Here is a 54,963-nt window from a genome sequence, read left to right on the forward strand (position 1 = left end):
GCAAAAAAGGCAAACGCCGCGATAATGCAAAATTACGACAAATTCGATGTTTTCGTCAAAGCGGACAGATCGCCGCTTACGAATGCCGATCTTGCGGCAAACGATGCGATAATGCGTACCCTGGAGCCCAGCGGCATCGCGATCTGCTCGGAAGAGTGCGTACTAGATAGCAAACAGCGTATTAGCGAGGAGAGATTTTGGCTCATAGATCCGCTGGACGGCACGAAGGAGTTTATCGCGCGCAACGGCGAGTTTTGCGTCTGCATCGCGCTGATCGAGCATGGGCGTCCGATTTTAGCGACGATCAGCATACCAATAAGCGGCGATATATATAGCTCAAACGGCGGCGGAGTTTATAAAAACGGCGTACTGCTCGCTCGCCCCACTAGTGCGCCGCAAATCTTCATGCAAGGGCACTATAGCATATCCGCAAAATACGTGCAATTTGCGCAGAAATTTGGAATGCAACTAATGTGCAAAGGCTCTGCGATAAAATTTTGCATCTTAGCCGAGGGGGGCGCCAGCGCGTATGCGAGATTTAGCGACTGCTCGCTTTGGGACATCGCCGCGGGAGATTTTTTGCTGCATCAAAGCGGCGGAGCGGTAGTGGATCTAAAGACGATGAAGGCACCGCTCTATAACGGAAAAAGCCTGATAAATAACCATTATTTGGCGGTCGGCGCGAATGCTATGAAAAATTTATCCAAAATGTTAGAATTTGCAAAGAATTTTTAAGTTAAATTTATAGTAAACGCTCTATAATATAAATCCAAAATTTTTTATCAAAGGATAAAAACATGAAGGGTTTTACTATGATCGAATTAATTTTCGTGATCGTGATTTTAGGTGTTTTGGCGGCAATTGCCATTCCAAGACTAGCAGCTACACGCGATGATGCAGAAGTCGTTAGAGCAGCGCAGAATGTATCTACATCGCTGACTGATCTAATGGCTTATTATACTTCGCAAGGCGAGTATGATAATAGCACGACAGGTTTTAATAACATGACGAATGTTAAAAATCCTATTACCGTAAAAGGCAAGACTTGTGCTACATATACCGTCGATAGCAAAACCAAGGTTACTCTTACAAAAAAGATGGATGGTTTATGCGCTCAGGTATGGGATATGCCGGGGTTAAAGAATATAAATACCGTCTATGCGTCTGACGCTTTATTGATTATTAAGCAGTAGCTTCTTTGGCGCAGGGACTATCTCTGCGCCTTCTTATTCAAAAATCCAAGAAAAATTCCAATTATCCAAATAATTGCGAAAAATATAAAGATAAAGCTCCAAAATTGCGCCAGATCCACGCTTTTACTTGCCGGGAATAGATACCAGCCTCCGCTATAAAGCGCCGTTAGCTTAGCTTGCAGTCCGTCTAGCGTTGTATCGGTTGGCACCGCTGGTACGTCGAATGCGCAGCTGTTAAACGGCTTAAAAATTGGCACCGCGCTTAAATCGAAATTTAAAAATCTCACCGCTCCGCCGCAGCCGCTCATCCCGCTCATATCTCCGCTCCCTCGCAGTACCGTGTGAATTTTAGCTAAATTTAATGACGATACAAATCCCAGCGCCGCGCCGTAAAACCACACCGCATATCCGCAGATTGCGCCGTAAACGCCCTTGCCGCAAACCGCTAAAATTACCGCTCCTAGTGCCACGGTGCAAAGCCCGAATCTTACGTGAATACTAAAGCTTTCCGGATAGATAAAAAGGAATTTTTGCAAGAAAAAATATGAAAATGCTAGCCAAAAAATCGCCCAAATAGTGCAAAAGGCGAGAAATCTTTTAGAGTATTTGTTTTGAAATTTTAAAATCATAAAAATCCTTTCCGTGCATAATTTTATAATAAATTGCAGATATTTTTGCTAAAATCCCAACTTTTATAGAAAAAATTTCAAGCAAAGGGTAAAATTTTGAAGGGTTTTTTACGCAAATTAGAAAGGGCTTTTGATGCGTTCGCAAATATCTTAGGCGTATTAAGTATCGTATTTTTGGCGCTTTTAGTTATAGTTGTTTTTTACAATGTTGTGGCGCGTTATCTTTTTCCAGCCGCAAATTCCGTCGCTATGCAAGAACTTACGTGGTGGCTATATTCGGCGATGTTTTTATTCGGTGTGACCTACGCACTCAAAGAAAACGCCCACGTTCGCGTGGATATTTTTTACGAAAAATTTAGTCCCACTGCAAAAGCGCTCATAAATATCTTAGGTACGATATTTTTCATTTTGCCTTTCGTGGCGCTCGTGGCATTCTTTTCGATCGATTATGTAAGCGAGGCTTATACGAGCCATGAGGCCAGCGCCAATCCCGGCGGTATGCAGCATCTTTGGATCATCAAGTCCGCAATCACGCTTAGCTATGCGTTTTTATTTATCTACGCGTTTGGATTTTTGATTAAAAATATTAACGCCCTGCTTGATGTTAGGGAAAACAAAGGCTCGGAATTTCTTAGTGGGAATTCTTCGGGTGCACAGAGTGTGTGAGGGCAAAATGAGCTTAAATTTAAAATTCTATAAATTTTACGCTTTTCGCGCTTGGGCGGAATTTTGCCACGGCGAGATAAAAGGTGGCGAGCTATGATAGGCATAGTGATGTTTGCGGCAGCGCTTTTTATGCTGTTACTGGGTTTCCCCGTTGCGTTTACGTTCGGCGCCGTGGCTGTGATTTCCGGCTTTATCTATGGACTTAGTGAGGCGTGGGATTACGCGCAGGGCTTTGAAATTTTAACTGAAGCTTTTGAGGATATGAGTAGGCAGTTTTTTTCACTGATGCCTAATAGAATTTACTCGATTATGGAAAATCAGCTGCTAATTTCGGTGCCGCTTTTTATTTTGATGGGTATGATTTTGCAAAAGACTCGCCTTGCGGAGCGTTTATTAGAGTCGATGGCATTTTTATTCGGCGGCGTACGAGGCGGCGTGGCGATCAGCACTGTTTTGGTAGGCGCGTTACTTGCGGCTACGACGGGCATCGTGGGTGCGACTGTCATCGCTATGGGCGTCATCAGCCTGCCCGTGATGATGAAATACGGCTACGATAAGCCCCTAGCTACCGGCACTATCGCTGCTGCGGGCACGCTTGGGCAGATTATCCCGCCTTCTATCGTGCTGATTATTTTAGGCGATATACTTTCGGTCTCTGTGGGTGATCTTTTCTCTGCAGCAGTTATTCCTGGGCTCGTGCTAGTGGGTTTTTACGTGATTTATATTGCGATTATTTCATATATTTGCAAAGATTATGCGCCGCCTGTTCCGCCGCTAGAGGGGCTTAGCAAATCAAAGCAAATTTTTATCGCGCTTAAAAACGTCGTGCCGGTGCTTGTGCTGATTTTGCTCGTCTTAGGATCTATTTTTGCGGGCATCGCTACTCCTACGGAGAGCTCGTCGGTAGGCTGCTTGGGTGCGATAGCGCTAGCTGTTTTATACCGCACGTTTTCGTTTAGACTGATCTATGACGCGCTAAAAAATACCGCTAAAATTTCGGGCATGGTTTTTATGATTTTGATGGGCGCCACGGCATTTTCGATGATTTTTTCTTACACGGGTGGAGATGAGGTCGTGAAAAATTTTATGGAGAATCTGCCCGGCCAAGCATGGGGATTTATCGCGCTTACGATGGTAGTTATCATAGTGCTTGGATTTTTTCTCGATTATGTCGAAATTTCATATATCATTTTACCGATACTTTTGCCGATAGTAGAGTCTTTGCATATCAATCCCGTGTGGTTTGCGATCTTAATCGCTGTAAATTTACAAACGTCGTTTATGACGCCGCCATTTGGATTTTCGATATTTTTCTTAAAGGGCGTGACGCCGCCGCAAATCCACACCACGGACATTTATAAGGGCGTACTGCCTTTTATTTTATTGCAAATTCTAGTGCTATTAACGCTCGCAATCTTTCCGGGGGTTTTTGGTTTAAAAGCTTTTTTAGGCTAGAAATATTAAAATTCACGCTAAATTTAACCTAGGAGCTAAAAATGGCTAAAAAGCTTATCGACGTTATGGATACGACCTTTCGCGACGGATTTCAGTCAGTTTTTGGCGCGCGCGTGGCGATGGAGGACTTCCTGCCTGCCGTTAACGCGGCCAAAGACGCGGGCATCACGCACTTTGAGTTCGGCGGCGGCGCGCGGTTTCAGAGCCTGTATTTTTACCTAAACGAAGACGCGTTTGAGATGATGGACAAATTTAGAAGCATCGTGGGGCCTGAGGCGAATCTGCAGACCCTTAGCCGCGGCGTAAATACCGTCACGCTCGATACAGGCAGCCGCGAGATCATCGATCTGCACGCCAAGCTTTTTGCCAAGCACGGCACGACGACGATTAGAAATTTCGACGCGCTAAACGACGTGGAAAATTTAAAATTTAGCGGCGAGCGCATCTCGCGTCACGGGCTCAAGCACGAGGTCGTGGTTACGATGATGGATCTGCCGCCCGGATGCAGCGGCGCGCATGATGCGGCATTTTATGAGAAAATTCTACGTCAAATTTTAGACGCGCAGATCCCGTTTGACAGCGTCTGCTTCAAAGACGCAAGCGGCACTAGCAGCCCGCAGAAGGTCTATGAGACGATCAAGCGCGCGCGTAAAATTTTAGGCGACGGCGTGCATATCCGCTTGCACACTCACGAGACGGCGGGCGTTAGCATCGCATGCTACCAGGCTGCGCTCGTTGCGGGCGTAGACGGCATCGACCTTGCCGCGCATCCCGTAAGCGGCGGCACGAGCCAGCCGGACATCCTTACGCTGCTGCACGCGACGAAGGGGCAAAATTTCGACCTGGGGCTAGACGCAGAGAAAATTTTAAAATACGAAGAGGTTCTGGGCGAGTGCTTGAAGGATTACTTCATGCCGCCAGAGGCTACGCAGGTAAGCCCGCTCATTCCGTTTTCGCCGATGCCCGGAGGCGCGCTTACAGCAAACACTCAGATGATGCGCGATAATAAAATTTTAGACAAATTCCCAGCTGTCATCAAGGCTATGCGCGAGGTCGTCGAAAAGGGCGGCTTCGGCACGAGCGTGACGCCGGTTAGTCAGTTTTATTTCCAGCAGGCGTTTAACAACGTAATGTTCGGCCCGTGGAAAAAGATCGCCGAGGGCTACGGCAAGATGGTGCTAGGCTATTTCGGCAAAACGCCCGTTAAGCCAGATGAAGGCGTGATTAAGCTCGCCGCCGAGCAGCTGGGCTTAGAGCCTACGACCAAGCATGCCGTAGATATCGCCGACGCCGACGAGAGCAAGAGCGTCGCGTATGCGCAGAAGATTCTACGCGAGCAGGGCATCGAGCCTAGCGAGGAGAACATATTTATCGCGCTTGCATGCAAAGAAAAGGGTATCGCGTTTTTAAAAGGCGAGGGCAGGGTGATGAGTCGTAAAAAAGAGGACGTAGCGCCCGCTGCAAGCCATCAAAACGGTATTTCTAAAAATGGCAAATTTGACATTAAGATTAACGGCAAAATTTACAGCGTAGAATTCGCCGGACAAAACGTGCTCGTAAACGGCGATCGATACGACGTTAGCTTCGATACCTCAGCGCCCGTAAAGCCGCAAGTGCAAACCGCTCCTGAAAGCAAGGCAAGCGGTACGGACAGCAACGAAGTAAAAGCGACGCTTCCTAGCAACGTATTTAAAATTTTAATAAAGGAAGGCGATGCTGTTAAGGCGGGGCAGAATGTCATCGTTCTTGAAGCGATGAAGATGGAGATAAATATCGAAAGCCCGCGTGATGGCGTAATCGATAAAATTTTAGTCGCCCAAGGCGATACGGTCGATGCCGATCAGGTGCTCGCGATTTTAAGATAAGCTCTAAAATTTAGGCGGGCGCTCCCGCCTAAATTTCATGGCGATCATCCTCGGCGCTTAAGCGAGCTTACCTAAATTTTAAGCTATAATAGCGCAATCATTTATCAAAATTTAATTTAAAAAGGACGCAAAATGACAACTCCGAACGATCTGGATAAACTAGGTCTTAAAAATATCAAAAAAATCAATCACAACCTAAGCTACGACGAGCTTTTCGAGCTTGAAAAGGCTATGAATGAAGGGCGCGTATCAAGCAACGGCACCTTTATGGTCGATACCGGAATTTTCACGGGTCGCAGCCCCAAGGATAAGTACTTCGTAAAACAAGACCCGAGCCAAAAATACATCGCTTGGGGCAAGGTAAACCAGCCTATCTCAAAAGAGCTTTTCGATAAGCTTTTAGCCAAAGCCAAAGCTCAGCTAAGCGGCAAGGAAATCTTTATCCAAGACGCATTTTGCGGAGCTAGCAAATCCAGCCGCAAAAACGTGCGTTTCGTAACCGAAGTCGCGTGGCAAGCGCATTTCGTAAAAAATATGTTCATCCGTCCAAGCAAGAGCGAGCTAGCGGAATTTCATCCCGATTTTGTCGTTTACAACGCGTGCAAATGCAAAAACGAGGACTACGCGAGCGACGGGCTTCACAGCGACGTTTTCGTTATTTTTAACGTTGAGGAAAACGTCGCGGTTATCGGCGGCACCTGGTACGGCGGCGAGATGAAAAAAGGAATTTTTTCGATGATGAACTACTGGCTGCCGCTTGCGGGCAAAATGTCGATGCACTGCTCGGCAAACGTGGGCAAGCAGGGCGACACGGCGCTGTTTTTCGGTCTAAGCGGCACGGGCAAAACGACGCTATCGACCGATCCTAATCGCAAGCTAATCGGCGATGATGAACACGGCTGGGACGATGAGGGGATATTTAACTTCGAGGGCGGCTGCTACGCGAAATGTATAAATTTAGACCCGAGCAGCGAGCCTGAAATTTACGCCGCGATCAAACGCGACGCGCTGCTTGAAAACGTGGTTGCGGACGAGGCGGGCGTAGTAGACTACAAAGACGGCAGCAAGACCGAAAACACCCGCGTTAGCTACCCGATCTATCACATCGATAACTACGAGCCAAGCTCTGCGGGCGGCCATCCGAAAAACATCATCTTCCTAACTGCCGACGCATTCGGCGTTTTGCCGCCGGTCGCAAAGCTTACTAAAGAGCAGGCGATGTATTATTTCCTAAGCGGCTATACAGCAAAGGTTGCGGGCACCGAGCGCGGCATCACCGAGCCGGTGGCGACATTTAGCGCGTGCTTCGGCGAGCCGTTTATGCCGCTGCACCCGACCGTTTACGCTAAGCTACTGGGCGAAAAGATCGACAAACATAATGTCAGCGTCTATCTCGTAAACACAGGCTGGAGCGGCGGCGCGTACGGCGTGGGCAAGCGAATGAGCATCAAAGCCACGCGCGCGTGCATAAACGCGATCCTAGACGGCAGTATCAAAAAGTGCGAATTTGAAAATTTCGAGAAATTTAACCTAGCGATCCCAAAAGAGCTCGCAGGCGTCGAGACGAAGCTGCTAAATCCGATCAATACGTGGACGCACCCGGCGGAATATAAAATCACGCGCGATAAGCTAGCAAAGATGTTTGAAGAGAATTTTAAACGCTACGAGGACGTAAAAGAGGGGGTCGAGTTTGCCAAAGCGGGCCCTGCGGCTTAGGCTCCTGGGCCTTGGGGCGATCTGCGCGCTTTTTGCTGCATGCGAAAACACTCCCTCAAATTTAAAACAGCCGCTCGTTGCAATGAGCGGCTTTTCCTTTTACGACGATCCGCTAAGCTACATCAACAATGTGCGCGCAAAATCGGGGCTAAATCAGCTTTCGCAGAATGAAATTTTAAATATCTCCGCGCTTAATCACGCAAAATATGTCGTCGCAAACGAGGCGATGTCGCACGACGAGAGCCCGGGCAAGCCAAATTTTACGGGCGAAAATCCGTCAAAGCGCGCTTTTTACGCAGGCTATAATGCCGCAGTACGAGAAAATTTATCCTATAACTCAAGCGATCTTAAAAGCGCGATCGACGGGCTTTTAAGCGCGATTTACCATAGATTTGCATTTTTGGATTTTGCTTCGGATGAGATCGGCATCGGCTATTTTGAGCACGGCAAAAAAAGTAGCTACGTTTTTGAGATGGGAAATTCGCGCTTAAACGCCTTTTGCTCGCGGAATTCAAACGACGAAGGAAGCGGCAAATTTCTACTGGGGATGTGTAAAAATGAAGCGCTACGGATGAGGGAGGATAAGTTCAAAGGCGCCACCGCGCTGAACTCGCGCCCTTACGTCTATTACCCGAACGACGAGCCCGCGCTTGCGTTTTTCAGCAATGAAATTCCAGATCCCATGCCAGAGTGCAAAATCACCGCAAACCCCGTAAGCGTGGAGTTTAATGCCGAGGAACCGCCCGTAACGATGAAAAGTTTTAAAATTTACGAAAGCGGCAGGGAGCTTCAAAACGTTAAAATTTTAGACAAAAACTCCGATCCTAGCGCCATTTTAAGCGATAGGCAGTTCGTGCTTTTCAGCAGAGACGTTTTTAAATTCGACGCCAAATACGGCGCGGAGTTTAATTACGAGCAGGGCGGGAAGCAAAAGACGCTACGGTGGGAGTTCATCACGCAGGCGCCTAAATTTAGATACTTCGTCGTGCAAGGCGGAGAAAATTTGAGCGTGAAAAATGGCGCGTTCTACGATATATTCGTAACCCCGAAAGACTGCAACGATTTGATGAAAAGCTACAAAACCAGCTACTCTTTTATGGATAAGCCAGAAATTTCAAGCCCCGCGGCAAATATGCTGCGCGTAAAACTAAACGGCGCAAAGGGCGCAAAGCTTGAAATTTCAACGGGTAACGGCGCGGTAATAAACCTGTATTTAAACGACGACTCCAAAAGTTACGGCGGCATGGGTAAAATTTACGCCGCAATCGCGGTGGTTTTTGCGGCGATCATTTTGTTTTATCTTTTAGCAAGGCGCAGAGGGCGATAGGCACGAGGCCTATTTTGCAACCTCTACTTTTGTCTGCGCGCACAGGAGCGCATAATGCTCATGCGGCGTGAAATTTAATGCGGAACTTGGTTTTTAAATTTTTAAATTTCATCCCCGTTTATCTCATCCGCAAGTTTTAAAATTTTAGCCTGTACCGCCTCAGGAGCGTAGATATCCATCCACTCTATCCCATTTGAAGCGCTAAAAAGTACGGCGATCTGTCTATCGCTCATCGCGCGCTTGGCAAGCTTGGTCGTCGCTGGGCTGTTGCCCATATTTGGCGTTTCGTCTATGCTTATCTCGGTGCAGCGGCGTAAAATAGGCGCCAAATCAAACTCTCCTTCGAGCAAAATAATAACCGAGCCGCGTCTAAAGCTGCAAGCGTTCCAAAAGATTTCGGCGCCGTTTACGCATTCTCGCGAGAGATCGAGGCGAAATTTGCCCCGCTCGCGCACGAGAAAACTAAACTCGCTTAAGTTTAGCGGGTGCTCCACACTGCCGAATGCCCCCACGATACTATCTTTGCGGCCGTTATAGACATAGGCGGCGAGCGCATTTTGCAGTAGCGGCGCGATGATCTGATCGTGCGCGCTCGTATGGTCGTCCTCTCTGGCGCGGCCTGGGATCTTTACGAAAAACGGTTTGAAATACTCCATAAACGCTCCTTGAGCCTATAAAATTTGCTCGCTTTCGTTTTTAAATTTAACGGCTTGCACTTTTAAATTTATGCCTATTTGGCTCTTGCGATAGCCGAATTTAGTTCGCGGCGCCCGCATTTTCAGCTCGCTTCAACCGCCGCCGTTTTAAATTTTACTCTTGTATCTGCTATCGTAGCTCGTTGCGCTTATGCATCGTTTTTATGTCTATTAAATACAACCTTGAGGCGGTTTAGATTTTACACAAAATACTCGCGGGCGGCATCCTTGCTCTCAAACGGGTTTGCGCTCAGCTCGCTGCCGTCTATGAGCAGGGCGTAGCGGCGCGCGGCGTCCGTTTTGGCGTAGGTCAGCGCCAGCCTCGCCGCAAGCTCTCTATCCGCCTCACTCGCGCCCCTGCTTAGCAGGCTTAGCGCGCCCACGACGCCATCTTTAAATTTTATCTCGCTAAATTTAGGATTTTGCACTGCGGCAAGCTTTTTGTTATCGCTCTCGTCGCGTCCGATTATGAGCTTGGCGCCCTCAGGCAGGCGCAGATGGCGTCCGAATTTTAAAATTTCAGCGTCCGCGGGCGTTTCGATCTTTTCAAATTTTACCGCATCCTTGATCCGCTCGCTGAAGCTCTGCACGGTCAGCAGACAGCCTCCCGCGGGCGTTTCATAATCCTCAAAGCCGAACTCCGCCGCCAGCTGCATCTGTCTAGCCCGCCCGCGCCCGCTGATGTCAAGCAGCGCGCCCCTATCTACCCAGCCCTTGATCTCGGGCGTCGTGAGCGGCAGCAGCTTCGCGCACAGCGGACGCAGGATCAGCCCCTCCTCATCGCCGCTAAGCCCGCCGATCTGAGCCAGAGCCTGCGCGCGCTGGCTCATCGGGCGCTGTCCGAGCACCTCGCCAGTGATGATGAAGCTCGCCCCTTCGCTTTGCAGCATCGCAAGCGCAGTCTTAAACATATATCCGTGGCAGTCGATGCAGGGGTTGAAGTGCTTGCCGTAGCCGTATTTGGGCTCGAAAAGCACCTGACGTAGATATTCGCTTCTAATATCGACGCTTTTAAAATCCGCCCCTGCGGCTGCGGCTCTGCGGCGCATGATCTCGCTCTTGTCGTCCTTGCCGCTAAATCCGATATCCATATTCAGAGCGAGCACCTCGATGCCTTGCGAGACGATGAGTTTGACCGCGAGCATGGAGTCAAGCCCGCCGCTAAAGAGCGCCAATGCCTTCATTTCGTTCCTTTACTTGAGTTGATTGATCTTTTTTTGATACTCCAAGATCCGCTCGATCTTGTCGGGCGCGTCGGAGTTTTTGAGCTTTTGCATCAGATCTTGCAGGGCGTTGCGGCGTAAAATTTTGCACGCGTCGTTAAAAAGCGCCGCGCCGCCGATAGGCAAAATTTCATCGTCCAGCGCAAGCGCGCGCAGATTTTCAAGGGCTTCGGTTTCGACGTTTTGAGTATTTTGGACACTTTGAGCGTTTTGAATATTTTGAGCGGCGGCTTTCTTTTCGCTTTGCTTTGCGCCATTGCTTGAGCTCCGTCTCTCGCCGTTATTTGCACCCTCTTGCTTCTCGCCGCCGTTTGCACCCTGCTGCGCGGAGGAGCCTTTTAAATTTACGGCGCCCGTAGAGCCCTGCCCGCTAAAATTTTGCTCGCTAGAGCTCTCACCGCTTTTTAAATTTACGCTCTCGCCCCGGTTAAAATTTTCTCCCGCGCCGCCCGCGATGAAATTTTTAAAATTCTCGCCGCTGCGAGCGAAAGCCAAAAACGCCTCGAAAATATCGCCGTGCATGCGAAAATCGCGCCGCTCCAAGCAGCCGAGCCCGAGCTGTGCCATCTCGCCATCGAGCAGCATCGATTTTATGATCTGAAGCTCGGCGATCTCCTTGCGGCGCAGTAGCGGGCGCCCGAGCCTTACCGAAGCGGTAGGCGGCGCGGAGTTTTCGTAGCGCGCCGTGCTTTGCGCGCGATTAAAATTTCCGCCGTTTAAGCCCCTGCTCGCACCGCCCCTGCCGTCTGCGCCGCGCCCCCCGTAAGAGCCGAAGCTCCCGCTCTTATTAAAATTTCGCCCCTCAAAGCCCGCGCCGGAATTTTTACCGCCGTCGGCGAGATTGAACGAGCCCGGCGAGACGTTTAAAATTTGCGCCACTAGGCTCTGATAAGACTCGGCGAGCACGGGGCCGAGCGCTGCGGTAAATTCTTTGATCTCATTTAGCGCTGCTTCTTTTTGCACGGGGCGGGCGAGGTCGTATTTTTTAGCGATTCTTCGGATCAGAAACTCCCCGCTCTCCATGCCGCTAGCATAAATTTGCTCTAGCTCGCGCACCTTGCCCGCGACTATCATATCCGCAGGATCGGCGCCTCCGCCGATTATAGCGACGCTTGAGTCGATCTTGTTCAGGCACAAAAGCCGCGCCGATTTTATCGCCGCATTGATGCCCGCAGCGTCGCCGTCGAAGCTAAGCACGACGTTAAGCTCCGCGCGCTTTATAAGCGGCAGATGAGCGGGCGTCAGCGCCGTGCCGAGCACCGCTACGGCGTTGTCGATGCCCGCTTGATGCAGCATGATGACGTCCATGTAGCCCTCGGTGATGATGAGGGTTTTTTTAGCGATCGCGCTTTTTTTCGCAAGGTCGAATGCGTAGAAAATTTTAGATTTATCAAACAGTGCGCACTGCGGCGAATTGACGTATTTGGCTGGGTTGCCGCTTATCGTGCGGCCGCCGAAACCCACGAGCTTGCTTGCGTGGTTGTAGATCGGAAAGGTGATCCGCTCGATGAAGCTAGCGTAAAGCCCGCGCTCGTTTTGCTTCACCGCGCCCGCATTTAACGCGTCTTGCGGCGGAATTTCTTCGTTTTGCAAAACTCTGATCGTCTGCGCACTAGCTCCTGCGTATCCAAGGCCGAATTTGCGAATGCTTTGATCGCTCAGTCCGCGATCGTGTAGGTATTTTACGGCAGCGGGATTTTGATAAAGGCAGCTTTGGTAGTAGGCGTTTAAAATCCCGAGCACCTTCTTCTCTTCGCTGCGCTCCTGGACTTTAACACCGGTGTATTGCAGCGCGAAATTATACATCCCCGCAAGCTTTTCGACCGCTTCGGGAAAGCTTATCTTTTCGTAATCTTGGATAAATTTAATCGCGTTGCCGCCTGCTTTGCACGAAAAGCAGTGAAAAATTCCAAGCTTTGAACTCACGCTCATGCTCGGGTGCGAATCGTCGTGAAAGGGGCAGACGCCTACGAAATTTGCGCCACTGCGCTTAAGCGGGACATATTTTTCTACGACGTCTACGATATCTACGGTAGCCAGCAGATTTTCTATGCTTTCGTTTTTAATCATAAGCGAAATTATACCCGCACTTTGCTATAATTGCCCTTTATTTTTGCGACGAGGTTTGATTTGGATAATTTTTTCTTAGACGATCGCGACCCGATTTTCGGGCTTATCATGCTGATAAGCATAATCTTGCTAGTGTCGATTCTAAGCTACATTTGGGGAGTTTTTTCTAAAAAAAATGAGAGGCAGAGCCTAGAGAATTTTATCAAAAAATTTGACACCCTAGACGCGCTTAGCACCGAGCACAGGCAGCTTTTAGCAAGCCCGCAAATAGACATCCCGACGCTTGGAATTTTGGCTAGCTCTTTCGTCAAAAGCGGCGACTTCGAGCGCGCGATAGAAATTTATCTAATCGCGCTAAGTAAGGCTAGCGGCGGCGTGCAGAGGGAGTTTATCCTCACCAATCTCGGTATCGTATATTTCAAAGCGGGCTTTTTAGGGCGCGCCGAAGAGGTGTTTTTGCAAGCGCTGAAGCTGCGCCCGAGAAACAAAGAGGCCCTTACGCATCTTACGGTGATTTATGAGCGGCTGAAGCGCTTTAATGAGGCGCTTGAAGTGCTTGACGCGCTGCGCGAACAGGACGCCGAAGTATATGCTCAAAGCCAGTTCGAGCGCGCCCAGATCATCGCAAACGACGCCAATACGCCGTTTAATAAGAAGATCGCTAAAATTTCAAAGCTAAACTTCAAAGGCGCGGGGCGGTTCTGCATGGAGCTTTTTATCAAAAACAAAGAGCCTATGGAGGGCTTTGACCGCTTCCCGCCGATCGAGCAGGCTATCGATCTGATCTATGATTTCCCTGCGGCGGTAAATACGCAGGATGCGGAGTACAACGCGCTTTTTTACGCGCTCGGAAGAAGCGATCAAAAGCCGCAGAGCGCGAGTAAAATTTTTGAGATCAACGCGCTTATGGCTATGAAAGACGCGGGCTTTGAGGACGCGGGGCTTAGCTTTAGCTACACCTGCGCGAAGTGCAAAAGCTCGGTGGGGCTTTTCTCGCACCGCTGCCCGGTCTGCTACGAGCTAGGCAGCATGGAGATCAGAGCGCAAATTTCGGAGAAAACCGGTGAAATCGGTCAAACTTTTTAGCGACGGCAGCTGTCTCGGAAACCCTGGAGCGGGCGGCTGGGCTTACATACTGCAATACGGCGACGCGATAAAAAAGGCAAGCGGCGCAGAAGCGATGACGACCAATAATCAAATGGAGCTAACAGCCGCTATAATGGGACTTAGCGCGCTTAAGCAGCCCTGCCGCGTCGAGCTTTTTACCGATAGCGAATATGTCGTTAAAGCGATAAGCTCCTGGCTCGCAAAGTGGGTCGCTACTGATTTTAAGGGCAAAAAAAACGCAGATCTGTGGCGCAGATACCTTGCGGCGGCAGCGCATCACGAGATCAAGGCCTCCTGGGTCAAGGGGCATGCGGGTCATCCGCAAAACGAAGAGTGCGACGCTATGGCTCGCGCGGCGGCGGAAGCGATAAAGGGCTAAAATTCCGCGGCGAAGCTTGCGGTTGCGCGGATTAAGCATGGATTTGCTCGCGTTTACTTTGCACGCAGAGCCGCTTCGGCTTAAATTTATCGCCCGAAGCCGGTTTTAGCGCATTCGTTCACGCAATCGAGCTTTGGCGGAAATTTCGTTAGCAGTGAGCAGGCTTTGGCGCGACTGTATTTGCGACGGGTCTATTTTTGGCGAGGATTTCGTTTGCGGCAAGTGATCCTTAGCGTGGTTTGCGTTAGAATTGGCGGGCTAAGTTTAAATTTTATTCGCCGTAGATCGTTGCTAATGCGTTTTATCCGCCGCGTTAGCACAAAGTTAGCGCAGATCACGCTTGCATTCGTTTCGCTTGCGCAAGTTTTGTTCGCACCGGATGCCGTTTGCGTGTGAGCCACCGCGGATTTCGTAAAATTTTATAAAAAAGGGCAAAGATGCAAAATTTAGAAAAATTACAAGAAAAACTGGGCTATAAATTTAAAAACCCTACCCACCTCAAGATCGCTCTTACGCACAAAAGTGCCAAAAACGGGCACAATAACGAGAGGCTAGAATTTTTAGGCGATGCGGTGATGGATCTAATCGTGGGCGAGTATCTTTTCAAAAAATTTAGCAGCGACGAAGGCGATCTGAGCAAGCTGCGCGCCGCGCTCGTGAACGAAAGCAGCTTTTCTAAATTTGCAAAATTTTTGGGCATCGGCGAGAACCTGAATATGTCGCTGTCCGAGGAGCGCAACGGCGGACGCGAGAAGCCCTCGCTGCTTTCGGACGCGTTTGAGGCGATAATGGGCGCCGTCTATCTTGAGAGCGGGCTGCAAAACACCGCCCGCATCGCGACTGCAATCTTAGAAATCCTCTATCCGCGCATAAGCTTTAACGAGCTCGTTAAAGACTACAAAACCGCGCTGCAAGAGCTCACGCAGGCAAAATTCGGCGTCACGCCCGAATATGTTCTTTTGGGCTCGAGCGGCCCCGATCACAAAAAAAGCTTCGAAATGGCGGCGCTCGTTGGCGGCAAGCGGCTCTCATCCGCCGTGGGAGCGAGCAAAAAGGAGGCCGAGCAAAAATGCGCGCAAATCGCGATCGAGCTTTTACAAAGCGGCGCCTCGCACGGCACTAGCGCGACAGATGGCGAGCAAACAGCATGCGATAGCGACGTACAAAGCGGCGCAAATCGCGCTCAGAACGGCAAAAAAGGCTCACAAGGCGGCAGCGGACGAGCGCGGGGCAGCACAAAAAGCGAGCATAATAATCGAGGCGGCACGCCGAGTGCTAAAAAAAGCAATGTGCGAAACAAAAACGCCGAACAAAGCGGGCGCGATACGGACAAACAAAGCGGCGGCGATCAAGGAGACGCGCTATGAATACCTTCGGCGAGAGATTGCGCCTTAGCACCTTCGGCGAGAGCCACGGTGCGGCAATAGGCGGCGTTTTGGACGGATTGCCGGCTGGCGTGGCGATCGAGATTTCAAATATCCAAAGCGAGCTTGAGCGGCGCAAACCGGGCGGCAGATACGCTACGCCGCGCAAAGAAGCCGATGAGATCGAAATTTTAAGCGGAATTTTTGACGGTCGCAGCACCGGCGCGCCGATCGGATTTATCATCCGCAACGCAAACCAGCACTCAAAGGACTACGAAAATCTAAAGGATGTTTTCCGCCCCGCACACGCCGATTTTTCGTATTTTGCCAAATACGGACTGCGCGATTACCGAGGCGGCGGACGGGCAAGCGCGCGCGAAACCGCCGTTCGCGTGGCTGCAGGAGCGTTTGCGCAAATTTTGCTAAATCACTTTAAAATTTCCGTAAAAAGCGGAATCTGCGGCGTGGGCGAAATTTATGCGGGAAATTTAGACTTCGACTTTGCGCAAAACAGCGAGATTTTCGCGCTCGATCCCGCTGCGGAGAGCGCGCAGAAGGAGTTAATTCTAAGCGTCAAAAATGCGGGCGATAGTATCGGCGGCTGCGTGCTAACGCGCGTTACGGGCGTGCCTGCTGGGCTCGGCGAGCCGCTGTACGGTAAGCTGGATGTGGTGCTTGCGGGCGCGCTGATGGGCATAAACGGCGTAAAGGCCGTGCAGATCGGCGCGGGAGTGAAAGCAAGCACGCTAAAAGGCAGCGAAAACAACGACTTTATGCGCGCTAGTAAGGATGCGATCCGCACCAACGGCGGCAAGATCGGCGCAAATTTTGCGAGCAACAACGCGGGTGGGATCTTAGGCGGCATAAGCAGCGGCGCGCCGATCGAGATTGCGACGCATTTTAAGCCCACTCCAAGCATTTTTATGGCGCAGCATAGCGTGGACGTGCGCGGCGCGGACGCGGTCTGCGAGCTGCGCGGACGGCACGATCCGTGTATCGCCGTGCGCGGCAGCGTCGTAGCGACCGCAATGGCGCGGCTGGCGATCGCCGATGCGCTGCTGCTAAACGCGAGCGCGACGCTGGGGAATTTGAAGCGAATTTACGGCGAGGATTAAATTTAGACGAGCCGCCCTTTAAATTTTGCGAAATTCCATGAAATTTTAGGACCGAGCGATGAAATCCCCGCGAGCTAGGCGGGCAAATTTTAAATTTACGCGGTAGGTTTATCGCGGCAAGGAGGGCAAATGAGACTTGAGCGTATCGGCGAGGGTTCGGCACTGATCGCGCGCATAGAGGCGATCAACGTCGCAGCATTCCCCGAAATTGAGCGTATCAGCATAAAAAATTTCTTAAAAATGTCGCGCAAAGGGCAACTTGAAATCGCGGCGATTTTCGAGGATTTTGGCGCCTTGGGCGGCGGTGGTGCGGCTGATAAACATCATGCGGCGACAGGCGAAAATTTATGCGCGCCGAAGCAGGATTTTTGCGCGGCAAAGCAGGACTGCTGCGAACCTAGCCAAGATCGCGATGCTGCAGGTAAAAATTCCGATGCGGATAACCGCGGCGCGGCAGATAAAAAATCTAATGCGACGTGTGAAAAATCCAGCTTGAAAAGTAAAAATTCCAGCGCGGCGGTGCAAAATTTAAGCGGCGAGGAGCTGGTTGGCTTTTTCGTCTATAGAACCGAGCAAACCTACAAGCGCGCGATTTCGCACCACAAACAGCCGCCGCGCCTAAATGCGGATAAAATTTTAAGATCCAAAGCCCATAGCGGCGCGGAATTTGACGGCGCAGACGATGAAATTTCAGGCGGCGAAGTAAAATTTTCAGAAGTAAAATTTTTTAGCGTTGCAAGCGGCGAAATCGCAAGTCAAAAAACGCAGTCTCTTGGCGGCAATAAAATTTTAAACGCGAGCGCAGATAGCAAAATTTCGATCGCCGCGGACTGCTCGACTTGCGGTGCGGGCGGCAAAATTTTATCAAGCGTCAGAAGGGATGAAATTTCATTAAGCGCCGCAGAGGGCAAAATTCCATCGATCGCCGCGGAAAGCGAAATTTCGCGCTATGATGAGAGCGAAATTCCAAGCGGCGGGGAGAGCGGGATTTTTTACGTGGCCTACCTCGGTATCGATGCGAAATTTCGCGGGCTGGGGATCGGCTCAAGGCTGCTCGCGCTCATCGTCACGCAAAATCCGCGCGCGCAAATCGTCCTTGACGTCGAGCCGCCGCACGAGGACGCGCCCAACCTCGCGCAACGCCTACGCCGCATAGAATTCTACGGCAGGCACGGCTTTCGGCGCTGCGGCAAGTTTTTCAACTACGCAGGTCTAAGCTTCGAGATCCTTGCTAGGCCGCCGCTAAGCGCGCCGCAGCAGGGATTTGACGTAGCGAGCTTCATGAAATTTATCGGCGCAGGCAATAAATTTAGATTTAAAATCACCGACGCGCCGCTATACAAAAACTAATGCAAAAGCCCGAATTCAGCCTCATCTGCGATGATACATTTTATAGAATTTTTTCCGCCTCTATCCTTGCGTTTTTTTGCATTTTTATCTCTTTGGACATCGGCGGATCGGGGGAGCTGTTTTACACGGACAGCCCGCTACGCTCACAGCGAGCCAAGCCCAGCCTGACGATCGTTTTTTTGTTTTTGGCGTTACTTTATCTGCGAAGCGGTAGCAAAGAGGCGGCGCGCGTGGAATTTGACGAGCTTAAAATATCCTTTCGCAGAGGGCTAGACAAATACGATCTTATGCTTGGATGCGTCGATCTGATAGAGCCGTCGCTCGGCTTCGTGCGGACGTTTCGCGTGCCGTTTCTAAGCTACGAACGGTTTTTGAAACTGCAAGAAATTTTAAAATTCTTGCTTCTTTTCGCATACGCCGCGGGCGTGTTTTTGACGATCAAATTCGGCTTTGCCGAAGCTGCGATCTATGCAGCGGCGGGCATTTTTGCGATTTTGATCGCTTCAAAGCTCGTCGTCGCGCGAAGGCTAGACGGACGAGCGGGGCTGCGACTACGCGACTGCCTGCTACTGCGCGGCAAGGACGATACGGGCGCGGCGGTATTTTTTTGCATCCGTCCTAGCCGCGCCGAGCGCGAAGCTTTACGCATATATTTTTTGAAAAATTTCAGCTACGACATTAAGGCGTGAAATTTTTTGGCTTTCAGCGTAAAATTTAGACCCGCGGGGTAATCTGGCTACGGCTAAACGCAAATGAAGCGCAAAGACGGATGCTGTGCGAGTATTTCGCGGCGAGATTGAGGCTGGATTTCGAGCAAAATTCCGCCCGCGGCAATCGCAGATGAGATTGCTCGGCGCCCCAAGCAGCCATCGAAGCGGTCGCAGATGAGATCGCTCGGCACCCGAAGCAATCCTCTAAGCAGCTTCAGATGAGTTGCTAGTGTCTGCTTGACTGAGATAACCGCGGCTTGTCGCAACTCGCCTCGCCGCAAGCGCCTATGCAAATATCCTGCGCTCTTAAACGCGTCGAAAGCGAGGCGGTGATAAAATACGAAAACCATACCAAAAAGGAATTTTATGAGGGATTACGACAAAGAGCCGATCGAAATCATAGATAGGGCGGTATATTTTCAAGAAAAAAGCCTATTTTTATCCATAGTGCTTTTTTACTCTGCATATACGACTAATGCCACTTTTATGGATATTATAAAAGGCGACGATTTGTTTATGGTATTGTGCGCCGTAGTGCTATTCATCGCACAGATATGGTGGTACGTAAAATGCAATTTCCAAGCCTCTTATTTTACGTTTTATAATGACAAGCTATTTTATAATTTCATGCAAGGTACAGAGCCCAATAAAATATGCAATCTTACGGATATAGAGAAAATAAGCTTTTGCGTGCTTTCAGAGCTTATGGATAGCTTCGGTAGATTTCACTACCTTACCTCCTACGAGCTTTATAAAAAATCATCTATTGGAGTGCATATCGGCAAACTGGCGCTGTTTTTATACTATACGATAAATTTTATCTTGCTTGTTTTGCCGTTTAAAATTTTTATGTTGATTAAAAACAAAGAGCCGCTAAGTCTGCTAAATAAAAATGTCGTGATTAAATTTAAAAATCGCAACTATTTTTTGATAAACATCTACTCAAAGCGCGAACTGGATGAAATTTTGCAGTATTGCAAAGACAAAAATATAACCGTGGAGCAGAAAACAAATTTTATCCCGCATTGGCAAAATTTTACCTATTTCACTGATAAGAACGAAATTTGGAGCGATGATTTTAGCGATACGGAAATTCCAAAAGATACGTTTAAGCGAAAGCTTAGACAATTTTTTAGCTTGGATTAAAGAGCGATTACGCCCGTTTCAGCGTAAAATTTAGACCCGCGGGGTAGAATTACAAAAATTTTTACACGGAGCAAACAATGAAAAATTTCTTTCTAGCCGCAATAGTTTGCGCGCTATTTAGCGGTTGCGCATATGAAGCGCAGTTTAATCAAAACGCCGATGTAGCGCCGTTTGACGACACTATAAGCGCGACTAACGCCATGCAAAGCGCGCTCATTTACATCCCTGGCGAGCTAATGGGGACAAAAAGCTACGTCGCAAGCTCGAAGTTAGGCAGAGACGATGAGCTTAAAATCGACGTCGGCGAGTTCGTCGCAGGCGAGGCAAAGCGCTTCTTCGGCACCTACCTAAGGCGCGTAAGCGTCACCGACGACGAAAAAGCGCTGCAAGGCAAAGGGCTCGTTATCGCACCTGAGCTTAGCTCATTCGGCTTTGGTTTTTACAGCTCCGACGGCATCGACGTTTCGGCAAAGCCCTATGTGCGCTACAATCTACGTTTAAAAATGTTTAAAAATGGAAAGCCGATCTACAACCAAAATATCGCCGTAAACGAGCGCAACTTCGGCGAGGAGGAGTTTTTCGGCGGCGGTCAGGGCTCATACGCACAGATCGGCGGGATCTTTCAAAAATCGATGGCGAATGATTACGCCGTGCACGCTAGAGAGATTTTGGACGTAATCAACGATAACTAATCGTGCTCGCGCCTTTGTGCGTGGTAAGCGGCATCTGGTCGATTATTTTTGCCCGCCGTCTTGTGGTAGAATTTGTCGCGGCGATCTTGCGACACGCGCTTGCGGATCGTCGCGCCTAAGCTCTGCGATATAATTAGCATGGCTTTAAAGCTCCCATAGATGCGCCTTCTTGCGGTATTTACTCATTTGGGGCATTGGATTTTGATATCGAGTTTGCCAGCACTATAGGCATCAAATTTAATTCCGCAAGTTGCGTAAATTCCGCGAAAATCACGTTATGAAATTGACTTGACAGCCCATATTTAAGTGCGGTGAGCCGATAAATTCCGCACCTTGGCATACTGCCTAATTCCATTTTTTAGGGCTAAGCTCCGCAAATAAACTTTTCGCGTTCGCTGCTACGCTTGGATCAAATTATATGCTCGTGGCACCAAAAAATTCGCCCTAAATTTAAAGCACCGATTAATATTAATTTTTATATCATTACTAAATTTTTTAAGGAGAGAATTATGAAAAAGTTTTTATTGCTTCCGTTTGCTTTCGCGGCGCTTTTTGCGGCACCAAGCTGCGATAATGTCCAACTCAAAGCGGCTGTGGAAGGTATCAATAAGAGTGCGCCGATGCGAGTCGACGAGATTACCACATTAACGGGCGCTGAGTGCAAAGATGGCAGCTTTATCTACAACTACGAGCTAAATGACGGCATGGGGATGAAATTTGACAGTGTCGGAAATGATCAAAAAACCGTGATACAAAATGTCATAGATAGCCAAAATAAGCAAATTTTTTGCAACCAGATGAAGGTAATGCATCCGCTAATAAATAGCGCGATATGGAGCTATAAGATAAAAAGTGGCGAAGAATTTATAAGGGTAGAATTTAAGCCTAGCGACTGCAAGTAGCGCTTGCGCGAGATTTAAAATTTAGCGCGGCGTGAGCCTTTGCCTGCTCGCCCGCGCAGCATCCGTTTAAAATTTATCCGCTTCGCTTTTGATTTCGCCTGTGCAAAAGCAACATGCTAAAATTTCTGCTTAGCTTTTACAGCGCCACTGCGTATAGTATGACGCAGATCAGAGTGTATTTCGTCGCCACAAAGCGCTAAAACGCGCCGAGTCCTTTTTAAGCCGCGATCTAATGCGTCAGGTTCTGCCAGTGGCGTTTTTCATTAAAATTTGACTATTTCATGCGGAATTATATCTATGTAGCAGCGCAAACACCGCGTAAGGCTTTCGCGCGAAATTCTATAAGTTACGGAATTTTATTTGAAACAGCATCATAGATTTTGGGTCAAAATTTTAGGATTTATTGCGATGCTGCACCTGCTGCGATGAAATCTTGCTAAATTTTATCCGCGATCTGCTCGCATAAATTTTGCGTAAAGCATGAGCTTGCTTGCGAGCTTACAGGGGTGCCAGCCGCCAATGTACTGTCACATAAAACGCGACTAATCAAATACCTCGCTTGGGTTTTAAAATTCATCGTTCGCAGCTATTTTTATCAAGCTTTAGCTGTATCGGCGGCAAGCCCCTTATTTCATAGTTTAACACCATCGTTTTGCCGAGCTCCCGCAGGCGCTGCGAAAATTCCGTGCTGCAAAAGCTGACCTTCGCCTTGGCAAACAGCATCTCTTTTAAAATTTCCGCATCGCCCACATCCAGCGCGCTGAGGTCTAAATTTGACGAGCTATTTAGCACGTAATCGTATATGAAGCTACCGCGGCGCCTTTTAAAATCGTAGCATCGTCGATCCTGCGCGGCGCGCCCTCGTTTATCTGCGCTAGCGCATCTCGCACCTGTTTGCTTTCGCAGAAATTTCGCTCTAGCTCGCCGCGTTTTTTCTCTGTATAAAATTCCATCGCCACATTTGCCAAAATTCCGATTCCAAATAACACAAGTAAGATTTTAATCGGCTTATTTAGCCGCGCACTTAAGCTTCGCGCGTCCATCAGCGCGCCCTTTCGCAGCACAGCAGCGTGTGCCCGACGCCCAGCCCGTCGTGAATTTGCGAAATTTTAAGCCCGGCGCGCTGCGTAAATTTAACCATATCGTCCGAGTGATAAATTTTGCTATTGCCGTTTGCCATGGCGGCGAAATATACGCTGATCTGCGTCATGCTATACGCGGCAGTTTCGTAGCGCTGCCTGTCCCAAAACGGCTCCAAAATATAAAGCCGCGCCTGCTCGCTCATCGACTCTGCCGCTCGCGAGAGGATGCTTACGATCTGCTCCTCTGCAAAGCAGTCCAAAAACTGACTGAGCCAGATCGCATCAAAGCCGCGCGGAAAGCGCGTAGCGGGATCTAGCAGATCGGCCGCAAGCCCGTCTATGCGCTCTGCACCCTTCGCGCCTGCGACGGCGTCTTTCATCATCGAAATTTGCCCCGCAAGATCCATTATCGTGACGCGCACATTTTCGTCGTAACCTACGCACCGCTTAGCAAAGCGCCCCGTGTTGCCGCCGACATCTAAAATTTTATCCGTCTTGCGCGAGAAAATGATCTTTAGCGCGGGCTCAAACGCCAAATCCGAATAAAAATGATCAAACGCGAGCCAGCTCTTTCGCACGTGCGGCGGCAGATGCGAAAGCGCCTCATAAATCGTAGCCCACTGTCCAAAAACCTTTAGCCCCTCTGGTTTGCCTGATTTTAGCGTCTCTTCGAGCCTAAAGAGCCCCTCGTAGCAGACGTCGTGGATGAAGTCCATATCCACGCCGACGAGCTCGTCGGTGAGTAGAAAATATCCCGCCTTGCTAAGCCGAAATTTCTCGCCGCACAGCAGCACCGTGCCGATGCTAAGTGAGCTTTCCAAAAGCAGCTTTACGGCGTATTCGCTAAGCGAGATCTTCTGCGCGATCTCACTTATGCTTAGCCCGTCACGTGCCTCATTAAGCGTGCTTAAAATTCCAAATTTTTTCATCAGCCGCGAGACTTGAAAGACCACCGGCGCAAAGGCGATCTCATTCGCCGTCCGCTGCGCCTCGCCCGCGCTTTGACGCTCGGCGCCGTAGCGGTCTAAAAGCTGTTTGGGAAGTTTCATTTTTGATCCTGCTTATGTAAATTTCGCAAAATTTTAGCAAAAAATTCTAACTTTTCTCGCGTACGCTAAGAATTTGCGCGTATCTTAGAATTTTGCGATGAAATTTTAAAATTCCGTCTTAAAATTTATGGAATTTTAGTTAAAATTCTTTCATCAAAATTTCGCGTAAAAGCTCTGCGAAAATGTCAAATTTAGGAGAATACTTGAAGCTTCAAATGTCCTTGATGTCGGTTGCTTGCGTCGTAATCATCCTGGCTGGTCTTAAAGCCGCGCAGGCTATCGTCGTGCCATTTTTGCTAGCTATTTTCATTACGGTGCTCGTCTCACCGCTGGTGCTTTATGTCCAAAAGATCCGCGTCGGGCGCGTTTTTAGCTTCCTGATCATCACTTTCGCTTTCGTGGCGATTATAGTGTTTTTTGGTGCAGTCATCTTCGATGCGATCAAGGAATTTTCAGCGCGCCTGCCCGAGCTGCAAGCAAAATTTGAAGAGGTGCTAGGAGGCGTGAGTGCGAAGCTCTCTCGATTCGGCATAGAACTTAACGCCGCAAGCCTAGGCATCGATCCAAGCGAAGCCGCCGCGCAGCTATCGGCATTACTGCGTAAGACAGGCTCGATAGTTTCGACGGGATTTTTCATTTTTATAATGGTTTCATTTATGGTCTTTGAAAGCTCCGTGATCGACGAAAAAATCCGCTATTTTTCGCAAAGTAGCCGTGCTACGCATACTTTTGTGAAGAAATTTGCCTCCAGCCTCAAAAAATATCTGCTAATTAAAACTATCGCTTCAGCTTGCACCGGTGCGCTCATCGGACTTGGGCTGTGGGCTCTTGGTGTTCCATATGCCGCGCTGTGGGGGATTTTAGCTTTCGTGCTAAATTTCATCCCCACCATTGGCTCGATCGTAGCGGTCTTTCCGACGCTTTTCGTGACGCTAGCTACGATGGATATAAGCTCTAGCATCTGGACTATCGCAATTTATTTGGTCGTAAACGTAGCGATCGGAAATATCATCGAGCCGCGATTTTTAGGGCAAGGGCTCGGGCTTTCAACGATCAGCGTGCTTGCAGGGCTACTGTTGTGGGGCTTTGTGCTTGGTATCGGCGGGCTATTTTTGGCTGTGCCGCTTACGATGAGCTTGCAAATCGCGCTTGCTTCAAACGACAAAACACGCTTCATTGCGACTCTATTAAGCAACAAGGTCGAGAGATAAAGCGAAATTCCGCGGAATTTAAAATTCTATAAATTTTAGCTTGAGCGCGCTCAAGAGTATTTTTGTCTCTTTTAGATAAAATCCGCCCAAAGGATCAAATATGACTAGCGAAAAATTTATTTACGAAGTAAATACGGTGACGAAATTTATCCAAATTTACTGCGATGGCAAGCATGCGGATACGCCTAAAAAAGATGGCGCCGTGCTTCATGACTACAAAGACGATAAGGGGCTTGTGCAGACCCACTTTCATCTGTGCGCGGACTGCGAACGGATGCTACGTTACGCCTACGCGCGCCTGCGCGCCTGCCCGCATACCGAAAAGCCACGCTGTCACCACTGCCCGCATCCATGCTACGAGCGTGAAATGTGGGTAAATATGGCTAAGATGATGAAATATAGTGGTATGAAATTAGGACTTACAAAGATCAAAAAGCTTTTTTCGTTTAAAAAAAGCTAATTTGTGCGGGCAATTTAGCTAGAGTTTGCGGGTAAAATTTATCTTTGCAAGCTCGCTTCATCTTTATGCAAAAAAGTATAAAAAAGCGGCGTGAGAATAAGCACAAAAAGATATAAAAATCAATCAAAATACTAAATCTTAGCGCGTAAAATTCTATCTCGCAAACACAAATCCTCCGCAATCCTTGATAATAAATAATTAAATTTGAGTTTATAGTTTTAAGTTAGAATTGTGCCCAATCAAAGGAGAAAATATGAAGGTCATTACCATCGCGGTCGTTAACGGCAGGGTCGTAAACGAAAAGGAATTAATCGCGTCTATCGCCGATTATGACGATTTTACCGCGGTTGCCGAACAACTCCGTAAAGGGCTGAAATCGAGGTATTTTACATCTAGAGAGCATGCGAGGATATACAAAAAAATCAGCGTCGAGACGGGCTTTAGGCGCGTGCGATTCGACTACAAACCGTATAAAGATAAAATTTCAAACCTTATCACCGAGGGCTACACCGTCAAGGCGATCTTAAAAAAGATCGGCGAGGAGGACGAAGCGTTTAAAAGCGCCGTCACCGCCGCAGGGCTTACGCACTTTATCTCCGTGACATTCAAAGATGAAAAAACAAGACTTCGCGCAACCGCCAAAAAAAGCGAGGATTTCTTATATGCGTATCGATTTGAGATCAAGAAAATGCACTTCCAAGGCGTTAGCAATAAAGAAATTTTAAAGTATATGAAATCTCAATACGAAAAGGATTTTGCAAAAATAAGCGAGCGCGATCTTGCCGCTTTTATCGAGACAAACGCGGTGCTTGACACCGACCGCAAACTCTCGCTGTATAAAAAGCCGAGCCTTTATGATCCGCATTTTAGCGAGATTATGAAGCTTTACGCAAGCGGTATGCGCGTCTACGATATCTGGAAGACGCTTAAAGCCAAATACCCCGAGCTAGCCAAGCTTCAGGCGCCGAGCCTTTATCAGTTCATCGCAAACAACGCCCTTGGCAAAGCCAAATATATGCAAAAAGACTGATATGCCCGCGCTCTTTTCAAATTTTACTTTCAAATTTAAAATTTCGCCGCGATAAAGATTGATGGAAGCCGGTGAAATTTCGATGAAAACCTGCGTCATTCTCTGCGGCGGCAAAAGCTCGCGTTTCGGCAGCGACAAAACGCTATTTCCATTTCGCGGGCATCCCAGCATGACGCACTTTCTTTTTTCGCGCTTAAGCCGCGAGTTTGAGCGGGTTTTCGCCTGCGCCAAAAGCTCTAAATTTAATCCTCCGCTTCCTATGATCTACGACGAATTTGAGGAATTTTCGCCGATGGGCGCGCTGTATTCGGCGCTAAAGTCCTTTAGCGGCGAGCGTATTTTTATCATCCCCGCCGATATGCCATTCGTCGAAATTTCCACCATCCGCGCGCTTAGCGAGCAGGAGGGGCAAATTTGCGTAGCGGGCGATGACCTGCACAGACACAGCCTGTGCGGATTTTTTGACGTAGATCTCGCTCCGCGCGCGCTTGAGCTCTACCGCGCAGGAGAGCATAAGATCGGCGCGCTCATCGGATCTGCAAATTCCAAAGTGCTAAATTTCAAAAACAAAGAGCAGTTTTTAAATATAAATTATCAAAACGATTTAAAGGGCGCAGATGAAATTTAAAGCTTTAGCGCTCGCGCTTTGCGCCATGAGTCTAGCCGCGCAAGATCTATCCGAGCTATACGCAAAGGCCGGCGAATACGAGGCCAGGGGCGATTACAAAAACGCGATGATCTATTACAAAAAGATCGCCGCGGCAAGTCTAGCGGATAAAGGCGATAAACCGCGCCGAAAAGTCGCAGAAAATTCTACCTCGTCCGAAAAAAACCGCGCTTCACACGATGATACCGCCGTTTTAAGCTCTACGGTGCCGCAAAATTCTTTAGCACAAAATTCCGCCATGGCAAGATCCAGCGCGCTAAATTCCGCTGCATCAAATTTCGCAGACGCAGGCTCGGTTGCGTCGGGCTCCGCGTCAAATTTAGCATCATCTAATTCCGCCTCGCTATCTCAGAATTCCACGACATCGAGTTCTGCGATGCAGGACGAACGGAATTTTCTAGCGCAAAATTCCGCGCCGCAAGGTGAGCAAAATGGCCGAAATTTTGGATTTTTAGGGCTTAAATACTACGAGCCGATCTATATGCTTTTCACCCACGATTTTAGTAAAAAGCCCGATCGTAAGGCGGATGAGTTGCATTTTGAGTTTAGCTTCGAGCGCCCGATCACCTACGACGCGCTGGGGCTTGGAGAGAAAATTTCATTTGCTTATGCGCAAAATTCCTGGTGGCAGATCACGCAGGATAGCGCGCCTTTTCGCGAAAGCAACTACCGCCCCGAGCTCTACGTTAGCGCGCCAGTGCCGTTTGCGGACGAGCTAAAGATCGGCGCCATGCACGAATCAAACGGCAAGGGCGGCGAGGAATCGCGCTCGTGGAATAGACTCTACGCGCAAAGCACCTGGAGCGCGGACGGGTTTTCGATCACCCCCAGAGCGTGGTATGCGTTTTGGCTGGACCGCACGAACGAGGACATCGCGGATTATCTGGGTTACGGCGATCTGCGCGCGTCATACACCTTCGGAAAGCAGCGACTTAGCGCTCTGTGGCGAAATAACCTGCATTTTGACGGCAGTAACCGCGGCGCGATCGAGTTAAACTACAGCTTCCCGATCTTTAACAGCGGATTTTACGGCTATCTGCGTTACTTCAACGGCTACGGCGAGAGCCTCGCGGACTACAAACGCAGCGTCAATAAGATCGGCATCGGACTTTCTTTCGTAGAATTTTAAAAGGCGAGCTTGGATCAAAAAGCCTGAAATTCTGCGGCGAAATTTTATCCACATAAAATATAAAATTCGCAGCTTTTTGCTCTACGCCGCTAAACTTTAAAAAGCAAAATTTAGCGGAACAAATCGCCTTAAATTTTGCGGACGGAATTTCGCCTATCGTACCAAATCCCCGCAGGTAGAATTTCTTAGAAATTAATATTCTTTTAGCTAAAATTACGGATTAAATTTCATCAAAGGATCAAGAAATGGCACAAATTCAAGAGGCCGAGCTCATCTGGAAAGACGGCAAGCTAATCCCATGGGCGGAGGCCACTACTCACGTTTTGACGCACTCTTTGCACTACGGAAACGCCGTATTTGAGGGCGTACGCGCTTATAAAACCGATAAAGGCTACGCGATTTTTCGCTTGGATGAGCACACTCGCAGGCTTGAAATTTCGGCAAAACTCTGCCTAATCAAGCTTCCGTTTAGCTTCGAGCAGCTCCGTAAGGCTCAGATCGACGTCGTCGCGAAAAACCGCTTCGATCAGACCGTCTATATCCGCCCGCTAGCATACTTCGGCTACGGCTCGATGGGTGTTTCATCTACGAACTGCCCGGTAAACGTCATCGTCGCAGCATGGCAATGGGGCGCGTATATGGGCGAAGAGGCGCTACGCAAAGGGATCAAAGCTAAAATTTCATCGTGGATGAAGCCGGCGCAATTTTCGATGATGGCAAAAGCCAAGGCGAGTGCGAATTATTTTAACTCGCAGATGGCAAATTTTGAGGCGGTCGATGCGGGATACGATGAGGCGATACTGCTCGATCCGCAAGGCTTCGTCGCAGAGGGGCCGGGCGAGTGCTTATTCATCGTAAAAGAGGGCGTCATCATCACTCCGCCGAACGACACCAGCCTAGAGAGTATCACTCAAAACTCGGTCATCGAAATCGCGCGCAGTCTAGGCTACGAAGTCCGCAGAGAGCGCATCGCTCGCGATCAGCTCTATGCCGCGGACGAGGCGTTTTTTACCGGCACCGCCGCGGAGGTCACGCCGATTAGCAATATCGACGGCAGGATCATCGGCAAGGGCGAGATGGGAGAGATCACGAGCCGCTTGCAAAAGGCGTATTTCGCGGTAGTCACGGGCAAAGACCCTAAATTTGAGCACTGGCTCACATACGTTAAATAAGGACACACATGCCGGCGGATTTGAATGATTATTTTAATAAGAAAAACAGCGACAAAAAAGGCGGGAATTTAAATTTTAAAATTCCTAATTTCGGGGGGATGGGCAAGTTTAGCGGCGTGATTTACGCGATAATCGCGATAATAGCGCTGCTCGTGATCTCAAAACCCTTCGTCACGATCCAATCCGGCGAGGTGGGGATCAAGTCAAATTTAGGCAAATACGATCCGACGCCTCTTGGCGCGGGACTTCACTTTTTCGTGCCGTTCATACAGGACGTATTCGTCGTAGATACTCGTACGCGTATCATCAACTACACTAGCAGCGAAGATATGAGCGCGGGTATCGCTACTAAAAGCGGCACCGCAGGCGGTATCATTAGTAAAAACTCGCTTTCGGTGCTAGACTCGCGAAATTTGCCCGTCAGCATCGACATCACCGTGCAATACAGGCTCAATGAAGCCACGGCGCCCAACACGATCGCCGAGTGGGGCTTTTTGTGGGAGGATAAGATCATCGATCCGCGCGTAAAGGACGTCGTGCGTAGCGTCATCGGCAACTATGCCGCCGAGGAGCTACCTACCAAACGCGACGAGATCGCTAGAGCGATCGACGACGGCATCCGCAAAAATATCGAAGCACTGCCGAATTCACCCGTAGATCTGCTAGCCGTGCAGCTTCGCGAGATCATCCTGCCGGCGAAAGTAAAGGAGCAGATCGAGAGCGTACAGATCGCCAAGCAAGAGGCTGAGCGCACCAAATACGAGGTCGAGCGCGCAAATCAAGAGGCGCTTAAAAAGGCTGCTCTTGCCAAAGGTAACGCAGACGCCGTCAAAATCGAGGCTCAAGGCCGCGCCGATGCCGCTAAGATCGAGGCTGACGCGCAAGCCTACGCCAACAAAGAGGTCGCAAAGAGCTTGGATGCAAATCTTTTAAGCCTCAAGCAGATCGAGACGCAGGCTAAATTTAATGAGGCGTTGCGCGAAAACAGCGACGCAAAAATTTTCCTAACGCCGGGCGGCGCGGTGCCTAATATCTGGGTCGATACGAAAGATAAGGCGAAGCAAAGCGCCATCGAGCGGGAAAATTAAAATTTCAGGCGGCTATGCGCCCCGACTTCGCGAGATAAATTTGATAGCAAGTTGCTTTGGGCGCATAAGCTTAACTCGCGATTTTGTGAGTTAAGCTTAGCGGCGAGTGAAAGCTCGTGACGAGCAGAACTCGCGCTCGTCGCAGCCTAAGCCTAGCGGTCGCTTAAAATTTAGCCGCCAGGTTTACTCTTTAAATTTACTAGCTAGGCGCGCCGCTTCGTAAATTTCAATAACTCAAATTCCGCGTACGGCGGCTAAATTTAAAGCGTGCGCGACTTTGCAAACTAAGGATCAAAGATGAAGGTAGATTGGCAAAAACTGGGCGGACTACTCCCCGCGATCGTGCAAGATACAAGTGACGGCGCGGTTTTGATGCTCGCGTATATGAACGAAGAGGCGTTAAGCCTGACGCTGAACACCGGCTACGCGCACTACTTCTCGCGCAGCAAGGGGCGCATCTGGAAAAAGGGCGAGAGCAGCGGTCACGTTCAGCTCGTGCGAGAGGCGTTTTTAGACTGCGACAACGACACATTGCTACTTAAGGTAGAGCAATGCGGCGGATCCGCCTGCCACACGGGCGCGCGAAGCTGTTTTTTCAAAGAGATTTCGCTGCAAAAATGCGGCGAAAATGTGGGGAGCTTGATCGCTTGCGGCGCGATAAATTTTGCAGAGCACGGCTCTGCAACCTCTCTCGTGCAGAAAAATTCCGCGAATTCTCGCACAGAGCAGAATTCCGCTTCCTGCGACGGCTCGGCGGATTACGCGCCCCAAAATTCTATTGCCCGTGACGGCTCGCAAAATTTTATGCCTCAAAATTCCACTGCCTCTTGCAATCGGCAAAGCTCTGCGACACAAAATTTTACGGCAGCAAATTTCATCGCGACGAATTCCTCCGCAGAGCGCAGTACTCAAAATTTAGACGCCGTCTCGCAAAATTCTACGCTCGAAAACTCTACGGAAAAAAGCCCGTACGGAATTTTAGACGAAATTTATCATGTTTGCTTGGATCGCAAGCTAAACGGCGAGCCCGCGCTATCCTACGTCGCCTCGCTCTACGCGAAGGGCGAAAACGCCTATCTCAAAAAGATCGCCGAAGAAGCGTGCGAGTTCGCGCTGGCGTGCAAGGATCTCTCGCGTAGCAAGCTTTACGCAGACGTAGCGCGCGAAAGCTTCGGCGAACACAGAGCGGGCGAGCCGCGATACGACGTGGTTTACGAGGGAGCGGATCTTTTATTTCACCTTCTGCTCGCACTTGCAGCGCACAATATCCATCCGGACGCCCTGCTTGACGAGCTAGCGCGCAGGCAAGGAAAAAGCGGCATCGAAGAAAAGCGCAGCCGAGAAAAATGACGCGTAAAATTTAATCGTGAAGGCGCCGCTCGCCCGCTTTGCGCGGCGAGCAAAATTTAAAAAGTGTTGCCGAAATTCTGTGCCGAATTTCAACGACGAAAGTATATTTCAACCGCGCTATTATCGCAAAATTTAATTTTGTTGCGCGTGCAAATCCGCGCGTAAATTTCAGCGCCTTGCGCAAATCGTAAAATTTCACTAAAATTTTAAAATCAAATTTAAAGGATAGATGATGAGGCAGATCACGATGCAGGAGGCTTTGGACGCGGTTAGCGAGCGCTACTGCAAAGGCCATCACTACGAAAATGTGGCACTTACCGATGAGATGGTGCGCCGCATCTGCGAGGTAAAAAGCCTCGTAAATATGGGCTTTATAGCCACATCGATTACGGACGCGGCGCTACAGCATCTAGCCGCGCTGCCGAAGCTTGCGTATCTGTTTTTGCAAGATAGCGATAAGATAAGCGGCGAGGGGTTTAGATACTTTGCAGCACACGTCAAGCTCGAACACATCGGCATCGAGAACGTCAGCATCACGGATGAGGGGCTAAAAGCGATCGTGCAAATCCCAAAGCTAAAATCGCTGCGCCTAGTCAATTCATGCGTGAGCTTTGCGGGGCTGCTAGCCGCGGCGGATACGAAAATCCAGTTTTATCTAGACGGCGGGCGCTTTAGCAAGGAGCAGATTGCGGAGTTTGAGCAGGCGCAAAGAGACGCCGCAAAGAGCAAAAAGAAGCTTGATCCGCAGGACGCTGCGGCGGCGCAGAGTGCACTTTTAGAATTTTTCACGGCGATGAGCGAGTGGGAGAAATTTGCCGCTTCGCGAATCGATGACGCGGACGACGGCGAGGTGCAGCGCAGATGCGACGAGCTCTTTGCGCGCTACTGCACGCCCGTTAGGCGCAGCGGCTTCCGCCCCGAGGGCATCTCATTTTCGATGATGGAGGGCGGCACCTACGGCGGGTACGAGCTAACGGACGCCGAATGCGAGAGCAAAAATAAAATTTACATCTACGCCAAGGACGAACACGGCTTTGCGCGCCGCTTCCTGCTCGTGCGCAAAGACGGACGCTGGCTCGTAGATAAGCGCCAAGGCATGAGTGGCGGCTGGAAAAGCCGCGGGCTGTAAATTTGAGCGCAAAATGGGAGTTTAAATTTCATCTGCGGCGCGATCGCAAGATAAAATTTAGCCTGCCGCGGGCACTGTGATAAAATTTCATCGGCGCTGCGAAAACAAATATAAGAGGGCAAATGAGCGGTAAAATTTCTGCGCACGACGCGCACGGCGATCAAAGAAAGGTGCGAATGAAGAGGCAAATTTTCTCCGAGCTGGGCGGCTTCGTGATAAAGGGTCCTCGCGCTGCTAGCGCGCTATCTGGATGAGCACGGGCTTGCAAACGGGGACGTTCTTGCTTATTTTACGCAGACCGAGCACGGGGACGCGGTCACAGAAGAGGGCATCGCCGTGCCGATATTGGGCGTTCGCAGCTTTAAAATTTCACAACGCTTATAATCCGCTATATAATGACGCTGGAGTTTAGCGGCACTAATGTATTTTTTTAGAAGTCAATGTTTAATCAAAATTTTATAATTTTAGATGTGGAATTTGCGTTTAAATCAATTAAATTTAAGCCGCCAAAGACGGCTTAAATTTCACCTCTCAAAAACGAAAATTTTATTCGTTCCGTTTTCTCTGGACGCGACGTAGAATTTACCCTCTTTGATAGCGAGCGCATGGGCATCGCTCGTACCTTCAAAGCTATAAACCTCCACGATCTTTCTGCTGCGCGGATCGAGCTTTAGGATGCTTGAGTATTGCTTCGAGAGCAGATAAACAAACTCGCCGTTCGCATCCATACCCGTGACGTAGTAGTCGTTTATATCCCTGCCGTCTTTTACGCCGAGAGCCTCATCGAAGCTCGGCACGAACTCGCTCGATAGTAGATTATCGGCATCGCTAAAGCTCGCTATGCTCCAGCTCGCTTTGATGTCGTCGGGCACGCTGGCGACGAAAAACTCGCCGTAGAAATCCGAGTGATCCCACGAAAGTATGAACTGCTGTTTGGCGCGCACAGTGGAGTAGCGGTCCTTGAAATCGAGCGTGAAATTTTCGTATCCGTCGTGCAGATAGCGCCACGCCTTGTTTGCTTCCTCTTTGCTTTGATTCGGTGCGGGCTTGAAAAACTCATAGGTTTTATTATAGCTCATGAGCCCTACCGAGCCTTTAAAAAAGCTCGCCGCGACGGTCTCTTCCATCTGCATTATCCAATCGGGCGTGCTTCGTAGATAGCTTTTTACGGTTTTTAGCTCGCCGTCCATTTCGTAGAGCTCGAATTTTAGCGTACCGAGCAAGAAGCTTCCGCTTGCCGCGTCGTAGTCAAGCCCCGTGACTGGATTATTGTTGTTTAAATTTGGCGTTATCTCGCCGCTTTTGCGTAACGGCGTTAAATTTGTCACTGCGCCGCCCGCAGGATTTAGATTAAACTCGCCGCCAAACGCCAGTGTGGCGCACAATAGGGTTAAATTTAGAAATCTTTTCATCTTCAGCCTCACTTCGGTAAATTCGGTAGTTTTGGATTCCAGCTTTCGCGAAAATCAATTTCGGTCTCTTCCCAGTGATCAAGCTCCCAAAACCACTTTGACGGATCGATGCTCATGCGCGAAGGCGTCGCGGAGGCTAGATAGGGCGGCGGGCCTGCGGTGATGAAAGCCTGGACGCAGTTAAAAGCCATGATGATCGCAAAGGCTGCCACGGCTATCTTACCTAGCGCGAAGCTCGGCAGAACCGCGCCGTATGCGCCCTCTTCGCTTTTTTGCATTATTTTACCTACGTTTTTGCTTAGCAGCAAAATCACGCCCAAAAATATAATGACGCAAAAATGCACCACTACGACCCAAAACTGCGTATGTGCGCCTAAAATTTCAAGCCCGAAGCCCTGCTTGATGTCGAGGTAGCCGCCGCCGGTGCCGTCAAGGCTGTAGTGTAAAAAGCCGTCGTATAGCCCGAGGCACGCTAAAAAGAGGATTGCAGCGAGGTATTTGACCTTAAAGCCGTATCTAACGATAACTAGCGCCATAAACGAGATCGCTACCATGCAAAATCTCTCGTGCCAGCACATGATGCAGGGGCTATCGCCCATGCCAAAGCCCAAAACCAAACACGCGATACCTACGGGCAGGGCGATGAGGGCGAGGGCAGCAAGGGCGAAAAGATTAAAAAACCGCTTTTCATCTTCGTCCCAGCCCGCAGAAATCTCGGCGCCGCGAATGAGGCTTTGAGACATTTTATCTTGCAAACTTTTCATTGCTCGCTCCTAAAAATTCCCCATAGGCACGACGGCAAATTTATTCACCCATGCCATCATGATGACGAGTATTGCGATACCCGCAATACCAAAGCCCATAACCGCGCGCTTTTTCTCAGGTCTAAACCACAACAAAAGGCCCGCGACGAAAAACATCAGAACCATTAAAAATTCCATATTTTCTCCTTTCTTACTGAAATTTAATATCGTAAAAATATTACTATTTTGCTTATTAGACGTATATTAAAAATTATGTTTTTATCAGTATAAATAAATTTTTATGAAATTTCATGATACTAAAATAGCTATTTTTAAGAAAATTTTTTCTATTTCAGCTTGATTTAAATTTATCTAAAGCATTTCGATTAGCCTGATTTTGCTTGTGCGAGTCGCGTGATAAAACGCCACGCGATTGAAATTATAAAATTAGCAAGAAGATGAACAATGACTTTTAGCGCAGCGGCAAGCGAGTGGGGGGCAATCATCGCTGGGGCGCATCCATTTTTCTTGCGGCGGAGCGGTCTCTTGCATTATGTCTATCTTCTTATGTTTAGGCTGTATTCTTGCACCGCGTTTTCCCCTACTGAGTCCTCGTTTCGGTAGCGGACGCCGCCTCGTTGATAGCAAGCAACACCTTGCGATCGGTTTATGTCGGTTGCGGATGCTGGTTTATTGTGCAGTTATTTCGGCTTGCATTGCGCAATGAAATTTTGAAATTTTACAAAGCTTACCCAAGCCGATCACTTTAAATTTTTGCTCGTTCTTAGTCGCGAAATGTTTGCGCGTGAGCTTTAGGTGGCATGCCAAACATCCTCGCGTACTCCCTGCTGAACTATGACGAGCTTTCGTATCCGACGTCAAAAGCCGCCTGCGACGCTTTCGTGCCGCCGTTTTGTAAGATATATCTAGTTTCCTACAACCTAATGCGCTTTTGAAAATCAAGCGGGCTTGGCGTAGTATTGCAGGAATTTTTGCGTATCGTAGTGATGCTGTTTGCCGTTAAATTCCACCATTTTGCCGCCGCGCAGACACAAGCACGCGCTGGGCTCATAGATCGTCGCGATGAAGTCTGGGCTTTTTTGACGGTAAAAGCTAAGAGCCTCTATAGGCGTCTGAACGTGTCCGTAGGTGGGATATAGCTCGTCCGCGATCTTTGCAGCGTCTTTTAAAATTTTATCTACTTCGTTCATGCTCGCTCCTTTAAATTTATGCAGATTACACTTACATTTGCACGATTAGGCAAGAAATTTGGACTATCGTGCTACTGCAAAATTTTAAAAAAGGCTATAATTTAGCCAACTTTATTTAAAGGAGAGAAGATGACAAATTTTAGTTTTTGCAACCCCGTGAGGATAGAATTCGGCAAGGATAAAGAAAAGCATATCGGGCAGTATATGAAGGAATCCGGTGCGAAAAAAGCTCTCGTACTATACGGCAGCGAGCGCGTGCGAAAGAGCGGTCTGATGGACGTGGTGGAGAGCAGCTTAAAGGCAAGCGGTATAGAATTTGCGCAGCTTGGCGGCATAAAATCAAATCCCGTACTAAGCAAGGTAAACGAAGCGATCGAGCTCGCCAAAGAATTTGGCGCAGATAGCGTGCTTGCTGTGGGCGGTGGAAGCGTGCTGGACTCCGCAAAAGCCGTAGCCGCAGGCGCCTGCTATGAAGGCGACGTGTGGGATTTTTTCACCGGTAAAAGTCCGAGCGCCGCGCTTAAAATTTTTGACATCATCACCCTTGCCGCGACGGGCTCGGAGATGAACTGCGGCGGCGTGGTGACCAAGGAGCAGACCAAACAAAAATACGCGATCAGCGCACCGTGTCTATACCCGAAGGTCTCGGTCATAAACCCGCAGCTGCAAGCAACCGTCAGCCGCGAGTATCTCGTATATAGCGCGAGCGACATCATCGCACACAGCATCGAGGGGTATTTTACCGCTAGCGTCCATCCGGAGATCGTGCGAGCCTATATCGAAGCTAACATCAAAACCGTCATCCGCACGACTGAAGCTCTGCTTGCAGATCCAAGCGATTACGACGCGCGCGCCGAGTTTGCGTGGGCCGCGACGATGGCGCTAAACGGACTAACCTACGTGGGCGTGGGCGGCTTCGGCTATCCGAATCATATGATCGAGCACGCGATGAGTGCGGTCGTGGACTGCGCGCACGGAGCCGGTCTTAGCGTGGTAATGCCTGCGTGGATGAGGTGGTATAAGGATAGGAAATTAAGCACGTTTGAGCGTTTCGCTCGTGAAATTTTCGGCCTTAAAAGTGCAGATGAAGGTATCGCAGCACTTAAAGCGTGGTTTGATAAGATCGGCACGCCTACTAGCCTCGCGCAGCTCGGCATCGAAGGCAAGGTGCTGGACGAGGTCATAGACGTAGCCGCGACAAACGCTAAAGCGTGGAATATGGCGGAGCTCTACAGCCGCGAAAATATCGCTAAAATTTTAGCTTTTGCAAAATAAGGCGCGAGCGCATAGATAAAATTTAAACCGAAGGGGCGAGCGATCGCCCTTTCCTGAAAAGGCAGGCGGCAGTATGGGCGCGCTAGCGATATCCTTCCTAAAAAATAATCGGCTGCGCGGATAGCTAGATGATCATTTGCATCTCTTAAGTCCGCGAGGCTTGCTGTGAGAGGATAGAGACGACAAGCGGCGCGTCTAAATTTAAAGCGCAGACGGTTGCGGATCGAGCGTGAAATTTAGCTATGTTTGTCAGGGTAAACTTTGCCACATAATACTTCCGTCGAATTTGATGCGCAAATTTCACAATAAATTTTACTCCGGCGCGAAGTTTTGTCGCGTTTAATGGCTTTGCTTAAACGCTCTTATCCTGCGCTATCTAAAATTCGCTCGTTAAATTTTAATCTCGACTTTATATTTGTGATTGCAAAATTTGCTTTTGCGTGCCGTTAGGCGCATTTAAATTTATCCCTCGATGCTAAGCAGATCGCCGAAAATTTCTTTACAATACTGAATGAAACGCTTGGGAATTTTGACTCCACAGATATCCACGGCTATGACGCTGTCTTGGATCTCAAAAACGATAAGCTCGCTAGTGATTTTCACAGCCTTACAGCCGTTATAGCATACATCGCCTGCACTTGGCGCATAAGCCGTTATGCGGTGCGTCTGCGTCCTCGTACCGCCCGAGCTTGATCGGTCTTTGGAAAAGCAGAGTTCTTATAGTCGTACTTGTCGTCCGCTAGGCCTATCATATAATAATTATCGGCGCTGTTTTTGGAAGCTGTCGCAATACCCGCTTTAAAATTTAGTCTAAACATAAATTCTGCTTTGGCAAAAAGCGGCAAATTTTACCGCTTAAAATTTACACGAGCTGTGCGCCCGCGCCTTTTACGACCTCGCCGATAACGTAGCCGTCGGTATTTGCTAGCACGAAGTCCGCGTTTTCTTTCGGAGCTACGACGATCATGCCAACGCCCATATTAAACGTCCTCATCATCTCGGCAGGCTCTACCTTTTGCGCGATGATTTTAAAGATTTCAGGCGTGCGGATCGTGGCGTGTTCGATCTTTGCGCCTAGTCCCTGTGGAAATACGCGCGGCAGATTTTCCACGATACCGCCGCCCGTGATGTGCGCTAGTGCGTGGATCTTGTTTTTTAAATTTAAAAAGTCGCTGACGTAAATCCTGGTCGGCTCCAAAAGCACGTCGATGAGCGCGCGACCGTCCACTTTGTCGTCAAATTTTAGTCCCAGCTCGGCGACTACTTTTCGCGCGAGCGAGAAGCCGTTTGAATGCAAGCCGCTGCTAGGAAGAGCGATGAGCACGTCGCCCTCACGCACAAATTTGCTGCGGTCGATCTCGTCCTCTTCGGCGATACCCACGGCAAAGCCGGCGAGGTCGAAGTCGCCCTTTTCATACATCGAGGGCATCTCCGCCGTCTCGCCGCCGATCAGCGCGCAGCGGGCGAGTTTGCAGCCCTCAGCGATGCTTTTTACGACCTCTTTGGCATCTGCGATTTCAAGCTTTGCCGTCGCGTAGTAGTCGAGGAAAAATAGCGGCTCGGCAAAGTTGCAGATGAGGTCGTTTACGCACATCGCGACGAGGTCTTGACCTACGCCGTCAAATTTGCGCGCATCGATCGCGAGTCGCAGCTTTGTGCCCACGCCGTCGGTGGCGCCCAGGATCGCGGGCTTTTTGTAACCTGCGGGCAGTCTCACCGCGCCGCTAAACGAGCCGATACCTCCCAAAACATGCGGAGTTTGCGTAGCTTTGACGAATGGTTTTATCGCGTTTACGAAGTCATTTCCCGCGTCTATATCGACGCCCGCGTCTTTGTAGCTTATCAAATTTTATCCTCCAAGATGGTATAATTTCGCAGATTTTAGCTAAAATCGAATAAAAACGCTATAAAGGCCCACCTTGAAATTTAAACACGCCATCGTCATCACGGGTAGCATCGGCAGCGGCAAGAGCGCGGTTTGCGAGCTGCTTCGTGATCGCGGATTTGAGATCATCGACGCCGATAAGATTTCGCATGATGCTTTGGATCGCTGCGCCGCGCAGGTGGCAGAAATTTTCGGCGCGCAATACGTTGTACAGGCTGCAAATTTGAACCCGCAGGCGGAATTTAACGCTAGCGGTGATGAGGAAATTTCGTCCGCCCCCTACGCCTCGGTAGACCGCAAAAAACTAGGCGAGCTGGTGTTTAAAAATCCTGCTGAGCTTGCAAAGCTAGAAGCGCTGCTGCATCCGAAGATAACGGCTGAAATTTTATCGCAGGCGCGGGATTTGGAAGCGAAAGGAAGGCTTTATTTCGTCGATATTCCGCTGTTTTTCGAGGGCAAGAGATATGAGTTTTTCGACAAAGTGGCAGTCGTTTATGCGCCAAAAGATACGCTGATTTCGCGCGTGATGAAGCGAAACGGGCTCGATCATGCCGCTGCAAAGCACCGCGTGGAGCTGCAAATAGATATCGAGCAAAAGCGTGCCATGGCGGATTTTGTGATAGATAATAGCGGCGATCTTGCCGCGCTTAAGGCCGCGGTGGAGAGATTTTTAAAAGAGCTAAAAGATAAAATTTAGCCCTTTGCGCGGTTGCGTAAAATTTCTTGCGAATTAAGATGAGACTAAAAATAAAGGATAAAGCAATGAGAATCGGTAGCTTTGCCCAAAGCGGCGCTAAATTTCAAAATTTTAAAAGTACGCCGCTTAAAGAACGGTTGAAATTTACGGCGCGAGCGGTTTTGCTCTCCGCGCTGTTTGCGACGGGCGTTGCGGCGGAGATCGACGATCTAAGGAAGGGCTGCGCCGCTGGGAGCGATATGGATTGTAAAAAACTAAGCCGCGTGATAAATGAGCTGCAGCGCAACTGCGACGCCGGCGGCGAGGAAAACGCGCTGGATTGCGCAAATTTGGGCTATGCATACGACTCAAATAGAAGCTTCAGGCAGGCCGCGCGCTATTACGACAGGGCGTGCAAGCTCGGCGAGCAGAAGGGCTGCGTCTATTTGGGGCTGCTCTACAACGACGGGCAGGGGGTGGCGCAGGATCGCAAGAGGGCGAATGAGCTTTTTAGCGACGCCTGCAAGAAAAACAGCAGCGAGGGGTGTGCGAGCCTCGCGTACAACTATAAAAAGGGGCTCGGCGTCTATCCCGACGTGAAAAAGGCGATCGAGCTTTTGATCAATGCTTGCAAGATGGGGCAGGTAGAGGCGTGCCATAACTTAGGGCTTAGCTATGTTCTCGGCGACGGCGTGAAAAAAGATGCGGACAGGGCTAGGATATTTTTTACGAGGGCTTGCGAGCAAGGACACGCGGATTCGTGCGTAAATTTGGGCGTTACGTATTTTAAGGGCGACGGCGGGCAAAAGGATCACGCGCTTGCTGCGAAGTATTTTAGCGAAGCGTGCGAAAAAAGCGACGAGCCGCTAGCCTGCTCAAATTTAGCGTATCAATACGAAAAGGGCTGGGGCGTAGCGAAAGATAAAAAGAGAGCGCGCGAGCTTTATGAAAAGGCTTGTAAGCTCGGAAGATTTGATGCTTGCGAGCATTTAAAGGCTATGAGGTAGGCTCTAACATCAAGCGTGAAAGGCTTACGATAAACCAGCTAACTAATGGAGGCGAGTTAGTAAAATATGTCTCAAAAGGGTCTAAAATAAGCGATGCGCTTAAATTTAGATAGAAGTAAAATTTTAATAAAGCGTTAGTGAGCGTTAGTAATTTTAAAAATTTGCGAGGTAAATGATGAAAATTTCAAAATATAATGCGAGCGGAAATGATTTCGTAATATTTACGGATTCAGTTAAGGCGGATAGATCCAAGTTAGCGCGTGAGCTATGTGATAGGCGCGATGGAGTAGGCGCTGACGGGCTCATCGTCGTACTACCGAAATTTAACGGTATCGAGGGGATAAACTTTGAGTGGGAATTTTATAATAGCGACGGCAGTAGCGCCGATATGTGCGGCAACGGCTCGCGAGCGGTATGCATGTATGCGTATGAAAATTTTTTGGCCGCGCAGAGTATGAAATTCCTAAGCGGCGCAGGTGTAATTAGTGGCGAAATTTTCGGTATTTTCGGCGGAAATTTGAGCGAGAACATGCGCGGCGAGCTACGCAATGTAAGCTTTGGCGAGATTTTCAATCTTCGCCCTAACGCTCACGCGTTAGTAGCTAATGTCGAGGTAATGTTAACTCGTCCTAAGCGCCTGGGTGAAAGCTTTGAGGAGGCAGGGCTAACGTGGTATTTTTATAACACAGGAGTGCCGCACTTAGTAACTTTTGTTAGCGATTTAAATGAGTTCGATGCCGCATTGGCCCGCGATCTGCGCGAGAAGTATAACGCTAACGTTAATTATGCGTTAGTTCAAAGTCGCCTCGCAAGCAAAATTTTAAAGGTGCGCACCTTTGAGCGTGGCGTAGAGGCAGAAACTCTCGCATGCGGTACGGGGATGGCAGCATGCTTCATCGCAGGCGTTGAAAATATGGGGCTAGCTCCCGATATCCGCGTGATACCTGCAAGCGGCGAAATGCTAAATTTGCGCTTAGGGGATGGAGGCAAAATTTACTTTCGCGGCGACGTTAGGCATACATTCGATGGCGAATTTATTGGATACGTGGAGTAGGCAGGGCGAAATTTCGAGCCGGTTTGCGCGAGAATTCGTCAAATTTTCGAGTGTAATTTATACAAAATTTCGCTTTTCACTCCGTTTTATAAAATAATAGATTTGCAATACGACATTGGAATTTTAAAATTTTATGATGATGAAATTTTAAAATTTACAGGGCATGGTTTGTGTGAGAATTTTAATTTTGAGGTAAAATTTGTCGCTTCACTGCAAAATTTAATTCCTAAATTTCGGAATTTTATGAAATAAAATTTTAAGATTTAGGCGTGCGGAATTTTGCTACTAAGTTTGAAATTTTTTGATTGAATTCTGCACTTGCATTGCGCTAATTTAGGCTTTTGCGGAATTTAGTATTATAAATTTACGCTCTAGCCCGCTCATTCGGTTTATAATTTTTGCTGCCACCGCAAAAAATCCGCCGTGTTCGCACAAGTGAAATTCCGTCACATTTGCACGAGCGAAATTCCGCCACTAATAGCAGAAAGCGCGGCATCAAGCGCAAATCCTCGCTGCGGGTAAAATCTATCATTGACGATAAGGCTGGATTTGTAGATGCGGCAATTCTTGAAGCACGGTAGAATTTACTAACGACGATAAAAGCATAGTGTGGTTACGGCGAAATTTAAAATTTGCACCAGCCGAATTTCGCCGCGCCGTCATTTTGCCGTTTAAATTTTAAATTCCATCCGCGTCGGTTTCGTCGAAACTAGGCATAAAGCCTGATGATTAACTGTCTGGCGAGCGCTAAAATCACGACGAAGATTGTAAATTTTAATAAAGATTTTTGTCGTATCGCGACAAGCATGACGATGCCAAATAAAACGAGCGCAATATCTAAAAATGTATCTTTCATACGCTTAATTGAAATTTAATCAAAATACTAAGTATGATAAGAAGTATTATAAAGCGCAAGATTGAGCGTATGGAGGATAGATCGCCAAATTCTTTGTCATATTCCTTTTTTACCTCCCACTCGGCTTTCCATGCGAACATTTTTACTATAAAATCCAGCATTTTCATCTCCTTTTTTAAGGCTAGTCGCATAAAAATGAAATTCTGTCGCTCCACGTGAAATTAAAGAATTCTATCTAATCGGCGCTTAAAATTTTTAATTTTGGGCTATTTGTCGGCGTTTTGGACGAGCGCCTTTTCGTATTTTTCGATAAAGCTTCGCCCTGACTCGCATAGGCGGTAGATGAAAATCTTCGACGCCTTGCCCGCATCAAGTCCCGTATCCTTAATGCTTTCGCGCTGCAGATAGCCCCAGTTTTTATAGATGATGTCAAGAGTCGATTTGATCGAGGTGTAGTTGCGTCCGCTTGCGGCTGCGAATTCGTTCACGGGCCTCATAAACTCTGCATCGCTTTGCTTATTGCGACACAAAAGCCCATCTTCGCCTTGCGATTCGACCAGTTTTAGCGTTTCATAAATGAGTTTATCTTTTAATTTGATCATCGGCTTTCCCTTATGTAATTGATATGGGTTTACCAAAATTATATCATAAAATTTGTATTTTTATGATATGAAGTGTCAATAATTAGAAGCTAAGCACGAATTCATGAAACGGCACGACATTGCAGCGGATACCCTCAATCTCGAGCTTACCGGAGTTTGCCATAGAAATAGCTTTTAAGCTCGTGATACCGAGCTTCTTGAGCGCGCTTAAAATTTTGCGGAATTTTAAAAAGATAATGTCTGCGTCGCTGAATGGGATGACGAGAACCCCCATTTTTAGAGCAGGCAGGTAAAAATCCAGCTCTTTTGTGTAAAAAATCGGCGTATTCAGCCCCAAAAGCTCGCAGAAAAGGACGTTGGCAAATTTTTTGGAGAAGTCCTTTTTACTTGTTAAAATTTCGCGCATGTTAAAATGTGAAAAATATAGCTTTTTTGCGCGCGCGGGCTCGCCCGCTTTGCTTAAAAATCTGATGAAATTTTCCCGTTCAAGCTTGGCGATAGTGCCGTATACAGCGTCTTTAGAGATCTTAATGCGCGGCTTTAGCGCGGTGTAAATTTTATTTGCGCTAAATGCGGCGTGGACGAAGCTTAGGCACTCTTTGAGGATTAAAATTTCCGTGCGGCTAAAGTTTGCCGTAAGCAGACTCTGCTCGAATTCTAAAATTTCGGCGGGGGTTATGAAGGGGTTTTTTGCGCCGCCGCCTTGGGCTAAAAATGCCGAAATCATCGAGTTTATCTCATTGTGGCGCTTGTCGAAGGCAATAAATTCCTCAAACGAAAGCGGCAAAAGCTCAAGCCGCTCAAAGCCCGGCAGGACCAACTCTCTATCGCGAGTAGAGATGATAAAACGCTTTAAATTTAGCCCCTCGGCGAAGCTTTGAAGCGATGAAATTTCAAAATCGGCGCTACTGAAATTATCCAAAAAAAGCGATGAAATTTGCTCGTTGGTGGTTAAGAATTCCTTGATCTCGCAGAAGAAATTCTCGCTCCTATTTTTCGCGCCGTCGGACTCCGCATTTTTTGCATTGTTTGAGCCATTTGCGCTTGCGTTTTTTGTATCTGTATTTTTTACGGCGGCGCGATAAAATTTATCTATATCCGAAATATCCGCGCCAAGTGTAGTTCTTCTGCTTATCTCATACCCATTTGCTTCTCTAATCTTTGTATCGCCTGCGCTATTTCTAGCTGCAAAAATTGCATCATTCGCTACCGCCTCTTCAAGGCGTAGATCGGCTAAATTTAGGTACAAAATTTCATCTTTTTTAAGTTCTGAAATTTCATTTTTTAGCACGGCGCTTTTGCCGGAATTTAGCACTCCGTAGATTATGGTTTTGGGAGAGTTTACATCTTTTTTGCGCGGGATAAAGCTTGCAAATTCCGGCGGATTTTCATAAAAAAATTTTAGATCATTCATAGTGGATATTTTAAAATTTTCCTTATTAAAAGGAAATAAATCTGAAAAATCCTATGAAATTTTTATATCTATTTTAAATTTATCCAAATTTTTATATTGGAAATTTTCGGCACCCTAAAAATTTTCAAAATTCTATATATTTTTCCTTATTAAAAGGAAATATTTCCATAAAATTTGGCTATTTTCTTGACAAAGGCGGAGCGCTTTTATATAATGTGCGTCTTTTGTTTGAAGCAAAGGGTCGCGCGTTGCGACAAGTTCTTTATTAAGGAAAAGTGATGCAAAAAATTAGGTTAAAACTCAAGGCTTACGACCATCGAGTTTTAGATCGCACAGTTTCGGCTATCGTTGAAGCCGTAAAAAGAACAGGTGCGGACGTCAGAGGTCCCGTGCCGATGCCTACGAAGATTAAACGCTACACCGTTTTAAGATCTCCGCACGTAAATAAAGACTCCAGAGAGCAGTTTGAGATGAAAATTCACGCTCGTATGCTAGATATCGTAGCGGCGACTCCGGATACGGTTGATTCGCTAACTAAGCTTGATTTGGCTCCGGAAGTCAACGTCGAAGTTCACGCGATGGGCAAATAAGGGGTAAAACAATGGAATATATCGTAGAAAAAATAGGTATGAGTAGGACGATCGACACGAGCAGCACGCCCGTGACGCTTTTGCGACTTATCAATACCAAAATTTGCAAAGTTTGCGATGAGAAAAAAGCTATCGTAGCCTACGCAGACGGCAAAGCGCATAACAAAGCTATCGCCGGAATTCAAAAAAAATATAGCCTAAGCAAGGAATTTAATAAATTTGCGACTCTAAGCTTAGAAAATGCCGAGCTTGGCGATCAAAATTTAGATGTTTTGAGCGGAGCGAAGATCGTAAAAGTAAGCTTCAGATCCAAGGGCAAGGGTTATCAGGGCGTTATTAAGCGCCATGGCTTTGCGGGCGGTCCTGCAGCGCACGGTAGCCGCTTCCACCGAAGGCCTGGTTCTATTGGCAACTGCGAGTGGCCCGGTCGCGTTCAGCCTGGTATGAGGATGGCAGGACACACTGGAAACGAAACGATTACCGCTAAAAACGAAGTCATAAGCTTTGATGCCGAGAATAAAATTTTGGTGCTTAAGGGCTCAGTTCCTGGATTTAACGGTGCAATGGGCAGAATAAGGATAGTAAAATGAGTAAAGTAAGCGTGCTTAACGAAAAACTAGAAAAAGCAAGCGAAATTGAAATCCCTGTGAAATTTTCGGAAGTCAATTCGCACAATCTATATTTGTACGTCAAATCTTACCTTGCTTCGCTTCGTGCAAATACGGCTAACGCTAAAACTCGCGCCGAGGTTAGCGGCGGCGGCAAAAAACCATGGCGACAAAAGGGTCGCGGCGGCGCACGCGCGGGCTCAACGAGAACCAATGTCTGGGTAGGCGGCGCGGTCGCATTTGGTCCGACTAACGAGCGAAATTACGAGCAGAAGGTCAATAAAAAGCAAAAACGCCTTGCGTTGGAATTTGCTATCAATGAGAAAGCAAATGAGGGTAAAATTTTTATCTTCGACGATTTAGAACTAAAAAGCGGCAAGACTAAAGATGCGGCAAATTTTATTAAGAAACTGGGTGTTAGAGATGCGCTGATCGTTAAAAACGAGCTAGACGCACAAACTCTTTTGGCCTATAGAAATCTTAAGAATTGCTATGTCGTCGATGCAAGCGAGGTCAATGCTTACCTAATCGCAGTTTACGGCTCGGTCGTATTCGAAAAAGCGGCATTTGAATCAATAGTGAAAGAGGACTAAAATGGCAGATATAACAGATATCAAAACGATCCTTTATACGGAAAAGTCTCTCGGTCTTCAAGAAAACGGCGTGGTCGTTATCCAAACTAGCCCGTCGGTTACGAAAAACGGACTAAAGAGCGTTTTGAAGAACTATTTCGGGATCACTCCGCTAAAGATAAATTCTTTAAGACAGGACGGCAAAGTAAAAAGATTTAGAGGTAAAATGGGCGCTAGAAACGATGTGAAAAAATTCTACGTCAAACTACCTGAGGGCGCAAGCCTAGAACTAGAAAGCGTGGAGGCGTAAAATGGCGATTAAAACTTATAAACCGTATACTCCAAGTAGAAGATTTATGACCGGGCTTAGCAGCGAGGATATCACTGCAAAAGCTAGCGTTAGAGGCTTGCTTGTTAAAATTCCTGCCGCAGCCGGAAGGAACAATAACGGTCGCATTACCAGCCGCCATAAACAAGCAGGAGCTGCTAAACTTTATAGAATCATCGATTTTAAGCGAAATAAATTCGGCGTTGCTGGCAAGGTCGAGGCGATCGAATACGATCCGAATCGCAACTGTCGTATCGCGCTGATCTCATACGTAGACGGCGAGAAGCGCTACATTATCAAGCCTAACGATCTTAAAGTGGGTGACGTAGTAGCCGCTGCCGAGGGCGGATTAGATATTAAACCTGGCAACGCGATGAAGATGAAAAATATCCCTGTGGGAACCATCCTACATAATATCGAGTTAAAACCGGGCAAAGGCGCTCAAATGGCACGTAGTGCCGGAGGCTATGCTCAGCTAATGGGTAAAGAGGAAAAATACGTCATTTTACGTCTGCCTAGCGGCGAGATGAGAAGAGTGCTCGCAGAGTGCATGGCTAGTATCGGCGTAGTGGGTAACGAAGAGTGGGCAAACGTCGTCATCGGCAAAGCCGGACGCAATCGCCACAGAGGTATCCGTCCTCAAACCAGAGGTTCTGCAATGAACCCGGTCGATCACCCACACGGCGGTGGCGAGGGTAAGAAAAACTCCGGCCGCCATCCGGTAACTCCGTGGGGCAAACCGACGAAAGGCTATAAAACTCGCCATAAAAAAGCGAGCGATAAGCTTATAATTTCAAGAAGGAAAGGAAAATAAAAATGGCTAGATCGCTAAAAAAAGGTCCTTTCGTAGATGATCACGTAATGAAAAAAGTCGTTGCGGCAAAGAAAGCCGGCGATAACAAACCGATCAAGACTTGGTCGAGACGAAGCACGATCGTGCCTGAGATGATCGGACTTACGTTTAACGTTCATAACGGAAAGAATTTTATCCCGGTTTACATCACCGAGCATCATATCGGTTATAAATTAGGCGAGTTCGCTCCTACGCGCACTTTCAAGGGCCACAAAGGCTCCGTGCAGAAAAAGATCGGCAAGTGAGGATAGAATATGAGTAAATCAACTATTAAATTTGTTCGCCTTTCGCCGACAAAAGCAAGACTTATCGCAAAACAAATTCAAGGCATGAATGCGGAATTTGCTCTTGCTACTTTGGAATTTACGCCTAACCGCGGCGCAAAATATATCGCTACGGCGATTTCAAGTGCGGTCGCAAACGGCGGCTTTGAGCCTGAAGAGGTCGTAGTTACCAGCTGCCGAGTGGATGCAGGTCCGGTGCTTAAGAGATTTCGTCCGCGCACCAGAGGTACGGCTAGCCGTATCCGCAAGCCTACTTCGCACATTATCGTCGAAGTAGCAAAACCAAGTAAGAAGGAAGCGTAAATGGGACAGAAAGTAAATCCGATCGGTTTAAGATTAGGAATTAATCGAAATTGGGAGTCTAGATGGTTTCCTTCTAAAGCGACGCTTTCCGAGAGTATCGGCGAGGATTACAAGATCCGCAAATTTTTAAAAGCTAAGCTTTATTATGCGGGAATTAGCCAAATTCTTATTGAAAGAACGGCTAAGAAAATTCGCGTAACGATCGTAGCCGCAAGACCGGGTATCATCATCGGTAAAAAAGGCGGTGAGGTTGAAAATTTAAGAAGCGAAGTTGTTAAGCTAGTCAATAAAGACATAGCCATCAATATCAAAGAGGAGCGCAAAGTAGGCTCGAATGCACTTTTGGCTGCGGAAAATGTAGCTATGCAGCTAGAGCGCCGCGTTGCATTCCGCCGCGCTATGAAAAAAGTCATCCAAGGCGCTCAAAAAGCAGGCGCAAAGGGAATTAAAATTTGCGTCGCAGGTCGCTTGGGTGGCGCGGAGATGGCTAGAACCGAATGGTATTTGGAGGGACGCGTTCCGCTTCATACTCTAAGGGCTAGGATCGATTACGGCTTTGCCGAAGCGCATACGACCTACGGTAATATCGGCATTAAGGTTTGGATCTTTAAGGGTGAAATTTTACAAAAAGGCATCCAGGCTGAAAAGACCGATGATGCGCCTAAAAAAACACGCAGACCAAGAAGAGGTAAATAGTTATGTTGATGCCAAAAAGAACAAAATACCGCAAGATGATGAAAGGTCGCAATCGCGGCTATGCGACGAGAGGAAATTCCTTGACGTTCGGCGATTTCGGTATCAAAGCGGTAGAGGCGGGTAGGGTAAATTCTCGCCAGATCGAAGCGGCTCGTGTCGCGATGACGCGCTTCGTGAATCGTCAAGCTAAAATTTGGATTAAGGTATTCCCAGACAAACCGCTTACTAAAAAGCCTCTACAAACTCGTATGGGTAAAGGTAAGAGCGGCGTAGAAGAGTGGGTAATGAATATAAAACCGGGCAGGATCATTTTCGAGATGACCGGCGTTAGCGAAGAGGTTGCTAAAGAGGCGCTTATGCTTTCGATTCATAAACTACCTTTTAAAACGAAAATCGTAAGTAGGGAAAGCGAAAATGAAATATACTGATTTGAAAGATAAAGATTTGGCTGAGCTAAATTCTATGTTGAAACAAAGTAAGTTGCTTTTATTTACGGCTAGACAAAAGCTAAAAACTATGCAGCTAAGCAATCCTAACGAGATTCGCGCTATCAAAAAAGATATCGCTAGAATCAATACAGCTATTAAAGCGAAATAAGGATAGGTTATGGCATTTAAAAGAGAAATTCAAGGCGTAGTCGTAAAGAAGGCGGGCGATAAAACAGCTACCGTTTTGGTAGAGCGAAGGGTTATGCACCCTAGATATAGAAAGATCGTAAAAAGGTTTAAAAAATATCTGATCCACGATGAAAACAACGTCGTAAAGATCGGCGACACCATATCTGCGATCGAGTGCAGACCGCTAAGCGCTAGAAAATCGTTTCGCTTAAAAGCGGTTTTGAAAACAGGAGTTGAATAATGATACAGAGTTTTACCAGACTTGCGGTAGCTGATAATAGCGGCGCAAAAGAACTTATGTGTATTAAAGTTTTGGGCGGCAGCAAAAGAAGATACGCTACAATCGGCGATATCATCGTTTGCTCTGTAAAAAAAGCGCTCCCTAACGGCAAAATTAAGCGCGGTCAAGTAGTAAAAGCCGTAGTCGTTCGTACGACTAAAGAGTTGCATAGAGGCAACGGTTCGCTAATTAGATTCGATGAGAACGCAGCCGTTATTTTGGATTCAAAAAAAGAGCCGATCGGCACTCGTATTTTCGGTCCTATCGGTAGAGAGGTCAGATACGGCGGTTTTATGAAGATCGTTTCGCTGGCTCCGGAGGTTTTATAATGGCAGTAAAATTTAAGATTAAAAAGGGCGATCAAGTAAAGATCATCGCAGGTGACGATAAGGGCAAAACAGGCACCGTTAAGGTCGTGTTTCCTAAAAAAGCTCAAGTTATCGTCGAGGGTTGTAAAATGGCTAAAAAGGCTATCAAACCAACCGAGCAAAATCCGCAAGGCGGCTTTACAAGCAAAGAGATGCCTATGGATATTTCAAACGTTGCGTTGGTAGAGGGTTGATTATGAGCAGATTAAAAGATAAATACGCTAATTCCATCAAAGCTGCTTTGCAGAAAGAATTTGATATAAAAAATCCTATGCTTATCCCGGCGCTTGAAAAGATAGTTATCAGCGTAGGAACGGGCGAATCGAGCAAAGATCAAAAGGTGCTTCAAAATATGGCCGATACTATCTCGCTGATTGCAGGCCAAAAAGCGCTTATCGTCAATGCAAAAAAATCGGTTGCCGGCTTTAAAGTGCGCGAAGGTTTCCCAGTAGGCATAATGGTTACGTTACGAAAAGAGCAGATGTTTGCCTTCCTAGACAAACTGATCTCTATCGCGCTTCCTAGAGTTAAGGATTTCCGAGGACTACCTAGAACGGGCTTTGACGGACGCGGCAATTATAACTTCGGTTTGCAAGAGCAGCTGATGTTCCCTGAGGTCGAATACGATCAAATTTTAAGAACTCACGGCATGAATATAACCGTTGTAACGACTACAAATAATGATAAAGAGGCATTTAAATTGCTAGAACTATTCGGCATGCCTTTTGCAAAAGGAAAATGATATGGCAAAAAAATCAATGGTAGCCAAGGCGAAACGCCCCGCTAAATTTAGCACTCGCGCATATACCAGATGTCAAATTTGCGGTCGTCCGCACTCTGTTTATAAGGATTTTGGAATTTGTCGCGTTTGCCTTCGCAAGATGGCAAATGAGGGCTTAATCCCGGGTCTAAAAAAAGCAAGCTGGTAAGGAGAAGAGATGATTAACGATCTTATTTCAGATGGACTAACTCGCATCAGAAATGCTGCGATGCGAAGACTAGATACGACTAAGCTTTTTCACTCAAACGTCGTTGAGGCTATGCTTAAAATTTTAGCCGAGAAGGGCTATATCGAGAGCTACAACGTAGTAGAGGAAAACAATAAAAAGATCATCAACGTAGTGCTTAAATACGACGAAAAAGGCAGAAGCGTGATAAACGAAGTTAAAAGAATTTCGACTCCGGGTCGCCGTGTATATCAAGGCAAAGACGAGATCAAGCGCTTCAAAAACGGCTACGGAACTGTCGTCGTTAGCACAAGCAAAGGTGTTATGAGCGGTATCGACGCACACAAAGCCGGCGTCGGCGGCGAAGTGCTTTGCACGATCTGGTAAGAAGTTTCTACTTTTTATGGCATTGTGGTATCCATTCGTAAAAGTAGACATACCCTAGACAAATAAAAAGGAAAATTATGTCAAGAATTGGTAAAAAACCGATCTCTATTCCGAGCGGAGTTGAGGTCAAAATCGACGGCTCGTCGTTAAAATTTAAAAAATCGAATAACGAAAAAGAGCTTGATTTAAAAGGTCATGTCGATGTAAAAATCGAAGACGGAAAGATAGAATTCTCGCCTAAGGGTGAGGACAGACAGAGTAGGGCGTATTGGGGAACATACCGCGCTTTAGCCAACAATATCGTCCTTGGTCTTACCGAGGGCTTTTCAAAACAGCTCGAAATCAACGGCGTCGGCTATAGGGCTGCGATGAAAGGCAAGGTGCTTGAGCTAAATTTGGGCTTTTCGCATCCGATAAATTTTGAATCTCCAAAGGGAATCGAAATCTCGGTAGATAAAAACGTCGTAACCATCAAAGGCGACGACAAGCAGCAAGTAGGTCAAGTAGCAGCCGAGATCAGAGGATTCAGACCGCCTGAGCCGTACAAGGGTAAAGGCATCAAGTATCTTGAAGAGCATATCATCCGCAAAGCCGGAAAAACAGCTAAGAAATAAGGGTTGAGAAATGACACAGAACGTATTAAAAAGAAAGATCTCTTTAAGAATCAAGAGAAAAAGAAGGATTCGCGCTAAAATTTCAGGCGTCGCATCTTGCCCTAGAATTTCTATTTTCAAATCCAATAGGACGGTCTACGCTCAGGCTATCGACGACGCGGCGAGCGCGACTTTGTGCGCCAGCAGCGGTAAGGTTTTAAATTTAAAGGCAAACAAAGAGGGCGCGGCTAGCTTAGCTAAAGATTTAGCCTCCAAGCTAAAAGATAAAGGCATTTCTGAAGCGATTTTCGATCGCAATGGCTATTTGTATCACGGCGTAATCGCAAGCTTTGCCGAGTCGCTACGCCAAAACGGCATCAAACTATAACCCAAAGGAATGATTGTGGAAAAGTATAATAGAGAAGAATTCGAAGAGGTAATCGTCAATATCGGTAGGGTTACGAAGGTCGTTAAAGGTGGTAGAAGGTTTAGGTTTACGGCTCTTATCGTAGTAGGCAATAGAAACGGCTTGGTAGGCTTTGGCTTTGGTAAGTCCAAAGAGGTTCCCGACGCGATTAAAAAAGCGGTAGACGATGCGTTTAAAAATATCATCAAGGTAAATTTAAATGGCTCTACTATCACTCACGATATTGAAGTTAAATACAATGCGAGCAAAATTTTACTTAAGCCGGCGAGCGAAGGTACTGGCGTTATCGCAGGCGGTTCAGTCCGCCCAGTTTTAGAGCTTGCGGGTGTTAAAGATATCCTCACTAAATCGCTAGGTTCGAACAACTCCTCAAATGTCGTAAGAGCTACGATGAAAGCTCTTAGTATGTTAAAACACTAACAAGGATAAAAGATGGGATTAGAAAATCTTAAAAAAGCCCCAGGCTCAACTCACGCTACTAAGCGCTTGGGTCGCGGTCAAGGAAGCGGTCTGGGTAAAACTGCAGGTCGCGGTGGCAAGGGCCAGACCGCGCGTACCGGCTCTCATGAAAAAAGAGGCTTCGAGGGCGGTCAGCAGCCGATTCAGCGAAGGCTTCCGAAGGTAGGTTTTACTTCTAAATTTGAAAAGCCTTACGTGATTAATGTCGATAAAATCGAAGCTATCAAAGATCTTAGCGAGATTACGATTGAAAGTATCAAATCCGTTCATAAAATTTCGAATTCCGTTAAAAAGATCAAGCTGATCGGCGTAGGCGCAAAAGCGCTCGCTAGCAAGATCAAAGACGAGAACGTAAAGTCTAGCGGACAAAAATAATGAATAAATCGCTACGCAACAAAATTCTCATTACTTTGGGCTTTCTTTTTGCCTATAGGTTGCTAGCTTACGTGCCGGTTCCGGGAGTGGACGTTGAGGTTATAAAGCAATTTTTTCAAAGCAATAGCAACAACGCTTTTGGAATGTTTAATATGTTTAGCGGTAACGCGGCGGAGCGATTCAGCGTTATCTCGCTAGGCATTATGCCTTATATTACCGCTTCGATCATTATGGAGCTGCTCGCCGCGACCTTCCCAAATTTAGGCAAGCTCAAAAAAGAGCGCGACGGTATGCAGAAATATATGCAGATCATCCGATACGCCACCATCGCAATCGCTATGGTTCAATCCATCGGCGTTAGCATTGGCTTACAGGGCATCCACGGACAAACCGGAGCGCCTGCGATAATGGCCGAAAATACCAACGAGTTTGTTTTTATCTCGTGCATTTCGATGCTGGCAGGCACCATGCTTTTGATGTGGATCGGCGAGCAGATCACGCAGCGCGGAGTCGGTAACGGCACCAGCCTTATTATCTTTGCAGGTATCGTAAGTGCCATCCCTAGAGCGATCGGAAGTACTGTAAATTTAGTAAATACCGGTGAGATGAACGTTTTAAAGCTAATCGCGATCGTGCTAATTATCCTGGCTACTATCGGGGCAATTTTATATGTGGAGCTAGGCGAACGTAGAATTCCGGTATCGTTTTCGCGCAAGGTATTGATGGCAAATCAAAATAAGCGCATTATGAATTACGTGCCGATCAAGCTAAATTTAAGCGGCGTCATTCCGCCTATTTTTGCAAGCGCGATTTTGATGTTTCCGACCACTATTTTGCAGGCAAGCACCAATCCAATCATCCAAAAGATCCACGATTTCCTAAGCCCTAGCAATTACTTCTTTAACTTTTTGACCTTTGTGTTGGTTATATTTTTCGCTTATTTTTATGCGTCAATTGCTTTTAATTCCAAGGACATTAGTGAAAATTTAAAGAAGCAGGGCGGATTTATCCCGGGCATTCGTCCGGGCGAGGGAACGGCGAGCTTTTTAAACGAAGTCGCCAGCCGTCTTACGTTTTGGGGTTCGATCTATCTCGGGTTAGTAACCGTCATTCCGTGGCTGCTCGTTAAATTTATGGGCGTGCCGTTTTATTTCGGCGGTACCAGCGTGC

The 54,963-nt window shown here is 47.8% G+C and carries 66 protein-coding genes and 3 pseudogenes (1 of these 69 only partly in view); 53 read left to right on the forward strand and 16 right to left on the reverse strand.

All coding sequences use genetic code 11. From position 1 onward, the window contains the following. Both Q0174_RS02660 and Q0174_RS02665 read left to right on the forward strand, forming a co-directional pair. Positions 1-735 (forward strand): 3'(2'),5'-bisphosphate nucleotidase CysQ (locus Q0174_RS02660; protein WP_298041544.1); only part of this gene is annotated, 735 nt, incomplete at its 5' end. A gap of 62 nt (positions 736-797) precedes the next feature. Continuing rightward, complete coding sequence (locus Q0174_RS02665) at positions 798-1,193, forward strand: prepilin-type N-terminal cleavage/methylation domain-containing protein (RefSeq protein ID WP_295150780.1); 396 nt, start codon at positions 798-800, stop codon at positions 1,191-1,193. A gap of 17 nt (positions 1,194-1,210) precedes the next feature. Here Q0174_RS02665 and Q0174_RS02670 read toward each other — a convergent pair whose 3' ends face one another. Then, positions 1,211-1,822, reverse strand: a complete 612-nt coding sequence (locus Q0174_RS02670) for a hypothetical protein (RefSeq protein ID WP_298041546.1) — start codon at positions 1,820-1,822, stop codon at positions 1,211-1,213. 96 nt (positions 1,823-1,918) lie between these two features. Here Q0174_RS02670 and Q0174_RS02675 point away from each other — a divergent pair, with 96 nt between their 5' ends. The 5 genes from Q0174_RS02675 to Q0174_RS02695 all read left to right on the forward strand — a co-directional run bounded on the left by Q0174_RS02675 (position 1,919) and on the right by Q0174_RS02695 (position 8,851). Then, the gene (locus tag Q0174_RS02675; protein WP_297961394.1) at positions 1,919-2,488 is read left to right on the forward strand and encodes a TRAP transporter small permease subunit; all 570 of its coding nucleotides are present in this window, start codon (positions 1,919-1,921) and stop codon (positions 2,486-2,488) included. 93 nt (positions 2,489-2,581) lie between these two features. Continuing rightward, on the forward strand, positions 2,582-3,943 hold the full coding sequence (locus Q0174_RS02680) for a TRAP transporter large permease subunit (RefSeq protein WP_298041547.1): 1,362 nt from the start codon (positions 2,582-2,584) through the stop codon (positions 3,941-3,943). A gap of 41 nt (positions 3,944-3,984) precedes the next feature. Then, entirely contained in the window at positions 3,985-5,808 is a 1,824-nt protein-coding gene (locus Q0174_RS02685) for a biotin/lipoyl-containing protein (RefSeq protein WP_298041549.1), read from the forward strand. Positions 5,809-5,940: 132 nt separating this feature from the next. After that, complete coding sequence (pckA, locus tag Q0174_RS02690) at positions 5,941-7,524, forward strand: phosphoenolpyruvate carboxykinase (ATP) (protein ID WP_298041551.1); 1,584 nt, start codon at positions 5,941-5,943, stop codon at positions 7,522-7,524. Further along, a complete protein-coding gene (locus tag Q0174_RS02695; protein WP_298041553.1) occupies positions 7,499-8,851 on the forward strand; it encodes a CAP domain-containing protein in 1,353 nt (450 codons plus the stop codon). The genes pckA and Q0174_RS02695 overlap by 26 nt, the downstream gene beginning before the upstream one ends. Positions 8,852-8,952: 101 nt before the next feature. Here Q0174_RS02695 and Q0174_RS02700 read toward each other — a convergent pair whose 3' ends face one another. The 3 genes from Q0174_RS02700 to dnaG all read right to left on the reverse strand — a co-directional run bounded on the left by Q0174_RS02700 (position 8,953) and on the right by dnaG (position 12,839). After that, positions 8,953-9,507 (reverse strand): hypothetical protein, encoded by a 555-nt coding sequence (locus Q0174_RS02700; protein WP_298041554.1) that lies wholly within the window; start codon positions 9,505-9,507, stop codon positions 8,953-8,955. A 239-nt stretch (positions 9,508-9,746) separates the two neighbouring features. Then, the gene (locus tag Q0174_RS02705; RefSeq protein ID WP_298041556.1) at positions 9,747-10,730 is read right to left on the reverse strand and encodes an argininosuccinate synthase domain-containing protein; all 984 of its coding nucleotides are present in this window, start codon (positions 10,728-10,730) and stop codon (positions 9,747-9,749) included. Positions 10,731-10,739: 9 nt separating this feature from the next. Further along, complete coding sequence (dnaG, locus tag Q0174_RS02710) at positions 10,740-12,839, reverse strand: DNA primase (protein WP_298041558.1); 2,100 nt, start codon at positions 12,837-12,839, stop codon at positions 10,740-10,742. A 60-nt stretch (positions 12,840-12,899) separates the two neighbouring features. Between dnaG and Q0174_RS02715 the strand changes: the two genes are divergently transcribed. From Q0174_RS02715 to Q0174_RS02755, 9 genes and pseudogenes are all read left to right on the forward strand, one after another. Continuing rightward, on the forward strand, positions 12,900-13,925 hold the full coding sequence (locus tag Q0174_RS02715; RefSeq protein ID WP_298041560.1) for a tetratricopeptide repeat protein: 1,026 nt from the start codon (positions 12,900-12,902) through the stop codon (positions 13,923-13,925). Continuing rightward, entirely contained in the window at positions 13,903-14,325 is a 423-nt protein-coding gene (gene rnhA / locus Q0174_RS02720) for a ribonuclease HI (RefSeq protein ID WP_297961424.1), read from the forward strand. The genes Q0174_RS02715 and rnhA overlap by 23 nt, the downstream gene beginning before the upstream one ends. A 437-nt stretch (positions 14,326-14,762) precedes the next feature. Beyond that, positions 14,763-15,425 (forward strand): annotated as a pseudogene (gene rnc / locus Q0174_RS02725) (ribonuclease III); the annotation flags it as partial. Positions 15,426-15,688: 263 nt separating this feature from the next. Beyond that, a complete protein-coding gene (gene aroC, locus Q0174_RS02730) occupies positions 15,689-16,804 on the forward strand; it encodes a chorismate synthase (RefSeq protein ID WP_298041562.1) in 1,116 nt (371 codons plus the stop codon). Between the two features lie 129 nt (positions 16,805-16,933). Further along, positions 16,934-18,154: a hypothetical protein gene (locus Q0174_RS02735; RefSeq protein WP_298041564.1), complete on the forward strand. Its 1,221-nt coding sequence runs from the start codon at positions 16,934-16,936 to the stop codon at positions 18,152-18,154. Further along, positions 18,154-18,843, forward strand: coding sequence for a hypothetical protein (locus tag Q0174_RS02740; RefSeq protein WP_298041565.1), 690 nt, complete (start codon positions 18,154-18,156; stop codon positions 18,841-18,843). The genes Q0174_RS02735 and Q0174_RS02740 overlap by 1 nt, the downstream gene beginning before the upstream one ends. A 387-nt stretch (positions 18,844-19,230) precedes the next feature. After that, a complete protein-coding gene (locus Q0174_RS02745; protein ID WP_298041567.1) occupies positions 19,231-20,010 on the forward strand; it encodes a hypothetical protein in 780 nt (259 codons plus the stop codon). Between the two features lie 77 nt (positions 20,011-20,087). Further along, entirely contained in the window at positions 20,088-20,702 is a 615-nt protein-coding gene (locus Q0174_RS02750) for a hypothetical protein (protein WP_297902312.1), read from the forward strand. Between the two features lie 509 nt (positions 20,703-21,211). Further along, complete coding sequence (locus Q0174_RS02755) at positions 21,212-21,604, forward strand: hypothetical protein (RefSeq protein ID WP_295150746.1); 393 nt, start codon at positions 21,212-21,214, stop codon at positions 21,602-21,604. A 573-nt stretch (positions 21,605-22,177) separates the two neighbouring features. Here Q0174_RS02755 and Q0174_RS02760 read toward each other — a convergent pair. Genes Q0174_RS02760 through Q0174_RS02770 form a run of 3 tightly spaced genes read right to left on the reverse strand, consistent with a single transcriptional unit; the run spans position 22,178 to position 23,735 of the window. After that, complete coding sequence (locus tag Q0174_RS02760) at positions 22,178-22,396, reverse strand: hypothetical protein (protein ID WP_298041569.1); 219 nt, start codon at positions 22,394-22,396, stop codon at positions 22,178-22,180. After that, complete coding sequence (locus Q0174_RS02765; RefSeq protein WP_298041571.1) at positions 22,390-22,647, reverse strand: hypothetical protein; 258 nt, start codon at positions 22,645-22,647, stop codon at positions 22,390-22,392. The genes Q0174_RS02760 and Q0174_RS02765 overlap by 7 nt, the downstream gene beginning before the upstream one ends. Further along, a complete protein-coding gene (locus Q0174_RS02770) occupies positions 22,647-23,735 on the reverse strand; it encodes a methyltransferase (RefSeq protein ID WP_298041573.1) in 1,089 nt (362 codons plus the stop codon). Before Q0174_RS02770 ends, Q0174_RS02765 begins: the two co-directional genes overlap by 1 nt. Before the next feature lie 203 nt (positions 23,736-23,938). Between Q0174_RS02770 and Q0174_RS02775 the strand changes: the two genes are divergently transcribed. The 11 genes and pseudogenes from Q0174_RS02775 to Q0174_RS02825 all read left to right on the forward strand — a co-directional run bounded on the left by Q0174_RS02775 (position 23,939) and on the right by Q0174_RS02825 (position 33,225). Then, positions 23,939-24,946, forward strand: coding sequence for an AI-2E family transporter (locus Q0174_RS02775; RefSeq protein WP_297942846.1), 1,008 nt, complete (start codon positions 23,939-23,941; stop codon positions 24,944-24,946). Between the two features lie 100 nt (positions 24,947-25,046). After that, the gene (locus Q0174_RS02780; RefSeq protein ID WP_298041575.1) at positions 25,047-25,406 is read left to right on the forward strand and encodes a nitrous oxide-stimulated promoter family protein; all 360 of its coding nucleotides are present in this window, start codon (positions 25,047-25,049) and stop codon (positions 25,404-25,406) included. Between the two features lie 253 nt (positions 25,407-25,659). Then, a complete protein-coding gene (locus Q0174_RS02785; RefSeq protein WP_298041577.1) occupies positions 25,660-26,436 on the forward strand; it encodes a hypothetical protein in 777 nt (258 codons plus the stop codon). Positions 26,437-26,497: 61 nt separating this feature from the next. Further along, complete coding sequence (locus tag Q0174_RS02790; RefSeq protein WP_298041579.1) at positions 26,498-27,064, forward strand: molybdenum cofactor guanylyltransferase; 567 nt, start codon at positions 26,498-26,500, stop codon at positions 27,062-27,064. After that, positions 27,054-28,232 (forward strand): phospholipase A, encoded by a 1,179-nt coding sequence (locus Q0174_RS02795; protein ID WP_298041581.1) that lies wholly within the window; start codon positions 27,054-27,056, stop codon positions 28,230-28,232. The genes Q0174_RS02790 and Q0174_RS02795 overlap by 11 nt, the downstream gene beginning before the upstream one ends. 245 nt (positions 28,233-28,477) lie before the next feature. After that, the gene (locus Q0174_RS02800; RefSeq protein WP_298041583.1) at positions 28,478-29,404 is read left to right on the forward strand and encodes a branched-chain amino acid transaminase; all 927 of its coding nucleotides are present in this window, start codon (positions 28,478-28,480) and stop codon (positions 29,402-29,404) included. Between the two features lie 8 nt (positions 29,405-29,412). Further along, complete coding sequence (locus Q0174_RS02805; RefSeq protein ID WP_298041585.1) at positions 29,413-30,492, forward strand: SPFH domain-containing protein; 1,080 nt, start codon at positions 29,413-29,415, stop codon at positions 30,490-30,492. Positions 30,493-30,789: 297 nt separating this feature from the next. Then, positions 30,790-31,104 (forward strand): annotated as a pseudogene (hisI, locus tag Q0174_RS02810) (phosphoribosyl-AMP cyclohydrolase); the annotation flags it as partial. 18 nt (positions 31,105-31,122) lie between these two features. Then, complete coding sequence (locus Q0174_RS02815) at positions 31,123-31,842, forward strand: phosphoribosyl-ATP diphosphatase (RefSeq protein ID WP_366112480.1); 720 nt, start codon at positions 31,123-31,125, stop codon at positions 31,840-31,842. 232 nt (positions 31,843-32,074) lie between these two features. Beyond that, positions 32,075-32,971, forward strand: coding sequence for an NTF2 fold immunity protein (locus tag Q0174_RS02820; RefSeq protein ID WP_298041588.1), 897 nt, complete (start codon positions 32,075-32,077; stop codon positions 32,969-32,971). A 122-nt stretch (positions 32,972-33,093) separates the two neighbouring features. Then, on the forward strand, positions 33,094-33,225 hold the full coding sequence (locus Q0174_RS02825; protein ID WP_298041590.1) for a hypothetical protein: 132 nt from the start codon (positions 33,094-33,096) through the stop codon (positions 33,223-33,225). A gap of 270 nt (positions 33,226-33,495) precedes the next feature. On the opposite strand, the gene Q0174_RS02830 is transcribed toward Q0174_RS02825, so the two are convergent. The 3 genes from Q0174_RS02830 to Q0174_RS02840 are packed head-to-tail and all read right to left on the reverse strand — an operon-like array spanning position 33,496 to position 35,324. Further along, entirely contained in the window at positions 33,496-34,383 is an 888-nt protein-coding gene (locus Q0174_RS02830) for a hypothetical protein (RefSeq protein ID WP_298041592.1), read from the reverse strand. 8 nt (positions 34,384-34,391) lie between these two features. After that, positions 34,392-35,147, reverse strand: coding sequence for a disulfide bond formation protein B (locus Q0174_RS02835; RefSeq protein ID WP_298041593.1), 756 nt, complete (start codon positions 35,145-35,147; stop codon positions 34,392-34,394). Positions 35,148-35,156: 9 nt separating this feature from the next. After that, positions 35,157-35,324: a hypothetical protein gene (locus Q0174_RS02840; protein WP_291938627.1), complete on the reverse strand. Its 168-nt coding sequence runs from the start codon at positions 35,322-35,324 to the stop codon at positions 35,157-35,159. Positions 35,325-35,947: 623 nt separating this feature from the next. Here Q0174_RS02840 and Q0174_RS02845 point away from each other — a divergent pair. Beyond that, positions 35,948-36,082, forward strand: coding sequence for a hypothetical protein (locus Q0174_RS02845; protein WP_298041595.1), 135 nt, complete (start codon positions 35,948-35,950; stop codon positions 36,080-36,082). A gap of 3 nt (positions 36,083-36,085) precedes the next feature. On the opposite strand, the gene Q0174_RS02850 is transcribed toward Q0174_RS02845, so the two are convergent. Continuing rightward, the gene (locus Q0174_RS02850; RefSeq protein WP_298041597.1) at positions 36,086-36,337 is read right to left on the reverse strand and encodes an AraC family transcriptional regulator N-terminal domain-containing protein; all 252 of its coding nucleotides are present in this window, start codon (positions 36,335-36,337) and stop codon (positions 36,086-36,088) included. A 129-nt stretch (positions 36,338-36,466) separates the two neighbouring features. On the opposite strand from Q0174_RS02850, the gene Q0174_RS02855 reads away from it, so the two are divergent. Beyond that, on the forward strand, positions 36,467-37,612 hold the full coding sequence (locus Q0174_RS02855; protein ID WP_298041599.1) for an iron-containing alcohol dehydrogenase: 1,146 nt from the start codon (positions 36,467-36,469) through the stop codon (positions 37,610-37,612). 462 nt (positions 37,613-38,074) lie between these two features. On the opposite strand, the gene Q0174_RS02860 is transcribed toward Q0174_RS02855, so the two are convergent. Genes Q0174_RS02860 through purM form a run of 3 tightly spaced genes read right to left on the reverse strand, consistent with a single transcriptional unit; the run spans position 38,075 to position 39,458 of the window. Then, complete coding sequence (locus Q0174_RS02860) at positions 38,075-38,215, reverse strand: hypothetical protein (RefSeq protein ID WP_298041601.1); 141 nt, start codon at positions 38,213-38,215, stop codon at positions 38,075-38,077. A gap of 50 nt (positions 38,216-38,265) precedes the next feature. Continuing rightward, the gene (locus Q0174_RS02865; RefSeq protein WP_298041603.1) at positions 38,266-38,430 is read right to left on the reverse strand and encodes a hypothetical protein; all 165 of its coding nucleotides are present in this window, start codon (positions 38,428-38,430) and stop codon (positions 38,266-38,268) included. A gap of 44 nt (positions 38,431-38,474) precedes the next feature. Next, positions 38,475-39,458 carry a phosphoribosylformylglycinamidine cyclo-ligase gene (purM, locus tag Q0174_RS02870; protein WP_298041604.1) on the reverse strand — a complete coding sequence of 328 codons (984 nt, stop codon included), beginning with the start codon at positions 39,456-39,458 and terminating at the stop codon, positions 38,475-38,477. A gap of 73 nt (positions 39,459-39,531) precedes the next feature. Between purM and coaE the strand changes: the two genes are divergently transcribed. The 3 genes from coaE (at position 39,532) to dapF (ending at position 42,234) form a co-directional block, all read left to right on the forward strand. Next, positions 39,532-40,194, forward strand: a complete 663-nt coding sequence (coaE, locus tag Q0174_RS02875) for a dephospho-CoA kinase (protein WP_298041605.1) — start codon at positions 39,532-39,534, stop codon at positions 40,192-40,194. 65 nt (positions 40,195-40,259) lie between these two features. Further along, positions 40,260-41,180 (forward strand): tetratricopeptide repeat protein, encoded by a 921-nt coding sequence (locus Q0174_RS02880; RefSeq protein WP_298041606.1) that lies wholly within the window; start codon positions 40,260-40,262, stop codon positions 41,178-41,180. Positions 41,181-41,355: 175 nt separating this feature from the next. Then, on the forward strand, positions 41,356-42,234 hold the full coding sequence (gene dapF / locus Q0174_RS02885; protein ID WP_298041607.1) for a diaminopimelate epimerase: 879 nt from the start codon (positions 41,356-41,358) through the stop codon (positions 42,232-42,234). Positions 42,235-43,356: 1,122 nt separating this feature from the next. On the opposite strand, the gene Q0174_RS02890 is transcribed toward dapF, so the two are convergent. Continuing rightward, on the reverse strand, positions 43,357-43,692 hold the full coding sequence (locus Q0174_RS02890) for a hypothetical protein (RefSeq protein WP_298041609.1): 336 nt from the start codon (positions 43,690-43,692) through the stop codon (positions 43,357-43,359). Between the two features lie 82 nt (positions 43,693-43,774). Then, entirely contained in the window at positions 43,775-45,106 is a 1,332-nt protein-coding gene (locus Q0174_RS02895) for a hypothetical protein (protein WP_298041611.1), read from the reverse strand. 278 nt (positions 45,107-45,384) lie between these two features. On the opposite strand from Q0174_RS02895, the gene rpsJ reads away from it, so the two are divergent. From rpsJ to secY, 21 genes and pseudogenes are all read left to right on the forward strand, one after another. Next, positions 45,385-45,696 carry a 30S ribosomal protein S10 gene (gene rpsJ, locus Q0174_RS02900; protein ID WP_005869011.1) on the forward strand — a complete coding sequence of 104 codons (312 nt, stop codon included), beginning with the start codon at positions 45,385-45,387 and terminating at the stop codon, positions 45,694-45,696. 11 nt (positions 45,697-45,707) lie between these two features. Further along, positions 45,708-46,286, forward strand: a complete 579-nt coding sequence (gene rplC / locus Q0174_RS02905) for a 50S ribosomal protein L3 (protein WP_298041613.1) — start codon at positions 45,708-45,710, stop codon at positions 46,284-46,286. Further along, on the forward strand, positions 46,283-46,897 hold the full coding sequence (gene rplD / locus Q0174_RS02910) for a 50S ribosomal protein L4 (RefSeq protein WP_297923284.1): 615 nt from the start codon (positions 46,283-46,285) through the stop codon (positions 46,895-46,897). Before rplC ends, rplD begins: the two co-directional genes overlap by 4 nt. A 1-nt stretch (position 46,898) precedes the next feature. Then, positions 46,899-47,186 carry a 50S ribosomal protein L23 gene (locus tag Q0174_RS02915; RefSeq protein ID WP_298041615.1) on the forward strand — a complete coding sequence of 96 codons (288 nt, stop codon included), beginning with the start codon at positions 46,899-46,901 and terminating at the stop codon, positions 47,184-47,186. A gap of 1 nt (position 47,187) precedes the next feature. Next, a complete protein-coding gene (gene rplB, locus Q0174_RS02920; RefSeq protein WP_298041616.1) occupies positions 47,188-48,018 on the forward strand; it encodes a 50S ribosomal protein L2 in 831 nt (276 codons plus the stop codon). 2 nt (positions 48,019-48,020) lie between these two features. Next, positions 48,021-48,302, forward strand: coding sequence for a 30S ribosomal protein S19 (rpsS, locus tag Q0174_RS02925; protein ID WP_298041618.1), 282 nt, complete (start codon positions 48,021-48,023; stop codon positions 48,300-48,302). A 9-nt stretch (positions 48,303-48,311) separates the two neighbouring features. Next, a pseudogene (rplV, locus tag Q0174_RS02930) lies at positions 48,312-48,623 on the forward strand (50S ribosomal protein L22); the annotation flags it as partial. Positions 48,624-48,644: 21 nt separating this feature from the next. Beyond that, positions 48,645-49,340 (forward strand): 30S ribosomal protein S3, encoded by a 696-nt coding sequence (gene rpsC / locus Q0174_RS02935; protein ID WP_005868997.1) that lies wholly within the window; start codon positions 48,645-48,647, stop codon positions 49,338-49,340. Between the two features lie 2 nt (positions 49,341-49,342). After that, entirely contained in the window at positions 49,343-49,768 is a 426-nt protein-coding gene (rplP, locus tag Q0174_RS02940; protein WP_005868996.1) for a 50S ribosomal protein L16, read from the forward strand. Then, the gene (gene rpmC / locus Q0174_RS02945; protein WP_005868995.1) at positions 49,755-49,937 is read left to right on the forward strand and encodes a 50S ribosomal protein L29; all 183 of its coding nucleotides are present in this window, start codon (positions 49,755-49,757) and stop codon (positions 49,935-49,937) included. Before rplP ends, rpmC begins: the two co-directional genes overlap by 14 nt. Positions 49,938-49,946: 9 nt before the next feature. Next, positions 49,947-50,198 carry a 30S ribosomal protein S17 gene (gene rpsQ, locus Q0174_RS02950; protein ID WP_005868994.1) on the forward strand — a complete coding sequence of 84 codons (252 nt, stop codon included), beginning with the start codon at positions 49,947-49,949 and terminating at the stop codon, positions 50,196-50,198. Continuing rightward, positions 50,198-50,566 carry a 50S ribosomal protein L14 gene (rplN, locus tag Q0174_RS02955; protein ID WP_005868993.1) on the forward strand — a complete coding sequence of 123 codons (369 nt, stop codon included), beginning with the start codon at positions 50,198-50,200 and terminating at the stop codon, positions 50,564-50,566. Before rpsQ ends, rplN begins: the two co-directional genes overlap by 1 nt. After that, positions 50,566-50,799: a 50S ribosomal protein L24 gene (gene rplX / locus Q0174_RS02960; RefSeq protein ID WP_297904239.1), complete on the forward strand. Its 234-nt coding sequence runs from the start codon at positions 50,566-50,568 to the stop codon at positions 50,797-50,799. The genes rplN and rplX overlap by 1 nt, the downstream gene beginning before the upstream one ends. Before the next feature lie 2 nt (positions 50,800-50,801). After that, entirely contained in the window at positions 50,802-51,347 is a 546-nt protein-coding gene (rplE, locus tag Q0174_RS02965) for a 50S ribosomal protein L5 (protein WP_298041620.1), read from the forward strand. A gap of 1 nt (position 51,348) precedes the next feature. After that, complete coding sequence (locus Q0174_RS02970) at positions 51,349-51,534, forward strand: type Z 30S ribosomal protein S14 (protein WP_005868990.1); 186 nt, start codon at positions 51,349-51,351, stop codon at positions 51,532-51,534. Positions 51,535-51,543: 9 nt separating this feature from the next. Next, the gene (gene rpsH, locus Q0174_RS02975) at positions 51,544-51,939 is read left to right on the forward strand and encodes a 30S ribosomal protein S8 (RefSeq protein WP_005868989.1); all 396 of its coding nucleotides are present in this window, start codon (positions 51,544-51,546) and stop codon (positions 51,937-51,939) included. Positions 51,940-52,016: 77 nt separating this feature from the next. After that, positions 52,017-52,553, forward strand: a complete 537-nt coding sequence (gene rplF / locus Q0174_RS02980; RefSeq protein WP_177387630.1) for a 50S ribosomal protein L6 — start codon at positions 52,017-52,019, stop codon at positions 52,551-52,553. Positions 52,554-52,563: 10 nt separating this feature from the next. Beyond that, positions 52,564-52,920 carry a 50S ribosomal protein L18 gene (gene rplR, locus Q0174_RS02985; protein WP_005868987.1) on the forward strand — a complete coding sequence of 119 codons (357 nt, stop codon included), beginning with the start codon at positions 52,564-52,566 and terminating at the stop codon, positions 52,918-52,920. A 15-nt stretch (positions 52,921-52,935) separates the two neighbouring features. After that, the gene (gene rpsE / locus Q0174_RS02990) at positions 52,936-53,379 is read left to right on the forward strand and encodes a 30S ribosomal protein S5 (protein WP_005868986.1); all 444 of its coding nucleotides are present in this window, start codon (positions 52,936-52,938) and stop codon (positions 53,377-53,379) included. 12 nt (positions 53,380-53,391) lie between these two features. Then, a complete protein-coding gene (gene rplO, locus Q0174_RS02995; RefSeq protein ID WP_005868985.1) occupies positions 53,392-53,793 on the forward strand; it encodes a 50S ribosomal protein L15 in 402 nt (133 codons plus the stop codon). Beyond that, positions 53,793-54,963 carry the 5' portion of a preprotein translocase subunit SecY gene (gene secY / locus Q0174_RS03000; protein WP_297944103.1) on the forward strand. Its footprint extends 95 nt past the window's final position, so only the first 1,171 of its 1,266 coding nucleotides appear in the window; the start codon lies at positions 53,793-53,795; its stop codon lies beyond the right edge, outside the window. Before rplO ends, secY begins: the two co-directional genes overlap by 1 nt.

It is taken from the genome of uncultured Campylobacter sp. (genome assembly GCF_937996225.1).
In the GTDB taxonomy this organism is placed as follows: domain Bacteria; phylum Campylobacterota; class Campylobacteria; order Campylobacterales; family Campylobacteraceae; genus Campylobacter_B.

Coding starts and splice junctions, on each gene's coding strand:
- Q0174_RS02665 (WP_295150780.1), top strand. CDS start 798: ATGAAGGGTTTTACTATGATCGAATTAATTTTCGTGATCGTGATTTTA.
- Q0174_RS02670 (WP_298041546.1), bottom strand. CDS start 1,822: ATGATTTTAAAATTTCAAAACAAATACTCTAAAAGATTTCTCGCCTTT.
- Q0174_RS02680 (WP_298041547.1), top strand. CDS start 2,582: ATGATAGGCATAGTGATGTTTGCGGCAGCGCTTTTTATGCTGTTACTG.
- Q0174_RS02685 (WP_298041549.1), top strand. CDS start 3,985: ATGGCTAAAAAGCTTATCGACGTTATGGATACGACCTTTCGCGACGGA.
- pckA (WP_298041551.1), top strand. CDS start 5,941: ATGACAACTCCGAACGATCTGGATAAACTAGGTCTTAAAAATATCAAA.
- Q0174_RS02700 (WP_298041554.1), bottom strand. CDS start 9,507: ATGGAGTATTTCAAACCGTTTTTCGTAAAGATCCCAGGCCGCGCCAGA.
- Q0174_RS02705 (WP_298041556.1), bottom strand. CDS start 10,730: ATGAAGGCATTGGCGCTCTTTAGCGGCGGGCTTGACTCCATGCTCGCG.
- dnaG (WP_298041558.1), bottom strand. CDS start 12,839: ATGATTAAAAACGAAAGCATAGAAAATCTGCTGGCTACCGTAGATATC.
- aroC (WP_298041562.1), top strand. CDS start 15,689: ATGAATACCTTCGGCGAGAGATTGCGCCTTAGCACCTTCGGCGAGAGC.
- Q0174_RS02735 (WP_298041564.1), top strand. CDS start 16,934: ATGAGACTTGAGCGTATCGGCGAGGGTTCGGCACTGATCGCGCGCATA.
- Q0174_RS02740 (WP_298041565.1), top strand. CDS start 18,154: ATGCAAAAGCCCGAATTCAGCCTCATCTGCGATGATACATTTTATAGA.
- Q0174_RS02745 (WP_298041567.1), top strand. CDS start 19,231: ATGAGGGATTACGACAAAGAGCCGATCGAAATCATAGATAGGGCGGTA.
- Q0174_RS02750 (WP_297902312.1), top strand. CDS start 20,088: ATGAAAAATTTCTTTCTAGCCGCAATAGTTTGCGCGCTATTTAGCGGT.
- Q0174_RS02755 (WP_295150746.1), top strand. CDS start 21,212: ATGAAAAAGTTTTTATTGCTTCCGTTTGCTTTCGCGGCGCTTTTTGCG.
- Q0174_RS02765 (WP_298041571.1), bottom strand. CDS start 22,647: ATGGACGCGCGAAGCTTAAGTGCGCGGCTAAATAAGCCGATTAAAATC.
- Q0174_RS02770 (WP_298041573.1), bottom strand. CDS start 23,735: ATGAAACTTCCCAAACAGCTTTTAGACCGCTACGGCGCCGAGCGTCAA.
- Q0174_RS02780 (WP_298041575.1), top strand. CDS start 25,047: ATGACTAGCGAAAAATTTATTTACGAAGTAAATACGGTGACGAAATTT.
- Q0174_RS02785 (WP_298041577.1), top strand. CDS start 25,660: ATGAAGGTCATTACCATCGCGGTCGTTAACGGCAGGGTCGTAAACGAA.
- Q0174_RS02790 (WP_298041579.1), top strand. CDS start 26,498: ATGGAAGCCGGTGAAATTTCGATGAAAACCTGCGTCATTCTCTGCGGC.
- Q0174_RS02795 (WP_298041581.1), top strand. CDS start 27,054: ATGAAATTTAAAGCTTTAGCGCTCGCGCTTTGCGCCATGAGTCTAGCC.
- Q0174_RS02800 (WP_298041583.1), top strand. CDS start 28,478: ATGGCACAAATTCAAGAGGCCGAGCTCATCTGGAAAGACGGCAAGCTA.
- Q0174_RS02805 (WP_298041585.1), top strand. CDS start 29,413: ATGCCGGCGGATTTGAATGATTATTTTAATAAGAAAAACAGCGACAAA.
- Q0174_RS02820 (WP_298041588.1), top strand. CDS start 32,075: ATGAGGCAGATCACGATGCAGGAGGCTTTGGACGCGGTTAGCGAGCGC.
- Q0174_RS02825 (WP_298041590.1), top strand. CDS start 33,094: ATGAGCGGTAAAATTTCTGCGCACGACGCGCACGGCGATCAAAGAAAG.
- Q0174_RS02830 (WP_298041592.1), bottom strand. CDS start 34,383: ATGAAAAGATTTCTAAATTTAACCCTATTGTGCGCCACACTGGCGTTT.
- Q0174_RS02835 (WP_298041593.1), bottom strand. CDS start 35,147: ATGAAAAGTTTGCAAGATAAAATGTCTCAAAGCCTCATTCGCGGCGCC.
- Q0174_RS02840 (WP_291938627.1), bottom strand. CDS start 35,324: ATGGAATTTTTAATGGTTCTGATGTTTTTCGTCGCGGGCCTTTTGTTG.
- Q0174_RS02845 (WP_298041595.1), top strand. CDS start 35,948: ATGCCAAACATCCTCGCGTACTCCCTGCTGAACTATGACGAGCTTTCG.
- Q0174_RS02850 (WP_298041597.1), bottom strand. CDS start 36,337: ATGAACGAAGTAGATAAAATTTTAAAAGACGCTGCAAAGATCGCGGAC.
- Q0174_RS02855 (WP_298041599.1), top strand. CDS start 36,467: ATGACAAATTTTAGTTTTTGCAACCCCGTGAGGATAGAATTCGGCAAG.
- Q0174_RS02865 (WP_298041603.1), bottom strand. CDS start 38,430: ATGTTTAGACTAAATTTTAAAGCGGGTATTGCGACAGCTTCCAAAAAC.
- Q0174_RS02880 (WP_298041606.1), top strand. CDS start 40,260: ATGAGAATCGGTAGCTTTGCCCAAAGCGGCGCTAAATTTCAAAATTTT.
- dapF (WP_298041607.1), top strand. CDS start 41,356: ATGAAAATTTCAAAATATAATGCGAGCGGAAATGATTTCGTAATATTT.
- Q0174_RS02890 (WP_298041609.1), bottom strand. CDS start 43,692: ATGATCAAATTAAAAGATAAACTCATTTATGAAACGCTAAAACTGGTC.
- Q0174_RS02895 (WP_298041611.1), bottom strand. CDS start 45,106: ATGAATGATCTAAAATTTTTTTATGAAAATCCGCCGGAATTTGCAAGC.
- rpsJ (WP_005869011.1), top strand. CDS start 45,385: ATGCAAAAAATTAGGTTAAAACTCAAGGCTTACGACCATCGAGTTTTA.
- rplC (WP_298041613.1), top strand. CDS start 45,708: ATGGAATATATCGTAGAAAAAATAGGTATGAGTAGGACGATCGACACG.
- rplD (WP_297923284.1), top strand. CDS start 46,283: ATGAGTAAAGTAAGCGTGCTTAACGAAAAACTAGAAAAAGCAAGCGAA.
- Q0174_RS02915 (WP_298041615.1), top strand. CDS start 46,899: ATGGCAGATATAACAGATATCAAAACGATCCTTTATACGGAAAAGTCT.
- rplB (WP_298041616.1), top strand. CDS start 47,188: ATGGCGATTAAAACTTATAAACCGTATACTCCAAGTAGAAGATTTATG.
- rpsS (WP_298041618.1), top strand. CDS start 48,021: ATGGCTAGATCGCTAAAAAAAGGTCCTTTCGTAGATGATCACGTAATG.
- rpsC (WP_005868997.1), top strand. CDS start 48,645: ATGGGACAGAAAGTAAATCCGATCGGTTTAAGATTAGGAATTAATCGA.
- rplP (WP_005868996.1), top strand. CDS start 49,343: ATGTTGATGCCAAAAAGAACAAAATACCGCAAGATGATGAAAGGTCGC.
- rpmC (WP_005868995.1), top strand. CDS start 49,755: ATGAAATATACTGATTTGAAAGATAAAGATTTGGCTGAGCTAAATTCT.
- rpsQ (WP_005868994.1), top strand. CDS start 49,947: ATGGCATTTAAAAGAGAAATTCAAGGCGTAGTCGTAAAGAAGGCGGGC.
- rplN (WP_005868993.1), top strand. CDS start 50,198: ATGATACAGAGTTTTACCAGACTTGCGGTAGCTGATAATAGCGGCGCA.
- rplX (WP_297904239.1), top strand. CDS start 50,566: ATGGCAGTAAAATTTAAGATTAAAAAGGGCGATCAAGTAAAGATCATC.
- rplE (WP_298041620.1), top strand. CDS start 50,802: ATGAGCAGATTAAAAGATAAATACGCTAATTCCATCAAAGCTGCTTTG.
- Q0174_RS02970 (WP_005868990.1), top strand. CDS start 51,349: ATGGCAAAAAAATCAATGGTAGCCAAGGCGAAACGCCCCGCTAAATTT.
- rpsH (WP_005868989.1), top strand. CDS start 51,544: ATGATTAACGATCTTATTTCAGATGGACTAACTCGCATCAGAAATGCT.
- rplF (WP_177387630.1), top strand. CDS start 52,017: ATGTCAAGAATTGGTAAAAAACCGATCTCTATTCCGAGCGGAGTTGAG.
- rplR (WP_005868987.1), top strand. CDS start 52,564: ATGACACAGAACGTATTAAAAAGAAAGATCTCTTTAAGAATCAAGAGA.
- rplO (WP_005868985.1), top strand. CDS start 53,392: ATGGGATTAGAAAATCTTAAAAAAGCCCCAGGCTCAACTCACGCTACT.